Annotated in this window: 63 protein-coding genes and 1 pseudogene (2 of these 64 running past the window's edge); 35 read left to right on the plus strand and 29 right to left on the minus strand. The window is 53.1% G+C overall.

Annotated elements, in window-relative coordinates:
* Positions 1-300, plus strand: the 3' portion of a protein-coding gene (locus DBY86_RS01930; RefSeq protein ID WP_101131418.1) for a hypothetical protein. Its footprint begins 174 nt before the window's first position; the window shows 300 of its 474 coding nt (coding positions 175-474); its start codon lies beyond the left edge, outside the window; its stop codon occupies positions 298-300.
* Between the two features lie 134 nt (positions 301-434).
* Here the strand turns inward: DBY86_RS01930 and folK are convergent, their stop codons facing one another.
* The 6 genes and pseudogenes from folK to DBY86_RS14050 form a co-directional block, all read right to left on the minus strand.
* On the minus strand, positions 435-929 hold the full coding sequence (gene folK / locus DBY86_RS01935) for a 2-amino-4-hydroxy-6-hydroxymethyldihydropteridine diphosphokinase (RefSeq protein WP_101131417.1): 495 nt from the start codon (positions 927-929) through the stop codon (positions 435-437).
* A 9-nt stretch (positions 930-938) separates the two neighbouring features.
* A complete protein-coding gene (locus DBY86_RS01940) occupies positions 939-1,313 on the minus strand; it encodes a SirB2 family protein (RefSeq protein WP_101131416.1) in 375 nt (124 codons plus the stop codon).
* Between the two features lie 53 nt (positions 1,314-1,366).
* Entirely contained in the window at positions 1,367-1,933 is a 567-nt protein-coding gene (gene mnmM / locus DBY86_RS01945; RefSeq protein ID WP_101131415.1) for a tRNA 5-(aminomethyl)-2-thiouridylate-methyltransferase MnmM, read from the minus strand.
* A gap of 84 nt (positions 1,934-2,017) precedes the next feature.
* Positions 2,018-2,311, minus strand: coding sequence for an RNA chaperone Hfq (gene hfq, locus DBY86_RS01950; protein ID WP_002236839.1), 294 nt, complete (start codon positions 2,309-2,311; stop codon positions 2,018-2,020).
* Positions 2,312-2,438: 127 nt separating this feature from the next.
* Positions 2,439-3,377, minus strand: coding sequence for a serine hydrolase (locus DBY86_RS01955; RefSeq protein WP_101131414.1), 939 nt, complete (start codon positions 3,375-3,377; stop codon positions 2,439-2,441).
* 149 nt (positions 3,378-3,526) lie between these two features.
* Positions 3,527-3,641 (minus strand): annotated as a pseudogene (locus DBY86_RS14050) (IS5/IS1182 family transposase); the annotation flags it as partial.
* 159 nt (positions 3,642-3,800) lie between these two features.
* Between DBY86_RS14050 and DBY86_RS01965 the strand changes: the two are divergent.
* From DBY86_RS01965 to DBY86_RS01980, 4 genes are all read left to right on the plus strand, one after another.
* Entirely contained in the window at positions 3,801-4,241 is a 441-nt protein-coding gene (locus tag DBY86_RS01965) for a peroxiredoxin (protein WP_101131462.1), read from the plus strand.
* Between the two features lie 49 nt (positions 4,242-4,290).
* Complete coding sequence (xerD, locus tag DBY86_RS01970; RefSeq protein WP_107818695.1) at positions 4,291-5,166, plus strand: site-specific tyrosine recombinase XerD; 876 nt, start codon at positions 4,291-4,293, stop codon at positions 5,164-5,166.
* A gap of 171 nt (positions 5,167-5,337) precedes the next feature.
* On the plus strand, positions 5,338-5,538 hold the full coding sequence (locus DBY86_RS01975) for a bacterioferritin-associated ferredoxin (RefSeq protein ID WP_107818696.1): 201 nt from the start codon (positions 5,338-5,340) through the stop codon (positions 5,536-5,538).
* A gap of 164 nt (positions 5,539-5,702) precedes the next feature.
* The gene (locus DBY86_RS01980) at positions 5,703-5,936 is read left to right on the plus strand and encodes a glutaredoxin family protein (RefSeq protein ID WP_107818697.1); all 234 of its coding nucleotides are present in this window, start codon (positions 5,703-5,705) and stop codon (positions 5,934-5,936) included.
* Positions 5,937-6,306: 370 nt separating this feature from the next.
* On the opposite strand, the gene rfbD is transcribed toward DBY86_RS01980, so the two are convergent.
* Positions 6,307-7,170: a dTDP-4-dehydrorhamnose reductase gene (rfbD, locus tag DBY86_RS01995; protein ID WP_107818699.1), complete on the minus strand. Its 864-nt coding sequence runs from the start codon at positions 7,168-7,170 to the stop codon at positions 6,307-6,309.
* 198 nt (positions 7,171-7,368) lie between these two features.
* On the opposite strand from rfbD, the gene DBY86_RS02000 reads away from it, so the two are divergent.
* Entirely contained in the window at positions 7,369-8,232 is an 864-nt protein-coding gene (locus DBY86_RS02000) for a phosphoribosylaminoimidazolesuccinocarboxamide synthase (protein WP_107818700.1), read from the plus strand.
* Positions 8,233-8,465: 233 nt separating this feature from the next.
* The gene (gene pnp, locus DBY86_RS02010; RefSeq protein WP_107818702.1) at positions 8,466-10,589 is read left to right on the plus strand and encodes a polyribonucleotide nucleotidyltransferase; all 2,124 of its coding nucleotides are present in this window, start codon (positions 8,466-8,468) and stop codon (positions 10,587-10,589) included.
* A gap of 72 nt (positions 10,590-10,661) precedes the next feature.
* On the opposite strand, the gene DBY86_RS02015 is transcribed toward pnp, so the two are convergent.
* Both DBY86_RS02015 and DBY86_RS02020 read right to left on the minus strand, forming a co-directional pair.
* Positions 10,662-11,330: a sulfite exporter TauE/SafE family protein gene (locus DBY86_RS02015; protein WP_107818703.1), complete on the minus strand. Its 669-nt coding sequence runs from the start codon at positions 11,328-11,330 to the stop codon at positions 10,662-10,664.
* On the minus strand, positions 11,327-11,641 hold the full coding sequence (locus tag DBY86_RS02020) for a hypothetical protein (RefSeq protein ID WP_107818704.1): 315 nt from the start codon (positions 11,639-11,641) through the stop codon (positions 11,327-11,329). The genes DBY86_RS02015 and DBY86_RS02020 overlap by 4 nt, the downstream gene beginning before the upstream one ends.
* 134 nt (positions 11,642-11,775) lie before the next feature.
* Between DBY86_RS02020 and dapF the strand changes: the two genes are divergently transcribed.
* The 4 genes from dapF to DBY86_RS02045 all read left to right on the plus strand — a co-directional run bounded on the left by dapF (position 11,776) and on the right by DBY86_RS02045 (position 15,713).
* Positions 11,776-12,627 carry a diaminopimelate epimerase gene (gene dapF, locus DBY86_RS02025; protein ID WP_107818857.1) on the plus strand — a complete coding sequence of 284 codons (852 nt, stop codon included), beginning with the start codon at positions 11,776-11,778 and terminating at the stop codon, positions 12,625-12,627.
* Entirely contained in the window at positions 12,624-13,229 is a 606-nt protein-coding gene (locus DBY86_RS02030) for a hypothetical protein (RefSeq protein ID WP_107818705.1), read from the plus strand. Before dapF ends, DBY86_RS02030 begins: the two co-directional genes overlap by 4 nt.
* A 195-nt stretch (positions 13,230-13,424) precedes the next feature.
* Entirely contained in the window at positions 13,425-14,357 is a 933-nt protein-coding gene (gene cysK, locus DBY86_RS02035) for a cysteine synthase A (protein ID WP_107818706.1), read from the plus strand.
* A 462-nt stretch (positions 14,358-14,819) separates the two neighbouring features.
* The gene (locus tag DBY86_RS02045; RefSeq protein WP_107818707.1) at positions 14,820-15,713 is read left to right on the plus strand and encodes a DMT family transporter; all 894 of its coding nucleotides are present in this window, start codon (positions 14,820-14,822) and stop codon (positions 15,711-15,713) included.
* Positions 15,714-15,873: 160 nt separating this feature from the next.
* Here DBY86_RS02045 and lepB read toward each other — a convergent pair whose 3' ends face one another.
* From lepB to DBY86_RS02060, 3 genes are all read right to left on the minus strand, one after another.
* Positions 15,874-16,893 carry a signal peptidase I gene (gene lepB / locus DBY86_RS02050; RefSeq protein ID WP_107818708.1) on the minus strand — a complete coding sequence of 340 codons (1,020 nt, stop codon included), beginning with the start codon at positions 16,891-16,893 and terminating at the stop codon, positions 15,874-15,876.
* A 134-nt stretch (positions 16,894-17,027) separates the two neighbouring features.
* Positions 17,028-18,821 carry a translation elongation factor 4 gene (lepA, locus tag DBY86_RS02055; RefSeq protein ID WP_107818709.1) on the minus strand — a complete coding sequence of 598 codons (1,794 nt, stop codon included), beginning with the start codon at positions 18,819-18,821 and terminating at the stop codon, positions 17,028-17,030.
* Positions 18,822-18,963: 142 nt separating this feature from the next.
* Positions 18,964-19,665 (minus strand): 5'-methylthioadenosine/adenosylhomocysteine nucleosidase, encoded by a 702-nt coding sequence (locus tag DBY86_RS02060; protein WP_107818710.1) that lies wholly within the window; start codon positions 19,663-19,665, stop codon positions 18,964-18,966.
* Between the two features lie 167 nt (positions 19,666-19,832).
* On the opposite strand from DBY86_RS02060, the gene DBY86_RS02065 reads away from it, so the two are divergent.
* From DBY86_RS02065 to hemE, 14 genes are all read left to right on the plus strand, one after another.
* Positions 19,833-20,963, plus strand: coding sequence for a PilT/PilU family type 4a pilus ATPase (locus DBY86_RS02065; RefSeq protein ID WP_025457249.1), 1,131 nt, complete (start codon positions 19,833-19,835; stop codon positions 20,961-20,963).
* Positions 20,964-20,996: 33 nt separating this feature from the next.
* Positions 20,997-21,974 (plus strand): DNA polymerase III subunit delta', encoded by a 978-nt coding sequence (locus DBY86_RS02070; protein ID WP_107818711.1) that lies wholly within the window; start codon positions 20,997-20,999, stop codon positions 21,972-21,974.
* Positions 21,975-21,977: 3 nt separating this feature from the next.
* Positions 21,978-22,328: a PilZ domain-containing protein gene (locus DBY86_RS02075; protein WP_002221202.1), complete on the plus strand. Its 351-nt coding sequence runs from the start codon at positions 21,978-21,980 to the stop codon at positions 22,326-22,328.
* Positions 22,329-22,332: 4 nt separating this feature from the next.
* Positions 22,333-23,112, plus strand: coding sequence for a TatD family hydrolase (locus tag DBY86_RS02080; RefSeq protein WP_107818712.1), 780 nt, complete (start codon positions 22,333-22,335; stop codon positions 23,110-23,112).
* Between the two features lie 25 nt (positions 23,113-23,137).
* Positions 23,138-23,368: a putative hemolysin gene (locus DBY86_RS13525; protein ID WP_234403181.1), complete on the plus strand. Its 231-nt coding sequence runs from the start codon at positions 23,138-23,140 to the stop codon at positions 23,366-23,368.
* A gap of 100 nt (positions 23,369-23,468) precedes the next feature.
* Entirely contained in the window at positions 23,469-23,780 is a 312-nt protein-coding gene (grxD, locus tag DBY86_RS02090; RefSeq protein ID WP_002214004.1) for a Grx4 family monothiol glutaredoxin, read from the plus strand.
* Between the two features lie 105 nt (positions 23,781-23,885).
* Positions 23,886-24,512: a uracil phosphoribosyltransferase gene (upp, locus tag DBY86_RS02100; protein ID WP_107818713.1), complete on the plus strand. Its 627-nt coding sequence runs from the start codon at positions 23,886-23,888 to the stop codon at positions 24,510-24,512.
* 22 nt (positions 24,513-24,534) lie between these two features.
* Positions 24,535-24,855 (plus strand): DUF2322 family protein, encoded by a 321-nt coding sequence (locus DBY86_RS02105; RefSeq protein WP_107818714.1) that lies wholly within the window; start codon positions 24,535-24,537, stop codon positions 24,853-24,855.
* Positions 24,856-25,257: 402 nt separating this feature from the next.
* The gene (locus DBY86_RS02110; protein ID WP_107818715.1) at positions 25,258-25,680 is read left to right on the plus strand and encodes a protein Gly1ORF1; all 423 of its coding nucleotides are present in this window, start codon (positions 25,258-25,260) and stop codon (positions 25,678-25,680) included.
* A 17-nt stretch (positions 25,681-25,697) separates the two neighbouring features.
* Positions 25,698-26,462: a uroporphyrinogen-III synthase gene (locus DBY86_RS02115; RefSeq protein WP_107818716.1), complete on the plus strand. Its 765-nt coding sequence runs from the start codon at positions 25,698-25,700 to the stop codon at positions 26,460-26,462.
* Positions 26,463-26,473: 11 nt separating this feature from the next.
* On the plus strand, positions 26,474-27,808 hold the full coding sequence (locus DBY86_RS02120) for a uroporphyrinogen-III C-methyltransferase (protein WP_199901014.1): 1,335 nt from the start codon (positions 26,474-26,476) through the stop codon (positions 27,806-27,808).
* Entirely contained in the window at positions 27,805-29,028 is a 1,224-nt protein-coding gene (locus tag DBY86_RS02125) for a heme biosynthesis HemY N-terminal domain-containing protein (RefSeq protein ID WP_107818717.1), read from the plus strand. Before DBY86_RS02120 ends, DBY86_RS02125 begins: the two co-directional genes overlap by 4 nt.
* 32 nt (positions 29,029-29,060) lie before the next feature.
* Positions 29,061-29,501, plus strand: coding sequence for a hypothetical protein (locus tag DBY86_RS02130; RefSeq protein ID WP_002222725.1), 441 nt, complete (start codon positions 29,061-29,063; stop codon positions 29,499-29,501).
* 151 nt (positions 29,502-29,652) lie between these two features.
* On the plus strand, positions 29,653-30,717 hold the full coding sequence (hemE, locus tag DBY86_RS02135; protein ID WP_107818718.1) for a uroporphyrinogen decarboxylase: 1,065 nt from the start codon (positions 29,653-29,655) through the stop codon (positions 30,715-30,717).
* Here hemE and DBY86_RS12845 read toward each other — a convergent pair.
* On the minus strand, positions 30,705-30,878 hold the full coding sequence (locus DBY86_RS12845; RefSeq protein ID WP_159068534.1) for a hypothetical protein: 174 nt from the start codon (positions 30,876-30,878) through the stop codon (positions 30,705-30,707). The two genes, hemE and DBY86_RS12845, sit on opposite strands and share 13 nt — an antisense overlap.
* Before the next feature lie 27 nt (positions 30,879-30,905).
* On the opposite strand from DBY86_RS12845, the gene radA reads away from it, so the two are divergent.
* Positions 30,906-32,285, plus strand: a complete 1,380-nt coding sequence (gene radA / locus DBY86_RS02140) for a DNA repair protein RadA (RefSeq protein WP_107818719.1) — start codon at positions 30,906-30,908, stop codon at positions 32,283-32,285.
* 270 nt (positions 32,286-32,555) lie between these two features.
* Here radA and DBY86_RS02150 read toward each other — a convergent pair whose 3' ends face one another.
* The 4 genes from DBY86_RS02150 to DBY86_RS02165 all read right to left on the minus strand — a co-directional run bounded on the left by DBY86_RS02150 (position 32,556) and on the right by DBY86_RS02165 (position 38,151).
* Positions 32,556-33,035, minus strand: coding sequence for a DUF302 domain-containing protein (locus DBY86_RS02150; protein WP_107818859.1), 480 nt, complete (start codon positions 33,033-33,035; stop codon positions 32,556-32,558).
* Positions 33,036-33,154: 119 nt separating this feature from the next.
* Positions 33,155-33,514: a rhodanese-like domain-containing protein gene (locus tag DBY86_RS02155; protein WP_107818720.1), complete on the minus strand. Its 360-nt coding sequence runs from the start codon at positions 33,512-33,514 to the stop codon at positions 33,155-33,157.
* A gap of 38 nt (positions 33,515-33,552) precedes the next feature.
* On the minus strand, positions 33,553-37,167 hold the full coding sequence (recB, locus tag DBY86_RS02160) for an exodeoxyribonuclease V subunit beta (RefSeq protein ID WP_107818721.1): 3,615 nt from the start codon (positions 37,165-37,167) through the stop codon (positions 33,553-33,555).
* A gap of 75 nt (positions 37,168-37,242) precedes the next feature.
* Positions 37,243-38,151, minus strand: coding sequence for a Dyp-type peroxidase (locus tag DBY86_RS02165; RefSeq protein ID WP_107818722.1), 909 nt, complete (start codon positions 38,149-38,151; stop codon positions 37,243-37,245).
* An 80-nt stretch (positions 38,152-38,231) separates the two neighbouring features.
* Here DBY86_RS02165 and DBY86_RS13895 point away from each other — a divergent pair, with 80 nt between their 5' ends.
* The 4 genes from DBY86_RS13895 to DBY86_RS02185 all read left to right on the plus strand — a co-directional run bounded on the left by DBY86_RS13895 (position 38,232) and on the right by DBY86_RS02185 (position 40,732).
* Positions 38,232-38,363, plus strand: coding sequence for a hypothetical protein (locus tag DBY86_RS13895; protein ID WP_300906408.1), 132 nt, complete (start codon positions 38,232-38,234; stop codon positions 38,361-38,363).
* Between the two features lie 70 nt (positions 38,364-38,433).
* Positions 38,434-39,261, plus strand: coding sequence for an amino acid ABC transporter substrate-binding protein (locus tag DBY86_RS02175; RefSeq protein WP_107818724.1), 828 nt, complete (start codon positions 38,434-38,436; stop codon positions 39,259-39,261).
* Positions 39,251-39,967: an amino acid ABC transporter permease gene (locus tag DBY86_RS02180; protein ID WP_199901015.1), complete on the plus strand. Its 717-nt coding sequence runs from the start codon at positions 39,251-39,253 to the stop codon at positions 39,965-39,967. The genes DBY86_RS02175 and DBY86_RS02180 overlap by 11 nt, the downstream gene beginning before the upstream one ends.
* 9 nt (positions 39,968-39,976) lie before the next feature.
* Positions 39,977-40,732 (plus strand): amino acid ABC transporter ATP-binding protein, encoded by a 756-nt coding sequence (locus DBY86_RS02185; protein WP_107818725.1) that lies wholly within the window; start codon positions 39,977-39,979, stop codon positions 40,730-40,732.
* A gap of 55 nt (positions 40,733-40,787) precedes the next feature.
* Here the strand turns inward: DBY86_RS02185 and DBY86_RS02190 are convergent, their stop codons facing one another.
* The 10 genes from DBY86_RS02190 to DBY86_RS02240 all read right to left on the minus strand — a co-directional run bounded on the left by DBY86_RS02190 (position 40,788) and on the right by DBY86_RS02240 (position 49,423).
* A complete protein-coding gene (locus DBY86_RS02190; protein ID WP_107818726.1) occupies positions 40,788-42,170 on the minus strand; it encodes a phosphomannomutase/phosphoglucomutase in 1,383 nt (460 codons plus the stop codon).
* A gap of 163 nt (positions 42,171-42,333) precedes the next feature.
* Positions 42,334-42,843: a peptidylprolyl isomerase gene (locus DBY86_RS02195; RefSeq protein ID WP_107818727.1), complete on the minus strand. Its 510-nt coding sequence runs from the start codon at positions 42,841-42,843 to the stop codon at positions 42,334-42,336.
* A 105-nt stretch (positions 42,844-42,948) separates the two neighbouring features.
* On the minus strand, positions 42,949-44,364 hold the full coding sequence (locus DBY86_RS02200; RefSeq protein WP_107818728.1) for an SLC13 family permease: 1,416 nt from the start codon (positions 44,362-44,364) through the stop codon (positions 42,949-42,951).
* 229 nt (positions 44,365-44,593) lie between these two features.
* Positions 44,594-44,953 carry a VanZ family protein gene (locus tag DBY86_RS02210; protein WP_107818730.1) on the minus strand — a complete coding sequence of 120 codons (360 nt, stop codon included), beginning with the start codon at positions 44,951-44,953 and terminating at the stop codon, positions 44,594-44,596.
* Positions 44,950-45,156: a dioxygenase gene (locus tag DBY86_RS02215; RefSeq protein ID WP_107818731.1), complete on the minus strand. Its 207-nt coding sequence runs from the start codon at positions 45,154-45,156 to the stop codon at positions 44,950-44,952. Before DBY86_RS02215 ends, DBY86_RS02210 begins: the two co-directional genes overlap by 4 nt.
* Positions 45,157-45,216: 60 nt before the next feature.
* A complete protein-coding gene (gene pth / locus DBY86_RS02220) occupies positions 45,217-45,795 on the minus strand; it encodes an aminoacyl-tRNA hydrolase (RefSeq protein ID WP_107818732.1) in 579 nt (192 codons plus the stop codon).
* 52 nt (positions 45,796-45,847) lie between these two features.
* Positions 45,848-46,126, minus strand: coding sequence for an RnfH family protein (locus tag DBY86_RS02225; RefSeq protein WP_002217575.1), 279 nt, complete (start codon positions 46,124-46,126; stop codon positions 45,848-45,850).
* Positions 46,119-46,550, minus strand: coding sequence for a type II toxin-antitoxin system RatA family toxin (locus DBY86_RS02230; RefSeq protein ID WP_199901024.1), 432 nt, complete (start codon positions 46,548-46,550; stop codon positions 46,119-46,121). The genes DBY86_RS02225 and DBY86_RS02230 overlap by 8 nt, the downstream gene beginning before the upstream one ends.
* Before the next feature lie 221 nt (positions 46,551-46,771).
* The gene (gene ftsH, locus DBY86_RS02235) at positions 46,772-48,739 is read right to left on the minus strand and encodes an ATP-dependent zinc metalloprotease FtsH (RefSeq protein ID WP_107818734.1); all 1,968 of its coding nucleotides are present in this window, start codon (positions 48,737-48,739) and stop codon (positions 46,772-46,774) included.
* Between the two features lie 63 nt (positions 48,740-48,802).
* Positions 48,803-49,423, minus strand: coding sequence for an RlmE family RNA methyltransferase (locus DBY86_RS02240; RefSeq protein ID WP_107818735.1), 621 nt, complete (start codon positions 49,421-49,423; stop codon positions 48,803-48,805).
* Positions 49,424-49,532: 109 nt separating this feature from the next.
* Here DBY86_RS02240 and yhbY point away from each other — a divergent pair, with 109 nt between their 5' ends.
* Together yhbY and hemB are read left to right on the plus strand one after the other, a co-directional pair.
* The gene (gene yhbY / locus DBY86_RS02245; protein WP_101057829.1) at positions 49,533-49,817 is read left to right on the plus strand and encodes a ribosome assembly RNA-binding protein YhbY; all 285 of its coding nucleotides are present in this window, start codon (positions 49,533-49,535) and stop codon (positions 49,815-49,817) included.
* Positions 49,818-49,988: 171 nt separating this feature from the next.
* A complete protein-coding gene (gene hemB / locus DBY86_RS02250; RefSeq protein ID WP_107818736.1) occupies positions 49,989-50,990 on the plus strand; it encodes a porphobilinogen synthase in 1,002 nt (333 codons plus the stop codon).
* A gap of 63 nt (positions 50,991-51,053) precedes the next feature.
* Here hemB and DBY86_RS02255 read toward each other — a convergent pair whose 3' ends face one another.
* Positions 51,054-52,211: a trans-sulfuration enzyme family protein gene (locus tag DBY86_RS02255; RefSeq protein ID WP_107818737.1), complete on the minus strand. Its 1,158-nt coding sequence runs from the start codon at positions 52,209-52,211 to the stop codon at positions 51,054-51,056.
* Between the two features lie 201 nt (positions 52,212-52,412).
* Between DBY86_RS02255 and folE2 the strand changes: the two genes are divergently transcribed.
* From folE2 to DBY86_RS02265, 3 genes are read left to right on the plus strand one after another with little or no spacing between them, the layout of a single operon-like run.
* Entirely contained in the window at positions 52,413-53,186 is a 774-nt protein-coding gene (folE2, locus tag DBY86_RS02260; RefSeq protein ID WP_465119539.1) for a GTP cyclohydrolase FolE2, read from the plus strand.
* 19 nt (positions 53,187-53,205) lie between these two features.
* Positions 53,206-53,367, plus strand: a complete 162-nt coding sequence (locus DBY86_RS13255; RefSeq protein ID WP_199901029.1) for a hypothetical protein — start codon at positions 53,206-53,208, stop codon at positions 53,365-53,367.
* 14 nt (positions 53,368-53,381) lie between these two features.
* Complete coding sequence (locus tag DBY86_RS02265) at positions 53,382-54,047, plus strand: NAD(P)H-dependent oxidoreductase (RefSeq protein ID WP_107818739.1); 666 nt, start codon at positions 53,382-53,384, stop codon at positions 54,045-54,047.
* A gap of 52 nt (positions 54,048-54,099) precedes the next feature.
* On the opposite strand, the gene DBY86_RS02270 is transcribed toward DBY86_RS02265, so the two are convergent.
* Positions 54,100-54,521, minus strand: partial view of a pseudouridine synthase gene (locus DBY86_RS02270; RefSeq protein WP_107818740.1) — the 3' portion only. 337 nt of this gene lie beyond the right edge of the window; only the last 422 of its 759 coding nucleotides appear in the window; the start codon falls outside the window, past its right edge; it ends in the stop codon at positions 54,100-54,102.

Here is a 54,521-nt window from a genome sequence, read left to right on the forward strand (position 1 = left end):
GTCAAAACAGGCATTTTGCTGATTGAGGATGAAAGCCGCAACCTTCGTTTGAGCTGGGTCGGCAGTGCGCGGGAGCTTGACCGCAAGGATAATGCCTACAAACGCGCCCTGTCCGCGTTGTCCAGAAAGCTGGAGCGGTGTAAAGACAAGCTGCATACGGCGGTTCAACCGTTTTTGTTGGAGCTGGTGCCGGAAAAAGGCAGGTTTTCTGTCGGCGATGAAGAAGTTTGGATTTCTCGAAACGATTTAGTGAGGGCTTTATATCCTGTCGGATACAGTATGCGGCAGGCAATGTTGTAGATTTAAAGTTTTGGTAGTGGTTTGTGTTCCTTTTGCGCCTCTTTCCTAAGGGGCGATTTTTTTTTGCACGCGTGTTGGCGGCAAAGGAAAAATGCCGTCTGAAACCGGCTTTCAGACGGCATCCGCGTGCGGAATTACCTGTCCGGTAAAAGACGGATACCTTGATTGCCCAGCCGTTTTGACAATTCGGCAACCTTTCCGTGTTTTCCTAAAACAAAATCAGGGAGGATTTCTGCCAAAGGGCGTATGACGAAACTGCGTTCGTGCGCGCGCGGATGCGGCAGGGTGAGTCGGGGGTCGTCGCTGGAGATGCCGTCAAAGTCGATGATGTCCAAATCCAATGTGCGCGGCGCGTTGCGGAAGCTGCGTTCGCGTCCGAAATCAGCCTCGATACGGTTGAGTTCGGCAAGCAGGGCAATGCCGTCCAAAGTGGTGGAAACGGTGCAGACGGCATTGACGAAATCGGGCTGATTGTCGTAACCGACGGGCGCGGTCATATACAGTGAGGAAGCCTGTTCAAGCCGGATGTCGGGATGGGAAGAGAGTGCGTCCAATGCGCCGCGTACCTGTTGGGCAGGGTTTTCAAGATTGCTGCCCAAGGCGATGACGGCAAAATGTCTGTTGTTCATGGCAGTGTTTCAGAAAGGCAGGACTTTGGTTTTGGCAAGGTAAACGATGCAGGCGACGCAACACATAGCGAACAGGTAAACGGTGTAGAACTTGGTCGAACGCGGACGGGCGCGCATCATCATCATACCCAATGCGATATAGGCGAGCAGGAGCAGGATTTTTGTGCCGAGCCAAGGCGCGTTGAACGGGGAGAAATGGGTGATCTTCATCAGCCACAATCCTGTAAACAGCAGCATCGTGTCGTTGAGGTGGGGCAGTGCCTTCCAAAAGCCCGCCAAGGGCTTTTCTGGATTTTTCCAAAGTAGGAAAAAACGGATGTTGAATACCAAAATGGTGATGGTAACGAAGATTTGATGGCTGTATTTGACAATCAGATACTGCATGGTCGGCTCTTATCAAAATAAGGGTTGGAATCGGCTTATTTTACCGCAAACATTTATTTTTGACGTAACTTTTCAAATGCCAACAGATAGGGCGGGTTGTTTTTCCGGTTGGTAAAGCCGTAACGCAAAACGGCAAACTGTTCTTGAGGCAGGTTTTTTGCCCATTGTCCGACTGCTTCCGCTTCCTGTTTTCCGTTTTCGTGCCCGGGGTAGAGGACGGCAATAAGCATACCGTTTTCTTTCAGTAGGGATAAGGCGGCAGAAAGGGCGGCAATGCTGGTTTCCGTGCGGGTGGTCAGGCTTTTGTCTCCTCCGGGCAGCCAGCCAAAGTTGAAAATGGCGGCATTTAGCGGTTCTGAAACATATTGTTTCAGGTTTTCGTGTCCGTCCGGAATAAGCTGCACATTGCTGCATCCCGCCTCTTTCAGACGGCATCGGGTGTTGTTCAGGGCTTGGGGCTGGACATCGAATGCCCACACTTTCCCCCTGTTGCCTGCGGTTTGTGCAAGGAAAAGGGTATCGTGTCCGTTGCCGGAGGTGCCGTCCAGCGCATTGCCGCCTTCGGGAAGTGCCTGCCGCAAAAGGCAATGGGCGAATGGAAGGATGTTTTTCAATAACATTTTCAAATGCCGTCTGAAAATAAAAATACCTTACCGTTGTCCGGTAAGGTATTGAAAGATATGACACGTCATGTTTCGTGCGGATTATTCGGCAGGCTGCTGGACGGTTTCCACTTGGACAAGGGTCGAAGCCGGTGCGGCTTGGGGTCTGTTTTCATGTTGGAGGTTGACGGAGCGAGCCGGTACGATGGTGGAAATGGCGTGTTTGTAAACCATTTGGGTTACGGAAGTGTTTCTCAGAAGAACGACGTATTGGTCGAAAGATTCGACCTGACCTTGCAGTTTGATGCCGTTGACCAGGTAAATCGAAACCGGAACGTGCTCTTTACGCAGGGCGTTCAGGAAGGGATCTTGCAACATTTGTCCTTTAGCTGTCATATTTTTAACTCCGTTATTATGATTGTGAAATCGGGCAGACGCCCTGTGCGTGTCGAATTGTAGCCTTGAATAGGAAAAATTACCAATTTTTTTGTGTTTGGGCGGTTTTCCGCCGGGCATTTGTATGTCAGGAGCGTTGCTGCAGCATCCATGATTCGATTTTGCGCGCGTCGTTGACGCGTGTGGCGGATGTGGGCGAGTTCAGTAATACGATGGTAACGGGTTGGTTTTGAATGTTGGCTTTGACAACCATAGACCTGCCTGCCTCGCGTATGTAGCCGGTTTTCTGCAATTCGATGTTCCACATGCCTTCCCTGACCAGGGCATTGGAGTTTTTGTAGTTCTGCTGCCCGTTTTTGGTCTGTACCGAGGCGTAGTTGGAAGTCGAGTTGGTGCGGATTTGCGGATATTGGGCGGCAGCGTTGACCATGAGGCTCAGGTCTTTGGCTGTGGAAACGTTTTGGAAGTTGAGTCCGGTCGGTTCGTAAAAGCGGCTGCTGTACATGCCCAGGCTTTGGGCTTTACGGTTCATGGCGGCGACAAATGCGCCCATGCCGCCGGGGTAGGTTCTGCCCAAGGCGTGGGTGGCGCGGTTTTCGCTGCTCATCAGGCTCAGGTGCAGCAGTTCTTTGCGTGTAAGTGCCGTACCTATGGCAAGACGGCTGCCGGTCCCTTTGAGGCGGTCGATTTCGTCGGGCGTGATGGTAACGGTTTCGTTCATGTCCAAGTTTGCATCCAAAACGACCATCGCGCTCATGAGCTTGGAAATGGAGGCGATGGGCATGATTCTGTCAGCGTTTTTCTGATACAGTATCTGTCCGGTTTTGTTGTTGACGACTAAGGCAGACTGTGAGGAGAGAATCAGACCGCTTGTGATGGTTTGGGTGTTGGTGGGGTGTATCGTGCTTTCGGCGAATATTTCTATCGGATCGGAGGAGGTAAGCATGTTCTGTTCTAAAAATTGCCCTAAAATGTCGTTGTCGGCAAAAAGGTGGGCTGACGGCAGGGAAAGGCAGAGACCGAGAAGCAGCGATGAGGGCAGGCGTTTCAGGGTGCGGATGGACATTTTTGATTCCGTATTTTTGAGTATTGGCGTTATTTTGTTGAAAAAACAGCCATCTGTAAAGTATGTCGTCTGACAGGAGACTGCCCGTAGGCGGGCGGTCTTGTTGTGTTTTGGGGGTTGGGTTTTATAACATTCTGTTTTTAAATCGGAACATATAGTGGATTAACAAAAACCAGTACAGCGTTGCCTCGCCTTGCCGTACTATTTGTACTGTCTGCGGCTTCGTCGCCTTGTCCTGATTTTTGTTAATCCACTATATTTTGTGGTTTGACATGGATATTTTTCATGCTGTCGTGTGTCGGTTTGGATGTTTCCGGCGGTTGAATCCTTGTCCTTTGGGGCGGTAGAATCGGGGTTGGTTTGGAAATTGCGGCGGTGCGTCTGCGTGCCGTTTTGAATAATGGGAATATAGGGAGTAGGACTATGGATGTGAAATATGAATTTACCCTGCCTTCGAGCAGCGGTGCGGATTTTCATTCGGCAGAACATCTGCCTTTGGTCGTGTATTTTTATCCGAAAGACAGTACGCCGGGCTGTACGACGGAAGGCTTGGATTTTAATGCGCGATTGGAGCAGTTCGGCGACTTGGGTTATACCGTGGTCGGTATTTCCCGCGACGGCGTAAAGGCGCATCAGAATTTTTGCGCCAAGCAGGGTTTCCGGTTCGAGCTGTTGAGCGACAAGGATGAAACAGTGTGCCGCCTGTTTGATGTCATCAAATTGAAAAAACTGTATGGGAAAGAGTCGCTCGGCATCGAGCGCAGTACGTTCGTCTTGAATAAGGATGGAGAAATCGCCCATGAATGGCGGAAAGTCAAAGTGGCAGGTCATGCGCAGGAAGTGTTGGAAACGCTTTCCCGATGATGTGAACCATGCCGTCTGAAGCCTTCAGACGGCATTGGTTTGGAACGCTATGGAAAACGGTTTGATTGACAGGCTGCTGGAAACTTTGTGGCTGGATCGGCGGCTCAGTCGGAATACTTTGGACAGCTACCGGCGGGATTTGGAAAAAATCGCCCGCCGGCTGTCTTTGTGCGGCAGAACGCTGGAAGATGCGGACGAAGCGGATTTGGCGGCGGCGGTTTATGTTGACGGAGAGCAACGGAGTTCGCAGGCGCGCGCACTGTCGGCGTGCAAACGCCTGTATATATGGATGGAGCGTGAAGGCATAAGGACGGACAATCCCACTCGTTTGCTGAAACCGCCCAAAATCGACAAGAATATTCCGACACTGATTACAGAACAGCAGATTTCCCGACTGCTTGCCGCGCCGGATACCGACACGCCGCACGGTTTGCGGGATAAGGCCCTGCTCGAATTGATGTACGCGACCGGCTTGCGCGTCAGCGAGGCGGCCGGGCTGAATTTCGGCAATGTGGATTTGGACAGGGGCTGTATTACCACGCTGGGCAAGGGTGATAAGCAGAGGATGGTCCCGATGGGGCAGGAGTCGGCGTATTGGGTGGAACGCTATTATACGGAGGCACGTCCGCTTCTGCTGAAAGGCAGGAGTTGCGACGCATTGTTTGTCAGTCAGAAAAAAACGGGCATTTCCCGTCAGTTGGCATGGATGATTGTCAAAGAATATGCAGGCAGGGCAGGTATCGGGCACATCAGCCCGCACAGCCTGCGCCATGCCTTCGCCACCCATCTGGTGCAGCACGGCTTGGATTTGCGCGTAGTTCAGGATATGTTGGGACATGCCGATTTGAATACGACGCAGATTTATACCCATGTTGCCAATGTGCGGCTGCATAGCGTGGTTAAGGAACACCATTCCCGAAACTGAGGCTTCTGCTTCGGTTTAATAAGAAATCAATCGAAAATGCAAACTTGATAAAAAATTACCAAGATAAACCGTGTATGCCGACCTTGCAATACGAACTGTTTTTATTTATATTTGCATACGATAATAAAAGCCGCTATCGGTACGATAGCTTAAGAACACACGGAGCACAAAATGTTTGTCTGCATCTGCAATGCCGTTACCGACCACCAAATCAAGGAAACCATCGCCGCCGGCGCGACCACAATGGGCGATTTGCAGTCGCAATTGGGCGTGGCGAGCTGCTGCGGCTGCTGCGGGGAGCTTGCCGCTTCGTTTCTGACGGCGCACAATGCGCAACCGACGGTTACGGCGGGTATCAACGTTCAAGTGTAAAACGGTTTTGGAAATGCCGTCTGAACTGTTCAGACGGCATTTTGCTGTTTTTGGCAGGACTTGGGTATCATCTTCCTCGAAAACATTGTTTTTTCCCAAATAGACCATGATTCTGCTGCATCTGAGGCTTTGGCGTGTGCAAATTGACAGATAAGGAAACGCGGATGAAATTGACCTTGATGTTTCGCGAATATTGCAGCTTGTGCCACAAAATGCGCGACGAACTCAAACCTTTTCAGGATGAATACGGGTTTGGCTTGGATGTGTTCGATGTGGACGACGATCCCGCTTTGGAAGAAAAATACAATGAACTGGTGCCCGTTTTGTTGGCGGGAGATGAGGAAATCTGCCACTGGTTTTTGGATGAGGACAGGTTGAAACAGTTTCTCGAACGGTAAAAAATGCCGTCTGAAGCAGGACTTCAGACGGCATTTTTTTCAAATCAACGTTCTTTACGTTTTTGCGGGGCGGATGACCTGCCGGTAAAGGAAGCACGTTTGGATGCCTGGTAAATTGCCAGTCTTCTTCGGTGTTGCATATTGACCCTTTCTTTATTTTATTTGTCGGTTGGGAGAATTCTTATTTATTGATTTTTTCAATAAAAATTAGAAAATTTATTGTGAGATGTTATTGGCGGCAATCATATCATGTTTTGCTGTTGATGGAAGCATGATTGTGTAAAGATGATATGTGGTTGTGTAATCGGTAGAATTTATAAGAAAACCGCCAAGGCGGTGCTTGGCGGCGGAAACGGAGGGGAGGGTGGTATCAGAGCAGCTTGGAAATGACCTGTGCAAGGGCTTTTTGCCAGTCCGACGGTTTGATGCCGAAGTCGTTTTCGATTTTGCGGCAGTCCAAAATGCTGTATGCGGGCCTGGGGGCGGCGGTCGGATATTCCTTGTCTGAAACGGCAGTCAATTCGGGAACGGGGAAGGATGTCTGCTGTTGCGATGCCGCTTGGAAAATATGTTGGGCAAATTCGTACCAGGATACGGATTTGCCGCCGGCGTAGTGGTAAATGCCGCGAATGGGATTGGACTGTTGCAACAGGCGGATGATGGCGGCGGACAAGTCGCCGGCATAGGTCGGGCAGCCGGTTTGGTTGTGGACGGCGGACAGCGGGGAACGTTCCCGCGCAAGGTTCAGCATGGTGCGGACAAAGTTGTCACCGTATTCGCTAAACAGCCAAGAAGTCCGCAGGATAAGGCTGTCGGGATTGGCAGACAGTGCGAGCAGTTCGCCGGCGGTTTTGGATTGTCCGTATACATTGGAAGGGTTGGTAAAGTCACTTTCCTGGTAGGGTCTTTTACCTTTTCCGTCAAAAACATAGTCGGTTGAGATGTGGATGAATCGGGCATGGGCGCGATGTGCTGCCAAGGCAAGGTTGTAAACGGCGGAGGCATTGACGGCAAATGCCGCTGCCGCATCGCCTTCTGCTTTGTCGACGGCGGTATAGGCAGCCGTGTTGACAATAGCGTCGGGTTGGAAACTTTTGACCATGTTGCAGACGGCATCGGCATCGGTAATGTCTAGGGATGCGGAATCCGTCGCAATGGTTTCCCAGTCTTCCGGAAGACGGTCGCGCAGACAGTGTGCCAGTTGGCTTTTCGAGCCTGTCAATAGGATTCTCATGAGGTATTTCCTTTGGTGAAAGTGTATTGTAGGACCTGCTGTCGGTATTATAGTGCCAAAATTTTGCCGATGGTTGATGGGATGGCTTTTTGTGCCATGGGTATTGTTTTGCGCCGACTTCGGCTAAAATATCGGATTGCGATTCAAACCTGTCGGGTGTCGGGTCGGTATTTTCAAGATATTTTCAGGGGGTGCGAAATGAGTGAGATTGGTTTGGCAAAGATTTATTCCGGAAAAGTGCGCGATTTGTACGAAATTGACGATAAACGGATGCTGATGGTCGCTTCCGACCGCTTGTCAGCATTCGATGTGATTTTGGATGATCCGATTCCGGGTAAAGGGGAGATTCTGACGCAGATTTCCAATTTTTGGTTTAAAAAACTGGCGCATATTATGCCCAACCATTTCACCGGTAATACCGTGTACGATGTTTTGCCTGAGAACGAAGCCAAGGTTTTGGAAAAACGGGCGGTCGTGGCTAAAAAGCTCACTCCGGTGAAAGTTGAGGCGATTGTGCGCGGTTATCTGGCAGGCAGCGGTTGGAAGGATTATCAAAAAACCGGCTCGGTTTGCGGTATTCGGCTGCCCGAAGGTATGCGGGAAGCGCAACAACTGCCCGAAGTGATTTTTACGCCCTCAACCAAAGCCGCAGTCGGCGATCACGATGAAAACATCAGCTTTGAAGAATGCGGACGCATTATCGGCAAAGAATTGGCGGAAGAAGTGAGCGACAAAGCGGTTCGGCTGTACACCGAAGCGGCGGAATATGCCAAATCGCGCGGCATCATCATTTGCGATACCAAATTTGAATTCGGTTTGGATGAGAACGGTACGCTGACGCTGATGGATGAGGTATTGACTCCCGATTCGAGCCGCTTCTGGCCGGCGGATCAATATAAAGTCGGCACTAATCCGCCATCTTTTGACAAACAATTCGTCCGCGACTGGCTGGAACAAAGCGGTTGGAACAAAAAAGCCCCTGCGCCTAAAGTGCCTGCCGATGTAATTCAGAAAACAGTCGAAAAATATCAGGAAGCATTGACTTTGCTGACTCAGGATTGATTTTTAAGTTTGAAGGCCGTCTGAAAGAGATATGGTTCAGACGGTCTTTTTATTGTATCAATACTGGATTTTAAGGATGGTTGCCTTTATAATCCGCAATTGTTTTCAGCGTCCGAAATGCCGTCTGAAAGCTTGTTTACAACCTGCCGCACGGTCTGAAACCCTAACTATGCACATTTGGATTTTAGTGTGCATTATTAGTGTTTTAGCAGTGCGGTATTTTGAAAGGAACAATGATGTTCAATAAACACGTTAAGACCTTCCAATACGGTAATCAAACCGTTACTTTGGAAACCGGCGAAATTGCCCGCCAAGCCGCTGCTGCCGTTAAAGTATCCATGGGCGACACTGTTGTTTTGGTTGCCGTTACCACCAACAAAGAAGTGAAAGAAGGTCAGGACTTCTTCCCTCTGACTGTCGATTACCTCGAGCGTACTTACGCAGCAGGTAAAATCCCCGGCGGTTTCTTCAAACGCGAAGGCAAACAAAGCGAAAAAGAAATCCTGACCAGCCGTCTGATCGACCGTCCGATCCGTCCCCTGTTCCCCGAAGGTTTCTACCACGACATCCAAATCGTAGCGATGGTCGTGTCCGTCGATCCTGAAATCGATTCCGACATTCCTGCAATGTTGGGCGCGTCTGCCGCGCTGGTATTGAGCGGCGTACCGTTTGCCGGCCCGATCGGTGCGGCACGCGTGGGTTATGTAAACGGCGTGTACGTTTTGAATCCGACTAAAGCCGAGTTGGCGAAATCGCAATTGGACTTGGTGGTCGCCGGTACGTCCAAAGCCGTGTTGATGGTGGAATCCGAAGCCAAAATCCTGCCCGAAGACGTGATGTTGGGCGCGGTGGTTTACGGCCACGATCAAATGCAGGCTGCGATTAACGCCATCAATGAGTTTGCCGACGAAGTCAATCCGGAAGTTTGGGATTGGAAAGCACCTGAAACCAATGAAGAATTGGTTGCCAAAGTACGCGGGATTGCCGGCGAAACCATTAAAGAAGCGTTCAAAATCCGTCAAAAACAAGCGCGTTCAGCAAAATTGGACGAGGCTTGGAATGCGGTAAAAGAAGCTTTGATTACCGAAGAAACCGACACTTTGGCTGCCAACGAAATCAAAGGCATTTTCAAACACTTGGAAGCCGATGTCGTCCGCAGCCAAATTTTGGACGGCCAACCTCGCATCGACGGCCGCGACACCCGCACCGTCCGCCCGCTGAACATCCAAACCGGCGTATTGCCGCGCACGCACGGTTCCGCACTGTTTACCCGTGGCGAAACCCAAGCCCTTGCCGTGGCGACTTTGGGTACTTCGCGCGACGAGCAAATCATCGACGCGCTGTCCGGCGAATACACCGACCGCTTTATGCTGCACTACAACTTTCCGCCGTACTCTACCGGCGAAGTCGGACGCATGGGCGCGCCGAAACGTCGTGAAATCGGTCACGGCCGTTTGGCTAAACGTGCGTTGTTGGCCGTATTGCCGAAACCTGAAGATTTCAGCTACACCATGCGCGTGGTCTCCGAAATTACCGAATCCAACGGATCTTCCTCTATGGCTTCCGTCTGCGGCGGCTGCCTGAGCCTGCTGTCTGCCGGCGTGCCTTTGAAAGCACACGTTGCCGGTATCGCGATGGGTCTGATTTTGGAAGGCAACAAATTTGCCGTCCTGACCGATATTTTGGGCGACGAAGACCACTTGGGCGATATGGACTTTAAAGTGGCCGGTACGACCGAAGGCGTTACCGCACTGCAAATGGACATCAAAATCCAAGGCATTACCAAAGAAATTATGCAGATTGCTTTGGCACAGGCCAAAGAAGCGCGTCTGCATATCTTGAATCAGATGAAAGCCGCCGTTGCGGGTCCGCAAGAGTTGTCCGCACACGCGCCGCGTTTGTTTACGATGAAAATCAACCAAGACAAAATCCGCGAAGTTATCGGTAAAGGCGGCGAAACCATTCGTTCGATTACCGCTGAAACCGGTACTGAAATCAATATCGCTGAAGATGGTACCATCACTATCGCTGCGACTACTCAAGAAGCAGGCGATGCGGCGAAAAAACGCATCGAGCAGATTACTGCCGAAGTGGAAGTGGGCAAAGTGTATGAAGGCACTGTGGTGAAAATCCTCGACAACAACGTCGGCGCGATTGTCAGCGTGATGCCGGGCAAAGACGGTTTGGTACACATCAGCCAAATCGCCCACGAGCGCGTACGCAATGTCGGCGATTACCTGCAAGTCGGTCAGGTGGTGAATGTGAAAGCATTGGAAGTGGACGACAGAGGCCGTGTGCGCCTGTCCATCAAAGCTTTGCTGGACGCGCCTGCCCGTGAGGAAAATGCCGCCGAGTAACGCTTAGGGTGAAAATGCCGTCTGAACAGGTTTCAGACGGCATTTTTTACGGGTATTGGGAATTGATGAGTGTTACAGCCACAGGACGGCAAGCTTCCATAATGCCCATAATGATACGGATAATCCCGTACACAGGCGGATATATCGGTTTTGCATGATTTTTTTCAGTTGCAGGGAAAAAATGCCGATTGCCAAAAGATTGGGCAGCGTACCCAGTGCAAAGGCAAGCATATATAACCCACCCGTTGCCGCACTACCGCTGCCCAATGCGTAAAGCGACGCGCTGTAAACCAGTCCGCACGGCAGCCAGCCCCATAATATTCCGACAGCAAGGCAGGCGGGTATGGATTTTATGGGTAACAGCCGGTTGAGTATCGGGTTCAGATTCTGCCATATCGGTTTGCCGATTTTCTCGATTTTTGCCGCCAAGGAAGAAATACCGCTCAAGTATAAGCCTAAAAAGAGCAGCAGGAGGTTGGCGGCTGTGTATAAAATATTCTGCAGGACGCGGGTTTGGTCGAGTGAAACGCCGACCTGTCCGATTAATCCGAGAATCAGACCGATTGCCGTATAGCTGCTTATCCGTCCTGTGTTAAGCAGCAGGATCAGCCAAAAGCGGTTGATATGCGGGGGGAGTTGGAGCGCAAACGCGCTGCTTAATCCGCCGCACATGCCGATGCAGTGCGTTCCTCCGAAGAAACCGAGCAGGAACAGGGTTAGGAAAGTGATGTCGTGGTTCATGGACGGCTCACGGTCAGATGTTTGTCTGGGAAAACGGATAATTTCCGGCAGTCCGACCAATAGGGTTTGGCGAGGGCATTCCCCGTGCTGTTAAAGTCTTGAATAAGGATGCGGTTTGTGTCATGAATTTCGACAGTCCTGTAAAATCCGCCCTTTACTGCGCTGTCGGCGGGTTTGCCGTGTGCGTCGAAATACAGGATGGTGCGGTTTTGAAGATGCACGCAATTTGAAACGGCCGGGTTTGCCGGTATGTTTCGGGTGCAGGCAGCAAGGATTGCACAAGGGAAAAGCAACAGTAATATGCGGAACATGGTGTTTATTGTAGTGGGTAACAAACAGTATAATACTCATTTTAATCTCCCGACGGCGGGAGATGGAAGCATTTCCCTTCGGCACGGGGATTTCAGATTCGGAAGCAACAGACGATACGGGATTTCGGAACAATATGAACATTTTGAAATTTACTAAAATGCACGGTTTGGGCAACGATTTTATGGTGATTGACGCGGTCAGTCAGGATTTTACCCCCGAGGACGCGCCGATTGCGGAATGGGCGGACCGCTTCCGGGGCGTGGGCTTCGACCAGCTTTTGGTGGTCGGGCGTTCGGAAACCGAAGGCGTGGATTTCCGTTACCGTATTTTCAATGCCGACGGCGGCGAGGTCGAGCAATGCGGCAACGGAGCGCGTTGTTTTGCCCGTTTTGTTGCAGACAAGGGTTTGACCGATAAGAAAGAAATTTGTGTTGAAACGGCCAAGGGCATTATTTTTCCGAAATTGTCCGATAACGGCATGGTTACGGTCAATATGGGCAAACCGAAGTTCATGCCGTCTGAAATACCGTTTGTTCCCGTATCGGACGAGGGGGATGATGCCTGTATTTATGGGGTGCATCTCGAATCCGGCATTCAGCCTGTCAGCTGCGTCAATATGGGCAATCCCCATGCGGTGATTGTGGTGGATGACGTGGAATGCGCGCCGGTGCGCGAAACTGGTTCGCTTATCGAAGCGCACAGGCAGTTTCCCGAACGCGTCAACGTCGGCTTTATGCAGATTGTCAGCCGAACCGCGATTCGTTTGCGCGTGTTCGAGCGTGGTGTGGGCGAAACCCAAGCTTGCGGTACGGGTGCGTGTGCGGCTGTGGTGGCGGGTATCCGTCTGGGGCTGTTGGATGAAGGGAAAACGGTAGAGGTGGTTTTGCCGGGCGGAACTTTATATATCGAATGGGCCTGCGGCGGCGATGTGATGATGACCGGCCCTGCGGAAACGGTGTTTGAAGGTGAGTTGGCGTATTCATGATTTTGCTGCATTTGGATTTTTTGTCTGCCTTACTGTATGCGGCGGTTTTTCTGTTTATGATATTCCGCGCCGGGATGTTGCAATGGTTTTGGGCGAGTATTGCGCTGTGGCTCGGCATATCGGTTTTGGGGGCGAAGCTGATGCCGGGGATGTGGGGATTGACCCGCGCCGCGCCTTTGTTCATTCCCCATTTTTACCTGACTTTGGGCAGTATATTTTTTTTCATCGGGCATTGGAACCGGAAAAAGGGTGGAAACGGATGGCAGGCAGACCACGAACATCCGCTGCTCGGGCTGTTTGCCGTCAGTAATGCATTGATGACGCTTGCTTTTGTCGGAATATGTGCGTTGGTGCATTATTGCTTTTCGGGAACGGTTCAAGTGTTTGTGTTTGCGGCACTGCTCAAACTTTATGCGCTGAAGCCGGTTTATTGGTTTGTGTTGCAGCTTGTGCTGATGGCGGTTGCCTATGTCCACCGCTGCGGTATAGACCGGCAGCCGCCGTCAACGTTCGGCGGTTCGCAGCTGCGACTCGGCGGGTTGGCGGCGATGTTGATGCAGGTTGCGGTAACGGCGATGCTGCTTGCCGAAATCGGCAGATGATTGTGATGCCGTCTGTATCGGAACAAAAAGTTATAAAGAAAGAAATTTTGGGTATTGGTTTTTTAGGCGGCATAGGTTTAGGATGAAGCCATATCCGAAATTTGTTTATGGTTCGGCGCAAATCCCCCGCAATCGGACAGGATGCCGATGGGGATTGTGCCTTACTGTCGAAACCTTATTATTCAGGAGCAGAAGATGAAAATTGCAAACAGCATCACCGAACTGATCGGCAACACGCCTTTGGTCAAACTGAACCGTCTGACCGAAGGTTTGAAGGCAGAGGTTGCCGTGAAACTGGAATTTTTCAATCCGGGCAGCAGCGTCAAAGACCGCATTGCCGAAGCAATGATCGAGGCCGCCGAAAAAGCGGGCAAAATCAACAAAAACACCGTGATTGTCGAAGCAACCAGCGGCAATACGGGTATCGGTTTGGCGATGGTATGTGCGGCACGCGGCTACAAACTGGCGATTACCATGCCGGAAAGCATGAGCAAAGAACGCAAAATGCTGTTGCGTGCGTTTGGTGCGGAACTGATTCTGACCCCCGCCGCCGAAGGTATGGGCGGCGCGATTGCGAAGGCGCAATCCTTGGTGGATGCACATCCCGACACTTATTTTATGCCGCGCCAGTTCGACAATGAGGCAAACCCCGAAGTCCACCGCAAAACAACCGCCGAGGAAATTTGGCGGGATACGGACGGCAAAGTCGATGTCTTTGTTGCCGGTGTCGGCACAGGCGGTACGGTAACCGGCGTGGGCGAAGTGTTGAAAAAATACAAACCCGAAGTCAAAGTGGTTGCCGTCGAGCCTGAGGCTTCCCCCGTATTGAGCGGCGGCGAAAAAGGCCCGCACCCGATTCAAGGCATCGGCGCAGGCTTTATTCCGACCGTTTTGAATACCAAAATCTACGACAGTATTGCCAAAGTGCCGAACGAAGCCGCTTTTGAAACCGCCCGCGCAATGGCGGAAAAAGAAGGCATTTTGGTGGGTATTTCTTCCGGTGCGGCAGTTTGGAGTGCGTTGCAGCTTGCCAAACAGCCTGAAAACGAAGGCAAATTGATAGTCGTGTTGCTGCCTTCCTATGGCGAACGCTATCTCTCTACGCCACTTTTTGCAGATTTGGCATAATGCTTTAATCGGATTGTCGAAACATTCAGACGCATTTTTCGGTATCGGTGTAACGCCGTGCCGGAAAATGCGTTTTTGCATATATGCCGGAAACGCCGGTTGTGTTTTAATCAGGTGTTGATGCCGCCGCATTGTTTGAGGGAAATATTTTTTATAGTGGATTAACAAAAATCAGGACAAGGCAACGAAGCCGCAGACAGTACAAATAGTATGGAACCGATTCACTTGGTGCTTCAGCACCTTAGAGAATCGTTCTCTTTGAGCTAAGGCGAGGCAACGCCGTACTGGTTTTTGTTAATCCACTATATTCGGGTTTTATCCGGCAGGACGGTTTTTTGCCCCAACGGAAAATAGCCGGCCTGCCCGTAAAGTCAGCCGTTTGTCCGGGCGCAGCCAGGGCTTTGGGCTTCAGACGGCATATTTTCGGAATGGCGGCATTTTTGCCGTCGGCGCGGCAGCCGTATGGGGAAGGGAGGGGATATTATGGACGGAAAAAAATATGCCGCACCATTGCTGGTGCTGGGTTGCGTGGTGTTCGGTCTGGGCAGCCTGATTGTCAGATCCGTCCCCGTCGGCCCGTATGCAATCGCATTTTGGCGGTTGCTGATTTCGGTGTTCGTATTTTGGTTTTTGGCACGGTTTTTCGGGCAAAAATTCCCAAAAAACAGGAAAACCGTCCGATATGCCCTGACGGCGGGTGTGTTCCTCGCTTTCGATTTGGCGTTGTGGCACGAAAGCATACACGCGGTCGGGCCGGGTATTTCCACCCTGCTCAACAGCCTGCAAATCTTTTTTTTGTCGGCAATCGGTGTTTTCTTTTTTAACGAACGTTTGAGCGGGCTGAAAAAGGTGGGCTTAATATCGGCAGTTGTCGGCGTGGCGATGATTGCCGGTGCGGAATTTGGCTACAACGGTAATGCGGTTTGGGGATTCGCCAGCGGTTTGGTATCCGGGCTGATGCTTGCCCTGTCGATGGTGTTTGTCCGCAAGACTCATGAAGTCGAACAGGTGGTGCTTTTCCCTTCAATGATGATTTTGAGTTTGGGCGGCGCGGCATCGTTGGTTGTTCCGGCATTGCTGATGGACGGCGGCGCGCTTTATCCGACGACTTGGAAAGATGCGGGTTTGGTGCTTGTGTACGGCGTGGTGATGCAGTGCTTTGCGTGGGCGATGGTTGCCTATGCGATTCCGCTGCTTTCCCTGTCGCTGACGGGGCTGTTGCTTTTATCCGAACCGGTTGCCGCCCTGTTCATCGATTATTTTGGGTTGGGCAAACCGATTGACGGTGTGCAGTGGGCAGGGGTGGTGCTGACGCTTTCGGCAATTTATCTCGGTTCGCGGAAACAGCAGTCTTAACATTGATTCCATCAGGGCAATATTGGCAGTTCGCCGTGCAAAACCTGAGTTACCGGACTGATAGGTAGGAAAATCCGACAACGTTAGACCTGCCTGCAAAGGTAAGGAATAGCAAATGCCGTCTGAAACTATTTTCAGACGGCATTCTTGGCTTCCCGGTTTAGCGGATTGCCGTACCGGCCCGGCTGAAATCGCCGAAGTTCATCAGAATGAAGGTTGCCTTACCGACAACCAGCTTGTCATCCACAAAGCCCCAGTAGCGCGAATCGGCACTGTTGTCGCGGTTATCGCCCATGGCGAAATAGCGTCCTTCGGGAACTTTGCACACGAAACCGCTGCCGTCGTCGGCATATTGGCAGTGTTCCAAACCGCTTTGCTCTATGGAATATCCGTTTTCAGACATAATATCGGAGGTATATTTGCCCAATACGGGCAGGGAAACGGCAGGCTGTCCTTCTTTTTTCAGAATATTGAAGGATTTGCCGTCCAAACTGCTGCGGAACATATCCGTGTTGTGGATTTCGGAAGGGTCGGTATCGTCGGGATAACGGTATGTGCCGTCAGGAATATCGGAAGCCGGTTTTCCGTTTACCGTCAGAACCTTGTCCCGATATTCGACAATGTCGCCCGGGATGCCGACAATACGCTTGATGTAGGTCATCTCCGGCTGCAAAGGATAATTAAAAACGACGACATCGCCCCGTTCGATTTTGCCCGTGGGGATAAATACATTGTTTAAAACAGGTACGCGCAATCCGTAGGAAAATTTGCCGACCAAAATGAAATCGCCCTTGATTAGGCCCGGGCGCATGGAGCTGGACGGGATTTGAAACGGTTCGGCAATAAACGACCGGATGAGGAACAATACCAAAACGGTAGGGAAGAAACCGCCGAAATAATCGCCGAAGTGGCTGCTTTCCGAGATTTCTGGATGAGTCTTCAGACGGTATTTATATACCCCCCAAGCCGTACCGCACAATACAACGAAAATCAGGAAAACGGCGGTAAAGCTCATAAACAGGGACAAAGCGGCAAACACGCCGACCGCCGTCAGGATATAGGCGTATTCGAGGCCGGAACTCCATTCCCCGTTTTCCTGCCGCTTCTTGTCGCTTTTGAAATAAAGGATGATACCGGCAAGCAGCGCGGCAGCCGCTCCCGACATTAGCATTGTGTTCATTGTTGTTCCTTAACGGTTAAAACCAAACGCCCTTTTGGAGCGGCAAATCAAGGTTTGTTTGGGAATGCGCGCCTTCTTCAAATCGGAGCAGTTTGGAGGGCTGCGCCATATGTGCAGCCCTGTGTGCCGAAATATTATTTGTCGCTCACCTGCAAAATCGCCAAGAACGCGCTTTGCGGAATTTCCACGTTGCCCACTTGTTTCATGCGGCGTTTGCCTGCTTTTTGTTTTTCAAGCAGTTTTTTCTTACGGGTAATATCGCCGCCGTAACATTTCGCCAAGACGTTTTTACGCAGGGCTTTGACGTTTTCGCGGGCGATAATCTGGCTGCCGATGGCGGCTTGGACGGCGATGTCGAACATTTGGCGCGGAATCAGTTCGCGCATTTTCGATGCCAGCTCGCGGCCTCGGTGAACCGAGCTTTGACGGTGCACAATCAGGCTCAGCGCATCGACTTTTTCTCCGTTGACCATAATGTCGAGCTTAATCAAATCAGACGGTTGGAACTCTTTGAAATGGTAGTCCAACGAGGCATAACCGCGCGAAGTCGATTTGAGTTTGTCGAAGAAGTCCATCACGACTTCGTTCATGGGCAAATCATAAGTCAGCATGACTTGGCGGCCCATGTACTGCATATTGACCTGCACTCCGCGCTTTTGGTTACACAAAGTCATGACGTTGCCGACATATTCCTGTGGCACAAGAATGGTCGCAGTGATAATCGGCTCGAGTATGGTTTCGATGCTGCCGATGTCGGGCAGTTTGGACGGGTTTTCAACTTCGATTTTTTCGCCGCTTTTCAACACGACTTCGTAAACCACCGTCGGCGCGGTGGTAATCAAATCCATGTCGAACTCGCGTTCCAAACGTTCCTGAACAATTTCCAAGTGCAACAGACCCAAGAAGCCGCAACGGAAGCCGAATCCCAATGCTTGAGAAACTTCAGGCTCGAATTTCAACGAAGCATCGTTCAGCTGCAATTTTTCCAAAGCGTCGCGCAAAGCCTCATAGTCGTGGCTTTCCACGGGATAAAGACCCGCAAATACTTGGCTTTGTACTTCTTGGAAACCGGGCAGCGGCTCAGTGGCAGGGTTGGCAACCAAAGTAACCGTATCGCCGACTTTCGCCTGTCCCAATTCTTTCACGCCGGTAATCAAAAAGCCCACTTCGCCGGCTTTGAGTTCTTGCTTCTGAACCGATTTCGGCGTGAATACGCCCAGTTGCTCGACCTGCGTTTCCGCCTTGGTGCTCATAAAGCGTACTTTGTCTTTCAGCTTGATGGTGCCGTTTTTCACACGAATCAGCATAACCACGCCGACGTAGTTGTCAAACCACGAATCGACAATAACCGCTTGCAGCGGCGCGTTTTCATCGCCGGTCGGTGCAGGGATTTTGGCAACGATTTCTTCCAAAACGTCTTCCACACCGATACCGCTTTTGGCGGAACATTGCACCGCTCCGACGGCATCGATGCCGATAATGTCTTCAATTTCCTGCTCCACGCGTTCGGGATCGGCGGCAGGCAGGTCGATTTTGTTCAAAACAGGCACGACTTCAACGCCCAAATCAATCGCGGTATAGCAGTTCGCCACGGTTTGCGCTTCCACGCCCTGCGACGCGTCAACCACCAAAAGCGCGCCTTCGCAGGCAGAGAGCGAACGGGAAACTTCGTAAGAGAAGTCGACGTGTCCCGGCGTGTCAATCAGGTTGAGCTGATACACCTGCCCGTCGCGTGCTTTGTAGTTGAGCGCGGCGGTTTGCGCTTTGATGGTGATGCCGCGCTCTTTTTCGATGTCCATAGAGTCGAGCACCTGCGTACTCATTTCGCGCGAATCCAAGCCGCCGCAATATTGGATGAAGCGGTCGGCAAGCGTCGATTTGCCGTGGTCGATGTGGGCAATGATGGAGAAATTTCGGATATTTTTCATTAGAGTTGTTTTGAATGTCGAACAGTGGGTTTTAAAAATGCCGTCTGAACAAACAGCGGTACGTCCGAATATCGGGCGCAACGTGGAAATAGCCCGATATTCTAACGGAAAACCGCTGTTTTGGCATGATTTGATAAAGGTTTTATAAAGATTTGACGATTTCTGCCACCATTTTTGCAGAACTTGCCGCCGCCGTTTTCAAAAATTCGTCAAAGCTGATGTCTGCCTTTTCATCCGCCGAATCGGAAACCGCGCGGATGATGACGAAAGGCGTTTCCAACTGATGACAGGTTTGGGCAATCGCCGCCGCTTCCATTTCCACTGCTTTGACTTCGGGGAAGTACTTGCGGATTTCCGCCACGCCTTCGCTGCTGTGGACGAAGCGGTCGCCGCTGACAATCAGGCCTTGTTCTACCGCCGCGCCTTCAAACGTCCGCGCCGCCCGTTTTGCCGCTTCAATCAAAATGCCGTCTGAAGCAAACCTTGCCGGCAGTTGCGGCACTTGCCCCCAGGCATAGCCGAACGCCGTTACATCGACATCGTGGTGCGCGGTTTCCGTGCCGACAACCACGTCGCCGACTTTCAAGCCCTTGCCCAAGCCGCCCGCGCTGCCGGTGTTGATGACGCAGTCCGGTGCGAACTGATGGATAAGCCAGGCCGTTGCAACTGCCGCGTTGACCTTGCCGATGCCGCTCAATGCAAGCACCATGCGTTTTCCCGCCAATTCGCCTTCATAGGCGGAAAATCTGCCGAAAGAGACGGCTTTGACATTTTCCATCATCTCGCGCAAAAGCTCGATTTCTTGTTCCATTGCGCCGATAACGGCTACTGTTTTCAAAGACATATTGCTGACCTGCTGTGAGTTTCGGATAGAATGCCGAATTATACACGCTAACACGGCAGGATTGAGTGGAGGCGGTTTGTCCATGCCGTCTGAAACGGTTTCAGACGGCATGGCGGGTTTTTGGTAGAATGGGAAGATACAGATTGTTTGAAGATTGGGGGATGAAGATGTTTACCGATGAAAATATGACTGCAAAGGAAGAACTGTTCGCATGGCTGCGCCATATGAACAAAAACAAAGGTTCCGACCTGTTTGTGACGACCCATTTCCCGCCCGCTATGAAGTTGGACGGCAAAATCACCCGCATCACGGACGAGCCGCTGACGGCGGAAAAATGTATGGAAATCGCCTTCTCGATTATGAGTGCGAAGCAGGCGGAAGAATTTTCATCGACCAACGAGTGCAACTTCGCCATCAGCCTGCCGGACACCAGCCGCTTCCGCGTCAATGCAATGATACAGCGCGGCGCGACGGCGTTGGTATTCCGCGCGATTACCAGCAAGATTCCCAAGTTTGAAAGCCTGAACCTGCCGCCGGTCTTGAAGGATGTCGCGCTGAAAAAACGCGGGCTGGTTATTTTTGTCGGCGGCACCGGCTCGGGCAAATCGACTTCGCTCGCCTCGCTTATCGACTACCGCAATGAAAATTCGTTCGGACACATCATCACCATCGAAGACCCGATCGAGTTTGTCCACGAACACAAAAACTGCATCATCACCCAGCGCGAGGTCGGCGTGGATACGGAAAACTGGATGGCGGCGTTGAAAAACACGCTGCGGCAGGCGCCCGATGTCATCCTTATCGGTGAAATCCGCGACCGCGAAACAATGGACTACGCCATTGCCTTTGCCGAAACGGGGCATTTGTGTATGGCGACGCTGCACGCCAACAGCACCAACCAGGCGCTCGACCGCATCATCAACTTTTTCCCCGAGGAGCGGCGCGAACAATTGCTGACGGATTTGTCGCTCAACCTTCAGGCGTTTATTTCGCAACGCCTCGTTCCGCGAGACGGCGGCAAGGGCAGGGTGGCGGCAGTCGAGGTGCTGCTCAATTCGCCCCTGATTTCGGAGTTGATTCACAACGGCAACATCCATGAAATCAAAGAAGTGATGAAAAAATCCACTACCCTGGGTATGCAGACCTTCGACCAACACCTTTACCAATTGTATGAAAAAGGCGAGATTTCCTTGCAGGATGCCTTGAAAAATGCCGACTCCGCACACGATTTGCGTTTGGCGGTACAGTTGCGCAGCCGCCGGGCGCAAAGTTCCGGCCCCGATTTGGAACTGCTCTGATGGCGGTATGGATTTCCGGACGGGCAGTTTGACATGATTTATCCGTGGCATAATGAACAATGGCGGCAGATTGCGGAGCATTGGACGAGCCGTCCCAATGCTTGGCTGTTTGCCGGCAAAAAGGGGACGGGGAAGACCGCGTTTGCCCGTTTTGCGGCGAAGGCGTTGTTGTGCGAAACCCCTGCACCGGGCTGCAAACCCTGTGGCGAATGTATGTCCTGCCATCTGTTTGGACAGGGAAGCCATCCCGATTTTTACGAAATCACGCCTCTGGCGGACGAACCCGAAAACGGGCGCAAACTGTTGCAGATCAAAATCGATGCCGTCAGGGAAATCATCGATAATGTGTACCTGACTTCGGTACGGGGCGGTTTGCGCGTGGTTCTGATTCATCCTGCGGAAAGTATGAATGTCCAAGCCGCCAACAGTTTGTTGAAAGTGTTGGAAGAGCCGCCGCCCCAAGTGGTCTTTTTGCTGGTCAGCCACGCGGCGGACAAGGTTTTACCGACCATTAAAAGCCGCTGCCGGAAGATGGTTTTGCCCGCTCCTTCGCATGGGGAAGCATTGGCATATCTGCGCGACAGGGGTGTGGCGGAGCCGGAAGAATTTTTGGCGTTCCATTCGGGTGCGCCGCTGTTTGATGAGGCGGACGGTGTCCGTGCGTTGCGGATTAAACTGTTGGATATTTTGGCAGAGCCGAGGTTGTTGAAGATTTTGGATTACGCCGCGCTTTTCGATAAGGAGAAACTTCCGCTCGACGTATTTGTCGGGTGGATGCAGAAGTGGCTGGTCGATTTGGGATTGTGCCTGCGACACATGAAACCCGTCTATTATCCCGCTTATGAAGACAGGCTACTTCAGACGGCATCCGGTTTCCGTCCGCGCAATGTATTTGCGGCGGAGGATATGCTCAAACAGCTTGCCCCTTACGGGTTTCATACTTTAAATGTCAAAATGCAGGTCGAGCATCTGCTCATCAACTATTTGGAATTGAAGAAAGAGAACGGGTGAATTATGTCAGACGGACAAAATATTCCGGCAAAAATGATGTCGTTGCAGCTGAAAGACATGAATCTGCTGTACAGCTCCTATATGCCGTTTTTGGAACATGGCGGCCTGTTTGTGCAGACCGACGACGTATTTTCCATCGGGGACGATATTCTGCTTGCCGTAGAAATCCTCAACTTCCCCAAACTGTTCCTGCCAACCAAGGTCGCTTGGATTAATCCTGCGCGTACTTCCTCCAAACCCAAAGGGGTGGGGCTGGCATTCACAAAACACGAAAACTGCCTGAAAGTCAAAGACCAGATCGAAGTCGAACTGGGCAGCACAATCGGCGGCAGCAGACCTACGTTTACCATGTAACGCCATGCATATCATCGATTCGCACTGCCACCTCAATTTTGAAGGTTTGAAAGAACGCCTGCCCGAAGTTTTGTCCAACATGGAAGCAAACGGCGTGGGGCAGGCACTCGCCATCAGCGTCAGTAGGGAAAGCTTCTCCGAAGTCTTTGCCGTCGCCGAAGCGCACGAACACATCTATTGCACCATAGGCGTACATCCCGACAGTAAGGAAGCCGAAGAATTTTCCGTCGCGGAAATGGTCGAAGCCGCCGCCCATCCGAAAGTGGTCGGCATCGGCGAGACGGGTTTGGATTATTACTGGTGCAAAGGCGATTTGTCTTGGCAGCACAAACGCTTTGCAGACCACATCGAAGCAGCCAATCAAACCGGACTGCCCGTTATCGTCCATACGCGCGATGCAGCGGCGGACACCTTGGCGATTTTGAAAGAATGTAAAACCAATTCGGGTGTGATTCACTGTTTTTCCGAAGACACAGCCTTTGCCCGAGCTGCCATGGATTTGGGGCTTTATATTTCTTTCTCGGGAATCGTTACCTTTAAAAACGCACCCTTGGTTCAGGAGGCGGCGAAATACGTTCCGGACGACCGCATTTTAGTGGAAACCGATGCGCCGTTCCTCGCCCCCGTACCCAAGCGCGGCAGGCAGAACGAACCGGCTTTCGTGCGTTATACTGCCGAACATATCGCCAAATTGCGGAACCAAACATTGGAACAGGTTGCGGCATATACGACGGAAAACTTTTACCGGCTGTTTAAAAAAGTACCCGATATGCGGGTCGTCTGACCCTGTGCCGACGATAAGGAAAACCATGAAGGCAATTCATCCGTATGCATTGTCCGCGCTGCTGCCGGCTGCCTGCCAACACGTTTCGGACAGGCATGAGGCAGTCGGTATGGTGAAGTCCGCTTCCAAATTCTGCATTGCCAAAGGCGGCAGACGGGAAGCAAAAAAAGACGAAAGCGGCGGCGGATATGCCCTGTGCCATTTGCCGGACAGCAGGATTGTCGAGGAGTGGGAATATTTCCGTTCACAACATTGATACTGCGCGATATACAGCAAATATTGTGGGAAGTTTCCGCTTTTGCGTATAATGCGTCCTACCTGACAAATTTTGTCAACTTTATCAAAAGGAATAAGCGATGGCTTCCATCCACGACCAAATTAAAGAAGTAGTAACGACACACCGCGTCGTATTGTTTATGAAAGGTACGAAGCAGTTTCCGCAATGCGGTTTCTCTTCCCGCGCCGTGCAAATCCTGAACGCGGCGGGCTGCACCGATTACGTTACCGTCAACGTATTGGAAAATCCCGAAGTGCGCCAAGGCATTAAGGAATACAGCGACTGGCCGACCATCCCCCAACTTTATGTGAACGGCGAGTTTGTCGGCGGTTCGGACATCCTGATGGAAATGTATGAGGCAGGCGAGCTGCAAGAGCTGCTGAAAGCCTGATGGATTCGGCAATGCCGTCTGAACGTGTTTCAGACGGCATTTTCTTTTCCGGCAAATCAAAAAAAAGTATAATGGCGCGTCTCAAAATCACACTGGAACACCGCGATGAACGTTAACGTTATCAACCATCCGCTCGTCCGCCACAAATTAACCCTGATGAGGGAGGCGGATTGCAGCACCTACAAATTCCGGACGCTTGCCACCGAGCTGGCGCGCCTGATGGCATACGAGGCAAGCCGTGATTTTGAAATCGAAAAATACCTTATCGACGGATGGTGCGGTCAGATTGAAGGCGACCGCATCAAGGGCAAAACATTGACCGTCGTTCCCATACTGCGTGCAGGTTTGGGTATGCTCGACGGCGTGCTCGACTTGATTCCGACTGCCAAAATCAGCGTGGTCGGTTTGCAGCGCGACGAGGAAACGCTGAAACCCGTTTCCTATTTTGAAAAATTCGTGGACAGTATGGACGAACGTCCTGCCCTGATTATCGACCCGATGCTGGCGACGGGCGGTTCGATGGTTGCCACCATCGACCTTTTGAAAGCCAAGGGCTGCCGCAACATCAAAGCCTTAGTCTTGGTTGCCGCGCCCGAGGGCGTGAAGGCGGTCAACGACGCGCATCCCGATGTTACGATTTACACCGCCGCGCTCGACAGCCACTTGAACGAAAACGGCTACATCATCCCCGGCTTGGGAGATGCAGGCGACAAGATTTTCGGTACGCGCTAACTGTTTGATTTTCGGAGCTGACATGAATTTTCAAGACTATCTCGCCACATTTCCTTCAATCGACCATTTGGGCGGTTTGGACGTTCGGGATGCCGAAGGCAAAACGGTTCACCACATTCCCGCCGTTCAGGGCAAGCTCGGTTCGCTCAAGCTGTACAATGCTTTGGCGGAACGTTTTGACGGAAAATTGGACAAAGAAGCGGCAGAGCAGGGTTTGATATGGTTTGCCGAACACGTTGCCGACGCGCGCGCCTACCCCGGCAAGCATCCGAACATCGATCTGCTGGAAAATGTCGTACAAAGCGGCGAAACCTTGCTGCTCAAGCCGCTTTCCGCGCAATAATTTCGACCATGCCGTCTGAAATCCGTTTCAGACGGCATTTTGTCGGAAAGAAGACTGTAAAACGGGCATTTTCTTTTCTATTTCAGGATACGGGCAATGATGTTTCAACACATAGGACGACACATATAGTGGATTAACAAAAATCAGGACAAGGCGACGAAGCCGCAGACAGTACAAATAGTACGGAACCGATTCACTTGGTGCTTCAGCACCTTAGAGAATCGTTCTCTTTGAGCTAAGGCGAGGCAACGCCGTACTGGTTTTTGTTAATCCACTATAAAGCGCCGCCCTATGTGTTGCCCTAATTTGGAAGGGGTTACACCCCTCTCAAATAAAATCTGATGCTGCTGCCACGAAGGACGGATGTCCAAATGGCGGGGTTTCAACCATTAAGGAAATACGATGAAAAAAATGTTCCTTTCTGCCGTATTGCTTCTGTCGGCTGCCGCCCAAACCGTGTGGGCGGATACGGTGTTTTCCTGTAAAACGGACAACAACAAATATATAGAAGTCCAAAAAATCGACCGCAATCTTTACGAATATTCGTTCGGCAGTGCGGCAAAAAAAGAAATTGCCATACGCAACGGCAAAGCTGACCTGTTGGGGCGTTCCGACAGGTGGCAAGGCATGGGCAGCGGACGCTGGGCAACGATGAAATTCCAAAACGGCGAATTTATGTATACCGTATGGACAGGCTTCGATTCCGTGACTCATACGGAAAGCAGCGGTGTCGTTGTGGAGCGTAGGGGCAAGGAAGTCGCACGGGTCGGCTGTACGCCGAAAACCGCACAGGCGAATTTCAATGATGACGATTTTTCCTGGTAATCGGGGCGGATAAGGCGATGGAAACAGCGACCCCCATCATGCTGATTGTCCGTCCGTCGGGCAGGGCGAAGGACGATGTGGAAACCTGCCGTCGTGCCGGATGGCAGGCGGAAGTGTTGAGTCTGATTGAAATCGAAACCGACGAAGCAAGCCTGAAACGGCTGCCGGAAATGTATGCCCGTGCGGATGCCGTGTTTTGGGTCAGTCCGACCGCCGTTGAAACCGCCGCGCAGTACTTGGACTTTTCAGACGGCATAAAGATGCACATTTCCGTAGGGCAGGGCAGCCGCCGTGCCTTGGCGCGTTATGCTGGCGCGGGCGTGTTTGCACCTGAAGACGGCAACGACAGCGAGGCGGTTTTGCGCCTGCCGGTTTGGAACAGTCTGCCCGAAGGTGCGCGCGTATTGTTTGTGCGCGGACACGGCGGGCGGGATTTTTTGATGAATGCCTTGCAGGAGAAAGGTTTTCGGACGGAGGTGGCAGAAGTCTATTTCAGACGGCATAAATCGTTGAACCTGCATAATTTCCAAACCGAAAATATTGCCGCCGCCTATATCACGTCGACCGAGCTGGTGCGCGCGTTGTTCGGACAGCTTCCGCCGCAATTTTCCCGATTCTTCAAATCCTTGTTATACTTTACCCATCATCCGCGCATTGCGGAGGCATTGAAGCGCGAAGGCGCGTGTTCGGTCGAAACCGTCCCTACGCTGGAAGCCGCGCTTTCCCATTCTTCCATTTCCGTTTCAGACGGCATGGTCTTTCCCGGAACCTCAAACCAATAAGGAGCAAAACGGTGGGCGAACCTGAAAACAAATCATCCGAACCCGTACGCGAAATACAGGCATCAAAAGAAATGCCGTCTGAAACCTCTTCCCCACGCAAAGAAAACGAAACAGAAGTACACATTCCTGCCGCTCCTTTTATCGTCAAACAGTCCGGCAGCAACGCTTTGGCGACCTGCGCCTTGGTATTGGCGGCATTGGGTTTGGGTGCAAGTGGTTTTTTGTTTGTCCAAGGACAGAATGTCTTGAAAAACCAAGAGCTGGCATTCAACCAAAAAATCGACAAAGCCGCCTTGGGCGAGTCGGAAAACGCCGCCCTGCTCAAAGACAACCTCAACCGCCAAAGTGCCATACAGTCCGAACTCGACCGTTTGGACAGCGGTGTCAAAGCCAACGGCGAACAAATTCTGATGACGCAAAAAGCCTATCGCGAGCTGACCAAAGGGCGTGCCGATTGGCTGGTGGACGAAACCGAGACCATACTCAATCTGGCGGCGCAACAGCTGGTGCTGACCGGCAATATCCAAACGGCAGTCGGCGTATTGGAGAATATCGACAGCCGCCTGTCCCGTTTCAATCAGGCAGAGCTTCTGCCGATCAAACAGGCAGTCAGCAGCGACTTGGCGGAACTGAAAAACCGTCCCTATGTCGATATTTCCGGCACGGCATTGCGCCTCGACAGGCTGGAAACCGCCGTATCCGGACTGCCGCTGATGCTCGACGGTGTGCTGAAACCGGGCGTACAGGTGAAGAACGAAGCCGTTTCCGCTTCATGGTGGCAGAACGTATGGGAAAAATCCCTCGGTACATTGAAAGGGCTGGTCGAAATCCGCCGTTTGGAAAACAACGATGCCATGCTGATTTCACCGGAACAGGCATATTTTGTGCGTGAAAACCTGCGCCTCCGCCTTTTGGATGCGCGGACTGCATTAATGCAGCGCAACAGCGAAGTCTATCAAAGCGATTTGAACAATGCCGAAACCGCCGTCAGACAGTATTTTGATGCCAAATCCCCCGCCACGCAGTCGTGGCTGAAAGAACTAGCGGAATTGAAGGCGTTGGATGTGCGCATGACGGCGGATGACGGTTTGAAAAACAGCCTAAATGCCGTCCGCGCCTATCGCGACGGTACGCGCATGACGGCGGCGGAAAATCAAGAAGCGGAACAGGCGGCTTCCGAACTGGCAAACGAAAAAACAGCTTCCGAACCGGCTGCCGCATCGGATGTGAAGACCATAGAAGCACCGTCCCTGCCTTCGGAACGCAAACCGGAACAGCCTGCAAAAAAACAGCCCGTACCGGAAAAGGCAGGGCGTTTGCCCTCCGCTAAAGGAGAACGCGCATGAAAACGGTAGTCTGGATTGTCGTCCTGTTTGCCGCCGCCGTCGGACTGGCGCTGGCTTCAGGCATTTACACCGGCGACGTGTATATCGTACTCGGACAGACCATGCTCAGAATCAACCTGCACGCCTTTGTGCTGGGACTGCTGATTGCCGTTGCGGCTTGGTATTTCCTGTTTAAATTCATTATCGGCGTACTCAATATCCCCGAAAAGATGCAGCGTTTCGGTTCGGCACGAAAAGGACGCAAGGCCGCGCTTGCCTTGAACAAGGCGGGTTTGGCGTATTTTGAAGGGCGTTTTGAGAAGGCGGAACTTGAAGCCTCGCGCGTATTGGGCAACAAAGAGGCCGGAGACAACCGGACTTTGGCATTGATGCTGGGCGCGCACGCCGCCGGACAGATGGAAAACATCGATCTGCGCGACCGTTATCTTGCGGAAATCGCCAAACTGCCGGAAAAACAGCAGCTTTCCCGCTACCTGCTGCTGGCGGAATCGGCGTTGAACCGGCGCGATTACGAAGCGGCGGAAGCCAATCTTCATGCGGCGGCGAAGATGAATGCCAACCTTACGCGCCTCGTGCGTCTGCAACTTCGTTACGCCTTCGATCGGGGCGACGCGTTGCAGGTTCTGGCAAAAACCGAAAAACTTTCCAAGGCGGGCGCGTTGGGCAAATCGGAAATGGAACGGTATCAAAATTGGGCATACCGCCGCCAGCTGGCGGATGCTGCCGATGCCGCCGCTTTGAAAACCTGCCTGAAGCGGATTCCCGACAGCCTCAAAAACGGGGAATTGAGCGTATCGGTTGCGGAAAAGTACCAACGTTTGGGACTGTATGCCGATGCGGTCAAATGGGTCAAACAGCATTATCCGCACAACCGCCGCCCCGAGCTTTTGGAAGCCTTTGTCGAAAGCGTGCGCTTTTTGGGTGAGCGCGATCAGCAGAAGGCCATCGATTTTGCCGATTCTTGGCTGAAAGAACAGCCCGACAACGCGCTTCTGCTGATGTATCTCGGCCGGCTCGCCTACAGCCGTCGGCTGTGGGGTAAGGCGAAAGGTTATTTGGAAGCCAGTATCGCCCTGCAACCGAGCGTTTCGGCTCGTCTGGTGTTGGCGAAAGTCTTTGACGAAACCGAACAGCCGCAAAAAGCCGAAGCACAGCGCAAATTGGTTTTGGAAGCCGTCTCCGATGACGAACGTCACGCAGCGTTAGAGCAGCATAGCTGATTTTGGGAAATATCTTTATCTGGGAGAATTTGATGGGATCTTCAGATTCCTTTAAGGAAAAGAAAGAAATATTTGAAATTGGAACGCCTGCTTATCGCCAAAAGTTAATTGATGTTTGGAAAAAGAGCATTAATGGAAACGAAAAATCTTGGGTGCTCTTTGAAAATGGGACTTGCGTCATTTTACTTGAACCGGAAAAAGATTTGGCGAAACAAGCTAAAGAGATGTTAAGCAAATGGGGCAAGGTTCAAATAGGAACACCTTCTGCAGATTTTGGCATTATCACTTTAGATAGTGGCGATGGATATGCCGTTTCATGCCATCATCCCGAAATTTTTACGCTAATCCTAAAAGAAGAAGGATTGGATGAAGATTTCAAAATCGGTATCGAAGGGCGCTCTCATCGCGATTGTGATGCTGAAGAACCCAAAGTTATCCATATCGAAGATAAACGCACCATTGAAACCCCCTGAAAACCTGCTGCCGTTTAATCCTCTACTGATGATTACCTAGGCAAATGTGTCCGCCCCCCCTTTCAGACGACCTTTCATTGCGGAAACCGCCGCAAAGGTCGTCTGAAAACCGTTTTCCTTCCCTGTTTTACAAACAAACCGAAAGCCCCACATGACCTCTTTGAAAAACGACACCTTCCTCCGCGCCCTGCTCAAACAGCCCGTCGAATACACGCCGATTTGGATGATGCGTCAGGCGGGGCGTTATCTGCCCGAATACAAAGCCACGCGCGCGAAAGCGGGCAGTTTCCTCGATTTGTGTAAAAACACCGAATTGGCGACCGAAGTCACCATCCAACCTTTAGACCGCTTCGATTTGGACGCGGCGATTCTGTTCTCCGACATCCTGACCGTCCCCGACGCAATGGGCTTGGGACTGTATTTTGCCGAAGGCGAAGGCCCGAAATTCGAACGCGCCTTGCAACACGAAGCCGACATTGCCAAGCTGCAAGTTCCCGATATGGAAAAACTGCAATACGTCTTCGACGCCGTCGGCTCCATCCGCAAAGCATTGGACGGCCGCGTACCGCTCATCGGCTTCTCCGGCAGCCCGTTCACACTCGCCTGCTATATGGTCGAAGGCGGCAGCAGCAAAGAATTCCGCACCATCAAAACCATGATGTACTCGCGTCCCGATTTGCTGCACAAAATCCTCGACACCAACGCCCAAGCCGTTACCGCCTACCTCAACGCCCAAATCGACGCGGGTGCGCAGGCCGTGCAGATTTTCGACACTTGGGGCGGTGTCCTGAGCGATGCGGCGTTTAAAGAATTCAGCCTCAAATACATCCGCCAAATCGTTGCCGGATTGAAACGCGAAAGCGAAGGCAGACGCGTTCCCGTTATCGTGTTTGCCAAAGGCGGCGGGCTGTGGCTGGAGGGCATGGCGGAAATCGGCGCAGACGCATTGGGTTTGGACTGGACGTGCAACATCGGCGAAGCACGCCGCCGCGTCGGCAACCAAGTCGCCCTGCAAGGCAACTTCGACCCGTCCGCCCTCTTCGGTACGTCCGAATCCATCCGCACCGAAGCCGCACGCATCCTAGCCGACTACGGACACGGCAGCGGCCATGTCTTCAACCTCGGACACGGCATCAACCAACACGCCGACCCCGAACACGCCAAAATCTTAGTCGACACCGTACACGAGCTGTCGCGGCAGTATCACGGCGGGTAAGCCAGCAGGAAACTGCCCGATATGCCGTCTGAAGCCGAGAGATGGCCGGTTGGGGTAAAAATAAGGCAATGAGGCAATATCCGCCGTGTACGGATAGTACATAAGGACGGCGGCGTTGCCGCATTGGCGCAATCCCAACCGTCCCTATGTTCAGACGGCATTTTTGTTTTCAGATTCAGGGAAAACCGATGGCAAAAACGCTTAAAACCCTTTACCAATGCACCGAATGCGGCGGCACTTCCCCGAAATGGCAGGGCAAATGCCCGCATTGCGGCGAGTGGAACACGCTTCAGGAAAGCCTTGCTGCGCCCGAGCCTAAAAACGCCCGCTTCCAATCTTGGGCGGCGGATACCTCGACCGTCCAGTCCCTCTCCGCTGTTACCGCTACCGAAGTGCCGCGCAATCCGACCGGCATGGGCGAACTCGACCGCGTATTGGGCGGCGGTTTGGTTGACGGCGCGGTTATCCTGCTCGGCGGCGACCCCGGCATCGGCAAATCCACGCTACTGTTGCAAACCATCGCCAAAATGGCACAAAGCCGAAAAGTGCTGTACGTTTCCGGCGAAGAATCCGCCCAACAAGTCGCCCTGCGCGCGCAACGTTTGGAACTGCCCACCGAAGGCGTGAACCTGCTTGCCGAAATCCGGATGGAAGCGATTCAGACGGCATTGAAACAACATCGGCCCGAAGTCGTCGTCATCGACTCCATCCAAACCATGTATTCCGACCAAATCACTTCCGCCCCCGGCTCCGTGTCGCAGGTACGTGAATGCGCCGCCCAACTGACGCGCATGGCGAAACAGATGGGCATCGCCATGATACTGGTCGGACACGTTACCAAAGACGGCGCGATTGCCGGCCCGCGCGTGCTGGAACACATGGTCGATACCGTGCTGTATTTCGAGGGCGACCAGCATTCTAACTACCGCATGATACGCGCCATCAAAAACCGCTTCGGCGCGGCAAACGAATTGGGCGTGTTCGCCATGACAGAAAACGGTTTGAAAGGCGTATCCAACCCGTCCGCCATCTTCCTTGCCAGCTACCGCGACGACACGCCTGGTTCGTGCGTTTTGGTTACACAGGAAGGCAGCCGCCCGCTTTTGGTTGAAATTCAGGCATTGGTCGATGACGCACACGGCTTCACCCCCAAACGCCTCACCGTCGGACTGGAACAAAACCGCCTTGCGATGCTGCTTGCCGTGTTAAACCGCCACGGCGGCATCGCCTGCTTCGACCAAGACGTATTCCTCAACGCCGTCGGCGGCGTCAAAATCGGCGAACCGGCGGCGGATTTGGCAGTCATCCTCGCGATGCTTTCCAGCTTCCGCAACCGCCCGCTGCCCGAAAAAATGGTTGCATTTGGAGAAATCGGTTTGAGCGGTGAAGTCCGCCCCGTCGCGCGCGGACAAGAGCGGCTCAAAGAAGCGGAAAAACTCGGCTTCAAACGCGCCATCGTTCCCAAAGCCAATATGCCGCGCAACGCCAAAGAGTTTCCTAACCTGAAAATCTACGGCGTTTCGAGTTTGCAGGAAGCCATTGATATTTGTCGGGAAGATAGGGATTGAAAGGAAATGCCGTCTGAAGGTTCAGACGGCATTTGGTTTGTGGCGGATTGAAACAAGAAGGCATACCGGCGACAGATAAGATTTGCGGCAAAGTTGCCTGTGATATGGCAAAAACGCACACGCCCGTCATTCCCGCGAAGGCGGGAATCCGGAATCGTCCGTTTCGGCAATGATTGGAAATCACGGCAACCCAACCGCTTGGATTCCCGACTTCGCGGGAATGAGGGGCGTGTGCATTTGATTTCCATCCGCCATATGTCGGCGACGGGTTTATTCGCCTACGGTTTTTTGTATCAGTTTTTCGGCGTTTGCCAAAGTGTTTGCCACTTCGTCAAAACCGATGCGGCTGCCGGCGATGAGGGCGCGCGTATCGGTATAGGCGGCGCGTACTTTGCCGTCCGTTTCGGTAACGAGGACGCGCAGGGGCAGTTGCAGTGCGAAGGCGGGGTCTTTGACCATCAGCGGCGTACCGGCTTTGGGTGTGCCGAACACGATGACTTTTGCCGGCTGCATGGTCAGGCCGTTTCGGCGTGCCGCTTCCTGATGGTCGATGACGGCAAAAATGTCCATCCCTTTGCTTTTTATGGCGGTTTCAAGGCGGCTGACGGTTTCGTCAAAACTGTATTTTGAGGTGAGGGTATGCGTGGTCATAGCGGTTTCGTTTTGGGTGGGCGGTTTGCCGGCAGGGTGTGCCGAAGCGGTTGAAATGCAGAGTGCGGATGCGGCAATCAGGGGGAGTATGTGCTTCATCGTATTTCCTTTTTCCTTATCGGTTTGTTTGTCAGGCTTCGGACGGGGCGGCACGCGCCGCGCCGAGTGCCGGAACGCCGTATGCCGTCTGAAAGCCTGTCTTTTCAGACGGCATTGCGTCATTTCATCCCTTTTTTGAGCAGGTCTTCATAACCGCCGTGATTGGCAACATTTGTATAACCTGCTTTTTTCAGCTCTTGAAGGGCGGCTTCGGCACGCCGTCCGCTGCGGCAGTAGAGGTTGATCGGCGTGTCTTTGTCGGGCGCGGCTTCGTGTATGCGGAGGACGATTTGGTTAACGGGGATATTGACCGCGTTGTGCAAATGACCTTCGCTGAATTCCTGTTCGCTGCGGACATCGATCCAAACGGCTGAATGTTGCGCGGTTTGGGCAGCGGATACGGGTTTTTGCGGGGCAGCCTGTGCGGCAAAGGCGGCTGAGGCAATGAGTGCGGCGGTAATCAGGTGTTTGATATTCATAGGGTTCTCCTGCGGTTGTCGTCTTAAGGGACGGGAAGTTATTTTATCTGTTCCAAAGCGGCGGCATCTATGTCCCAACGCCAAACGCCGCCGCCTTTGCCGTCTATGCCGCGCAAAAACAGGTAGCGGACGGAAACGGCGGCGGGCGGTTGTCCGCGCAGTTTGAAGTAGCGCGCGGCGGCAACGGCGTAAATCAGTGCCTGAAGGTAATAGTGGTGGTGCGCGACGGCCTCGTCCATCGCCTGCCGCGTGTAGGCGGATGCGTCCGCGCCGAGGTAGTTCGACTTGTAGTCGATGATGCAGATATTGCCGTCGGGGTCTTGGCAGACCATATCGATAAAGCCGTTTAAAAAGCCGTTGACGGTGTGGAAGTCGAGCGTTTCGGCGGCGGCACGGCAGACTTCGGGCAGCCGGACATCGTCGCGGGCAAACCAGTCGCGCAGCCGTTTGAGGTCGAAGTCTTCGGTGTGGAGGGTAAAGCCCATTTCGGGACAGCGGCACTCGGGCGGGATGTCGGACAGGCCGTATGCCCCCGTCAGCGGCGTTTTGCGGCAGGCTTCCGCCATTTCGGCAACGGCGGGCAGCCATATTTCTTCAAACCCGTATTTTTTCAGCTTGTCGGTGATGAGGGTTTCCTGTTCGGCAGCTGCTTGTCCGAATTTGAAATCTTCAAGAATTTCGTGCAGGCACAGCCCCGCCTGAGTGCCTTTCGGAAAGTCGTGTATCGATATGCCGTCTGAAGCCGTCGGCGTTTCAGACGGCATCGCCGGTACCGAGGTTTCGGCGGCATCCAAGGACGGGCAGGCATCTTCTTCGCCGCCGTCGGGCGTTTGGGTATGGCGGCTTAAGGCGGTAAAGCTGGTGTGGCGGACAAATCGGAATACGCGTTCGGGAATGCTGTTTGCGGCAAATTCGGCGGTTTGATCGGCGTTGCCGCAATATACGGCAGGGGGCGGCGCATCTTCCGCGAAGGCGAAATCCGTGCTGTCAGGGGCGTTGTCCGCCACGCGCCGCCAGTTGCGTTTGAGCATCGCAATGCCGTCTTTTTCACACGCATAGGCACGGCGGACGGTTTCGCGGCTGTCTTGCGGCAAGCCTTCGATCAGGTAGGCGAGGGGGTTGTCGGCGGTATCGGAAGAATAGGCGGCGTAGATGTTGAGCTGTTCCTCGGCACGCGTCAGTGCGACATAAAGTAGGCGCAGGCGTTCCGCCATTTCTTCGTCGGCGTATTGCTTCTGTTCGTCTTCCGACAGTTGCGCCTTTGCCAAGAGTTCGGTTCGGTTTGCGCTTTGGTGGAGGATTTGCCAGTCGGACGGCTTGGTATCTTGCGCGTCCCACGTAAACGGACAGTACACCAGCGGATACTGCAAACCTTTCGAGGCGTGCATGGTAACGATTTTGACCAAGTCTTCGTCGCTTTCCAGACGGATGGCGCGGTTGTCGCCGCCGTTGTTGCCGGCCAGGCTGATTTGGTCGCGCAGCCATTTGTGCAGCGCGGCGGGGTTGCGGTTTTGCGCGTCTTCGGCGGCAAGCAGTTCGAGCAGTTGGAAATAATTGGTCAGGCTGCGCCCGTTGTTCCGGCTTAAAAGGCGCGTTTCGATGCCGTGTGTTTGGGAAAACTGCTGCATGGCGGCGAAAATGCCGTATTTTTGCCATATGTCGAGTGCGGTTCGGGCAGATTCCGCCCAATGCAAAATCTCGCTTTCGTTTTGGTTGAAGTCGTGCAATTGCTGCGCGTCATAGCCGAATATGCTGCTTGTCAGAACAAAGCGCAGCGTTCCGGCGCGGCGCGGTTCGAGCCAGAAGCCGATGAGTGCGGACAGGGCGGCGGCTTCGGGCGAGGCGAACACGGATTCGCGCGAAAGCAGGACGCTTTGCACCTGCCGTTTTTTCAGTGCGGCGGAAACCATCACCGCCTCGTTGTGCGTGCGTACCAGAACGGCAATATCGCCCGACTGCAGCGGACGATCTTTGAAATTCAGACGGCATCCGGCGGCTTCGTTGAGCGCGCGGGCGATTTCGTCGGCGCAATAGTCGGCGGCACGGCGGCGCAAAACGTCTTTGTTGGCTTTTTCATTGTCGTTTTCGTGCAGCCAACGGACCTGTACGGCAGGACGTTTGGGCGACAACCTGCTTTCGGCACGCGCCGCGCCGACTTCCGAATAGCCGATGTTTTCCAAAACGAACGGGCGTTCTTTGAGGCGGAACAGCGCGCCGATGCTGCCGATAAGCGCGGCGTGGCTGCGGTAGTTGGTGGCGAGCGTGTAGCGGTGCCGCGCGTCTTCCGCCGCCTGAAGGTAGGCGTAAATGTCCGCACCGCGAAAGCTGTAAATCGCTTGTTTGGGGTCGCCGACCAGAAACAGTGGGCGGTTTCGGGCGATGAAGATTTTTTGGAAGATTTCGTATTGCAGCGGGTCGGTGTCTTGGAACTCGTCGATCAGCGCGGTTTCCCAGTTTTCGGCAACGGCGCGGGCGAGGGTTTCGGCATGCGGATTGTCGGTCAGCGCGGTGTGGACATCGAGCAGCAGGTCGTCGAAACCGCGTTCGCGGCGCGATTTTTTCATCTCGGCAAGGCTGCGGTTGAGGTATCCGATTAAATCCAGTTGCAGCCGGATCATTGTTGCTTCTTCCGCTTCTTCGAGTGCGTCCAAATCGCGCCCGAAGTCTGCCAGTTTCTGCAATTCGGCAAATACTGCCGCATCGGGCGTTTTGCCTTTTTTCAGTCCAGCTTCGAGTTTGTCGGACGAGAGTTTCAAGAGCCGTTCGTGCAGCTTTGCCTCCAAAAAGGGCAAATCCGGCGACAGGGCTTTTTGTTCCAACGCGTCAAACAGTTCGGCAAAACTGTTTTTCCGATACGAATTGCCGTTTAAAAGGTGGTGGATGCGCCAAAAAGTTTCTTTTAATTCAGCCAGATTTCCGCAAATGTTTTGCCAGCTTTCCAAAGCGGCGTCCCGGGCTTGCGGCAAATCCGCCTGCAGAAGGCGGAAACTCAGGTACGGGCGGGAGAGGTAGGCGCGGATTTGGGCAAGGACGGTTTGCGGCACAGCTTTGCGTTTAAACGCCAATGCGGCAAGCACCGGATCGCCGCTGACGCGTTCGCGCCAAAAATCTTGCGCCGGGACGAGCAGGCGGTCGCCGTCTTCTTCGGTCAGTTCGACATCGAACGGTGCTTGGCACAAAAACGCGTAGTCGCGCAGGATACGTTGGCAGAAGCCGTGTATGGTATAGATGGCGGCGTTGTCGAATTGCCCGATGGCGGCTTTGAGGCGGACAATCAGGCGCGTCCGGCCCTCTTTTTGCAAAGCCTGTTCCAAGAGTGCGGGCAGGAAGGTGTCGCCTTTGTGGTGTTCGGCGCAGTAGGCGGCAATGCCGTCTGAAAGCGCGCCGTCTCCAAGTTCGGCAATTTCTTTGCTTTCCAAAACCTGCAACACATCGTCCAAACGTGCGCGCAGGCGTGTTTTCAGCTCGGCGGTGGCGGCTTTGGTGAAGGTTACGACCAATACGCGCTCGACGCTTTTTTGTTCCAATACGATCAGGCGCGTAAACAGGGCGGCGATGCCGTAGGTTTTGCCGGTGCCGGCAGAGGCCTCAATCAGGTTGGTGCCGGAAATGGGGACGGTCAGCGGGTCGAATGCTTGGATGGGTGCGGACATAGCGTGTATGAAAACGGTTGGACGGTAAAACGGGAAATGCCGTCTGAAAAAGGGTTTCAGACGGCATCGTCCGGCTTAGAGGTTTTGCAGGCGTTCGACAGACGGCGCGTAGTAGTATCCGCCCGAAACGGCGGCGGAGAGGTGCCGGAGCAGCAGGTCGGTTTTGCCGTCCGTGTCGCCGAACATACTCAATAATTGTGCTTCGATATTGTGCAGCGTGCGGCAGTATGCGGTAAACATCAAACCGTGTTCGCCGCTGATTTTGCCGAAGGGCAGGCTGCGGCGGACGATTTTCAGACCAATGCCGTTTTCTTTCAGGTTGACGCGGCCGAGGTGCGAATCAGGCAGGCGGACATCGCGGCTGAATTCGTCGTTGGTTTCCTTGCTGCGTCCGACCGAGGCTTCCTGTTCGGCGACGGGGACAGCATCCCATTTTTTCAAATCGTGCAGGTATTTTTGCAGCAGGACATAGCTGCCGCCCGCATCGGGTTTTCCTTCGGGGATGATGGCGACTTCGCGGACGTTTTCATCGCCCTGCGGGTTTTCCGTGCCGTCGACGAAACCGTCCAGTCCGCGATCCTGATACAGACGCAAACCGTGTTCTTCGGACGCGACGCATATGCTGTCGCCGAACGCGCCCAAAACGGATTGGGCAAGCGCGTAGGCGGCGTTTTGGCGGAAGGATTGGATGTGGATGTACATATCGTGCTGCGTGGACGGTGCAAGCCCGTTGCCCATTTCGGGGAAAGGTTTGATTTCACTGCCTTCGCCCGTATGTCCGAATGTTTTCCAGGCTTTGCTGCCGAAGGCGATGGTCAGACCCAGAATATCGTCCGGAAAACGGGTTTTCAAGGCGGATAACGCGTCGAGCGAAGCGCGGCAGGCGGCTTTAATATCGTTGAGGCGGTTGGCGGCGAAGTCGGCTTCGATAAAGATGCCGGCTTGGGCGTGGTCGGGAATGATGGCGGATTGGGGCGTGTTCATGATGTTCCTTTTTGGTGTCATCTGTTTCGGGTGGATTATAGCACCGAATCGGCAGGCGGATTTTTGCCGGAACAGCGTGTGTGAATCCGCCGTTTGCGTACCTGATGCCGCTTTTCGGTTTCGTGCCGCCCGCCGCCTTTTCCGCCCCCTTTATTCCCGCTTCCGGCGGCTTCGGCATATCTTTCCCATTCTGGTTTGGAATAACCATATAAAAAAAGTATTCTTTGTGTTTGCCGCAATTTCACTTAGAATGCCGCACTTGCACACTTTTTACAGGAGAGGATGATGTTGGAAAAATTCGTACTCGGCGGCATTGCCGCATTGGTTTTGGCGGCCTGCGGCGGTTCGGAAGGCGGCAGCGGAGCATCTTCCGCGCCTGCACAATCGGCAGTTTCCGGTTCTTTAATCGAGCGCATCAACAATAAAGGCACGGTTACCGTCGGCACGGAAGGCACTTACGCACCGTTTACCTACCACGACAAAGACGGCAAATTGACCGGCTATGATGTGGAAGTAACCCGCGCAGTTGCCGACAAACTGGGCATCAAAGTCGAATTTAAAGAAACGCAATGGGATTCGATGATGGCGGGTTTGAAGGCGGGGCGTTTCGACGTGGTGGCAAACCAAGTCGGCCTGACCAGCCCCGAACGTCAAGCGACATTCGACAAATCCGAACCTTACAGCTGGAGCGGTGCGGTTTTGGTCGCGCGTAACGACAGCAACATTAAATCCATAGCCGACATTAAAGGCGTGAAAACCGCGCAATCCCTGACCAGCAACTACGGCGAAAAAGCCAAAGCGGCAGGCGCGGAACTCGTACCGGTGGACGGTTTGGCACAATCGCTGACCCTGATTGAACAAAAACGCGCCGATGCGACTTTGAACGATGAATTGGCGGTATTGGACTACCTGAAGAAAAACCCGAATGCCGGCGTGAAAATTGTTTGGTCCGCACCTGCCGATGAAAAAGTCGGTTCCGGTCTGATTGTCAACAAGGGCAATGACGAAGCCGTGGCGAAATTCAGCACGGCAATCAACGAGCTGAAAGCCGACGGCACGTTGAAAAAACTGGGCGAACAATTCTTCGGAAAAGACATCAGTGTTCAATAATTTCCTTGTTTCGCTGCCGTTTATGACGGAAACACGCGCCGATATGATTGTCAGCGCGTTTTTGCCTATGGTCAAGGCCGGTTTTATAGTCTCGCTGCCGCTGGCGGTGGCGTCGTTCCTGATCGGGATGGTGATTGCCATCGCCGTGGCTTTGGTGCGGATTATGCCCGCCGGCGGCATCATGCGGAAAATCCTGCTGAAATTGGTGGAATTTTATATTTCCGTCATTCGCGGTACGCCGCTGTTGGTACAGTTGGTCATCGTATTCTATGGTTTGCCTTCCGTCGGCATCTATATCGATCCGATTCCCGCCGCCATCATCGGCTTTTCGCTCAATGTCGGCGCATATGCTTCCGAAACCATACGCGCGGCAATTTTGTCCGTGCCGAAAGGGCAGTGGGAAGCAGGTTTCTCCATCGGTATGACCTATATGCAGACTTTCCACCGCATCGTCGCGCCGCAGGCATTCCGCGTTGCCGTGCCGCCTTTGAGCAACGAGTTTATCGGTTTGTTCAAAAACACCTCGCTCGCGGCGGTCGTAACGGTAACGGAATTGTTCCGCGTCGCTCAGGAAACGGCAAACCGTACCTACGATTTTCTGCCCGTCTATATCGAAGCCGCATTGGTTTACTGGTGTTTCTGCAAGGTTCTGTTCCTGATTCAGGCGCGTTTGGAAAAACGTTTCGACCGCTATGTCGCCAAATAAGGAGTTGTTATGATTAAAATCCGCAATATCCGCAAAACCTTTGGCGAAAACACCATTTTGCGCGGCATCGATTTGGATGTGGGCAAAGGGCAGGTGGTTGTCATCCTCGGGCCTTCCGGCTCGGGTAAAACAACATTTCTTCGCTGCCTAAACGCGTTGGAAATGCCCGAAGACGGACAAATCGAGTTTGACAATTCGCAGCCATTAAGCATTGATTTTTCTAAAAAACCAAGCAAACACGATATCTTGGCACTGCGCCGTAAATCCGGCATGGTGTTCCAGCAATACAACCTCTTTCCGCACAAAACTGCGTTAGAAAACGTAATGGAAGGGCCGGTTGCCGTACAAGGCAAACCTGCCGCCCAAGCGCGTGAAGAGGCTGTCAAATTGCTTGAAAAAGTCGGTTTGAGCGATAAAATTGACCTCTACCCCTACCAGCTTTCCGGCGGTCAACAGCAGCGCGTCGGCATTGCCCGAGCATTGGCGATTCAGCCTGAACTGATGCTGTTTGACGAACCGACTTCCGCGCTCGATCCTGAATTGGTGCAAGACGTGTTGAATGCCATGAAGGAATTGGCACAAGAAGGCTGGACCATGGTTGTCGTTACCCACGAAATCAAGTTCGCGCTGGAAGTTGCCACGACCGTCGTCGTGATGGACGGCGGCGTTATTGTCGAACAAGGCAGCCCGAAAGAGTTGTTCGACCACCCCAAACACGAACGGACGCGGAAATTTTTAAGCCAAATCCAATCTGCCAAGATTTGATTGACTATTTGTGAAAAATGCCGTCTGAAGCCTTCAGACGGCATTTTTTCGATGTTTACAGAGGCCAGCTTAAATTTGGATTGCTTTCGATGACGGCTTTGAACCGGTTTTGAATCCGCTCGATGGCTGCTTGCGTATCCGCCTCAAAACGCAATACTAAAATCGGCGTGGTATTGGAAGCGCGCATCAGTCCGAAGCCGTCGGGAAATTCAACGCGCAAGCCGTCGATGGTGATGATTTCGGTCGCACCTTCAAACTTGGCATTGGCAGCCAGCTCTTCAATCACTTTGTGGCCGTTGCTGCCTTCAGGCAGGTCGATGTTGAGTTCCGGAGTGGAAATACTTTGCGGCAGGCTGTTCAACACTTCGGACGGATTATCGGAGGCGGACAGGATTTCCAAGAGGCGTGCGCCGGCATACAGGCCGTCGTCGAAGCCGAACCAGCGTTCTTTGAAGAAGATGTGTCCGCTCATTTCGCCGGCAACCAGCGCGCTGGTTTTTTTCATAGCGGATTTGATGAAGCTGTGGCCGGTTTTTTCCATCACAGGTTCGCCGCCGTGTTCTTTAATCCACGGGGCAAGCAGACGGGTGGATTTGACGTCGAAAATCACTTTCGCGCCGGGGTTGCGGCTTAACACGTCTTTGGCGAACAGCATCAGTTGGCGGTCGGGATAAATAATGTTGCCGTCTTTGGTGACCACGCCCAAACGGTCGGCATCGCCGTCAAACGCCAGGCCGATTTCGGCATCGCCGTTTTTCAGCGCGGCAATCAAATCTTGCAGGTTTTTCGGTTTGGAAGGATCAGGGTGGTGATTAGGGAAATTGCCGTCCACTTCGCAGAAGAGTTCGGTCACTTCGTTGCCCAAACCTTTATAGAGTTTGCCTGCGAATGCGCCACCTACGCCGTTGCCTGCGTCGATGGCGATGTTCATCGGGCGTTTGAGTTTGATGTGGCCGACGATGTGGTTGTGGTATTCGTCAGAGATGTCTTTTTCGGTTACGTTGCCTTGTTTGTCGGCGGCAACAAAACCGTCTTTTTCAATAATGGCTAAAAGTTCTTGAATGACTTCGCCTGCGAGCGTGTCGCCGCCGAGCATCATTTTGAAACCGTTGTAATCAGGCGGATTGTGGCTGCCGGTAATCATCACGCCGCTGCCGCCGCATTCGTTGACGGCGGCAAAATAGAGCATGGGCGTGGCAATCATGCCGACATTGAGGACATCGATGCCGCTGTCGGTCAGACCGCGTTGGATGTGTGTCATCAGTTCGGGGCCGCTCAAGCGTCCGTCGCGTCCGAGAGCGATGCGGGTGATGCCTTTTTCGGCGGCTTTGGCGGCGATGGCTTTGCCGATGAGATAAGCGGCATCGTCGGTCAGGGTTTTGCCGACGATGCCCCGGATGTCGTAGGCTTTGAAGATGTCGCGGGCAATATTTGCCATAGGGGTTTTCTCGTTTCGGTTTCAGGAAAGGAGGCTATTTTAACACGTTGCAACATTGTCCGAAGGTCTGCGGGAGGTGTTCAGACGGCATATGTGCTTGGATTTTATGCCGCCTGAAACAAAAAAAGCAGCCTTTTATGCAGGCTGCTTCCGAATTATCGGTTTATACGGCTTCGGCTTTGATAATGATGACAGGTTCGGTCGGAACATCATCATGGTAGCCGTGGCGTTTGGTGGATACGCCTTCGATGGCGTCGACAGCGTCAAAACCGTCGACTACCTTGCCGAATACGGCATAACCCCAGTCTTGTACGACGGTTCTGCCGTACATTTCTTTGGAGCGTTGGTTGAGGAAGGCATTGTCGGCAGTGTTGATGAAGAATTGCGCACTGGCGGAATGGGGGTCAGAAGTGCGTGCCATGGCGATGGTGTATTTATCGTTGGGCAGGCCGTTGGACGCTTCGTTTTGAATCGGATCGCGCGTTTCTTTTTCGTTCATGTTTTCATCCATGCCGCCGCCTTGAATCATGAAGCCTTTGATGACGCGGTGGAAGATTACGCCGTCGTAGAAGCCATCTTTGACGTATTGTTCAAAGTTTTTGGCGGTAACGGGGGCTTTGTCGAAATCGAGTTCGATTTTGATGTCGCCTTTGTTGGTGTGCAGGATAATCATGGGTTTCCTTTCGTTGAAAATCACAGGCAAAATTGGGAGGCTTGAGGAAAATCCAATGCCGTCTGAACGGATTATGTCAGACGGCATCGTTTTAGGGAATCGGATTTACATCAGGAAGAAGTATGCCCACAGCGAAACCAGCGCGATACAGAGGATGTTCAGCAGTATGCCGACGTTCATCATTTCGCGTTGCCTGATTAAGCCCGTGCCGAACACAATCGCGTTGGGCGGCGTGGCAACCGGCAGCATGAAGGCACAAGATGCGCCGACACCGATGACGAATACCAAGACTTGTTCGGGCAGACCCATTTGCGCGGCGATGCTGGCGAAAATAGGCACAAGCAGGGCGGCAGAAGCCGTGTTACTGGTGAACTCGGTCAGGAAGATGATGAAGGCGGCAACCACGAAAATCACCAGCAATGCGGGAGAATGGGAGAACGTGGAAGCAACTTGCTGACCCAGTGCTTCAGATGCGCCGGAAGATTGCAGCAGCGCACTCAGGCTGATACCGCCGCCGAAGAGCATCAATACGCCCCAGTCGGTGTTGCGGGCGACTTCCTTCCATTGCGCCACGCCGAAGACAACGACGGCAACGGCGGCAATCAGGGCGATAACGGTATCGGGGTTGGAAATACCGAATGCGGCTTTGATTTTGGCACTGAATACCCAAGAGACGGCAGCGGCAAGGAAAATCAGCAATGCGATAACGCGGTGCAAAGTCCACGGAATCGATTCGGCTTTAACTTCCACGCGCTCGTTCAAATTAGGTTTGAGGATGACGTACAGGGAGAACAGCATCAGCGGCAGAATCAACAGCATCATGGGCAGACCGAGTTTCATCCAGCTGACGAAATCGAGATTCAGGGCTTTGGCGGCAATCATGTTCGGCGGCGAACCGACGACTGTTCCCAAGCCGCCGATACTGGCGCAATAGGCAATGCCGAGCAAAACGAAGACATAGGTTTTGCGTTCTTTTTCCTGGTCGAGGTGGCTCATCATACCCATTGCCAAAGGCAGCATCATCGCGGCGGTGGCGGTGTTGCTGATCCACATGGACAGAAAGGCGGTAACGAGGAACAACATCAAAACCGCCGCTTTCATATTGCCGCGCGACAGGCGCAGCAGGCTGACGGCGATTTTGCGGTCGAGACGCTGCATATGCAGGGCGGTGGCGAGTGCGAAACCGCCGAAGAAGATGTAAATCGTCGGGTCGGCGAAACCTGCCATTGCCTTTTTGATGTCCATGTCGGGGAAACCGAGTACGACGGCGAGAATCGGCACCATCAGTGCGGTTACGGTAATGTGGACGGCTTCGGTGAACCAAAGTGCGGCAACGAAAATCAGCAGCGCGATGCCTTTGTTGGCATCGGGGGCGTAGGGCAGGATGTGGTAAATGCCGAAACAGGCGACGGCGGAAATAATGGTGGTCAGCAGCCCCTTAAAGTCGGTAATCGGCTTTTGCGCACTGAGCAGCTCGACGTTTTCGGGATGCTGGGTTTTGTCCTTTGCATGCAGGTTCATGAATGCTCCTTTAAGGTAACAAAATCGGTTTTTCTTTTGTGTTGTGCAATTCGAAACGGTTTGCGGAACCGCCGGTTCTGCAACTGGTTCGAGTATATTTGTAATCCGATGTAGTGTAAATATATTGTAAACGATTTGTCGGTTTTGCTTATGAGATGGGATTGATATGTAAGGAGAAAAACAGGATGCATCAGGGGGGATTCATCCTGTTTGGGAGAAATAAACCGATTCAGTCCGGGCGGCAGGCGGCGCGGGCGGCAAAGAGTGCGAGAACCGTACCCGCCATATCGGCAAGGACATCGCCCAAACTGCCGGTTCGCGTTGCGGTAAACCATGCCTGCGCGCATTCGCTGACTACGGCGAAACAGAAGGCGAACGCAATCAGGCTGCGGTAGGGGATGGGGCGGCTTTCGGTTCTGAATGCTTTGGTCAGAAGCCAGATTTGTGCGAAAAACAGGGCGAGGTGTGCGGCTTTGTCGAAATGCGGAAACGGCGGCGGCGCAGTTTCGGCGGGTCTGAGCAGCGCATAGATGCCGCCGGCAAACCACAATGCGGAAAGCAGGGCAAAGCGGTTGCGCGGCAGCTTCATGCTGCCTCCTCGTCCAGCCACGTTTGGCAGATTTTGGACAGGCGCAGGAATTTGCCGCCGCGTGCGGCAAGTATGTCGTGCCATTGTGCCACTTCTTCGGCGGACGGTGCGTCGTCGATGCTGCATTCGTACAGCAGGAAATCGAGGGTTTCTTCGATGACAGGGACGGATTCGGTTTGGATAAGCTGCTTGAGTTCGGTCATGACTGTTCGGATATGGAAATCGGGGAAATGCCGTCTGAAAGGGCTTCAGACGGCATCGGGTCATTTGCTGTGCAGGAAGCGAGTTGCTTCTTCCCATTTTCCGGCAAGGATGCCGGGTATGGCTTGCAGGGATTTGGCGATGGCATCGTCAATCTGTTGGCGGTGTTCCGCACTGGGTTTGTTCAGGACATAGCCGACGACGAGGTTGCGGTCGCCCGGGTGGCCGATGCCGAGGCGCAGGCGGTAATAGTCTGCCGTGCCGAGTTTTGCCTGAATGTCTTTCAAGCCGTTGTGTCCGCCGTTGCCGCCGCCGAGTTTGAATTTGATCCGTCCGCAAGGAATGTCGAGTTCGTCGTGGACGACGAGGATTTCTTCGGGTTTGATTTTATAAAACTGCGCAAGGGCGGCAACTGCCTGTCCGGAACGGTTCATGAACGTGGTCGGCTTGAGCAGCCAGACATCGCCGTCGGGCAGGGTGGCACGGGCGACTTCGCCGAAGAATTTTTTTTCTTCTTTAAACGAAGCCTTCCACTTCCACGCCAGTTCGTCGAGGAACCAAAAGCCTGCATTGTGGCGGGTCTGTTCGTATTCTTTGCCCGGGTTGCCCAAGCCGACAACCATTTTGATTGTGTTTGACATGATATTTTCCGTGTTTCTGTCGAATGCCGTCTGAAGGCTTCAGACGGCATGGTTATTCTTCTTGATTTTGAACGCGTTTGCGGCGCGCTTCTTTGGGGTCGATCAACAGCGGGCGGTACACTTCGATGCGGTCGCCGTCGCGCAGCGGCGTATCGTCTTTGACGGCTTTGCCGAAAATGCCCAAAGGCGCGGAATGCAGGTTTAAATCTTCAAATATGCCGTCCAAACCGCTTTGCAGTGCGGCGGCGCGGACGGTTGTTCCCTCGGCAAGCTGCATCGTTTTCAAAACCTGCCGGTCGGGCAGACCGTACACAATCTCAATTTCAAGCATAACGGCGATCCGCCTCTTTAACGAACGCCTCGACCAGCGTGGCGGAAAGGTGGTTGAAGACGGGGGAAATTAAGGCAGACAAAACGGCATTGGAAAAATCGTATTCAAGCTTGAATTCGATTTTGCACATATCGTCGCCCAAATCGATGAATTTCCACGTTCCACGCAAGGTTTTGAACGGGCCTTCGAGCAGTTCCATACGGATTTCCCTGCCGGGGATGTTGCGGTTGTGCGTGGCGAATGATTGGCGAACGTGCATATAGTCCATAAACAGCCGCGCCTTCAGTTCGTTGCCGTTGCGCCCGATGACCTCGGTTTTGCTGTACCACGGTAGAAAGTTCGGGTAATCCTCAACCTTGTCGACCAGCTCGAACATTTTGTCCGCGCTGTGCAGCACCAAGATGTTTTTTTCAACTTTTTTCACGGGCATCACCAATGCGGTCGTGTATTCGAAGGGCGGTATTATAGCGGTTTAATTTTAAACCGGTACAGCCTTGCCCCGTTCTGATTTCAATTTAAACCGCCATATCGCAGATTCGCAAAAACCGATACGGCTTTGGCGTTTCAGACGGCATTGAGCGGAAAATGCCGTCTGAAAACGGGATGGGAAAACGGCAGCTTGCGGGCTGCCGTTTGTTCGGGAAGTTAAGCCTTGTTTTCAGGCTGCTGCTCGGACTCTGTCGAAGCGGTGTCTGCCGGGGCGGGTGCTTCGGTTTCTTCCCGAGCCGGAGCGTGCGGCGCGTTATCTTCCGCCGCGTCCGCATTCTCGCGCAGGTTGTGGCTGTAATCCTTGGGCGGGCTGGGTTGTTTGCCCGCCATAATTTCCAATACCTGATCGCGGTCGATGGTTTCCCATTCCATCAGGGCTTTGCACATCGTTTCCATCTTGTCGCGGTTTTCATCGAGGATTTTGTAGGCAACCTGATACTGCTCGTCCAAAATCCGGCGGATTTCCGCATCGATGTCCTGCTGGGTTTTCTCGGAAATGTTTTGCGAACGGGTTACGCTGCGTCCCAAGAACACTTCGCCTTCGTTTTCCGCATAAACCATCACGCCCATTTTGTCGCTCATGCCGTAGCGCGTTACCATCTCGCGCGCCATTTGGGTTGCGCGTTCAAAGTCGTTTGATGCGCCGGTGGAGATGCGTCCGACGAAGATGTCTTCGGCAATCCGTCCGCCGAACAGGATGGAGAGCTGGCTCAACATCTGGTCTTTATACATACTGATGCGGTCGCGTTCGGGAAGCTGCCAAGTCAGGCCCAGTGCGCGTCCGCGCGGCATGATGGTTACTTTGTGGACGGGGTCGGTAAAGGGCAGGCTTTCGGCAACAATCGCGTGTCCGGACTCGTGATACGCCGTCGCACGTTTTTCGTCTTCGTGCATCACCATACTGCGGCGTTCCGGACCCATATAGATTTTGTCTTTGGCATCTTCAAAATCGCTCTGATCGACTTTGACTTTGTTGCGGCGGCCGGCAAACAGGGCGGCTTCGTTGACCAAGTTCGCCAAATCCGCGCCGGAAAAACCCGGCGTGCCGCGCGCGAGGGACATCAAATCTACGGATTCGTCCAAAGGCACTTTTTGGGCATGGACTTTCAAAATCTGTTCGCGCCCGCGGATATCGGGTAAGGGGACGACCACTTGGCGGTCGAAGCGGCCGGGGCGTTGCAGTGCCGGATCGAGTACGTCGGGACGGTTGGTTGCCGCAATCACAATCACAGTCTGATTGCTTTCAAAACCATCCATTTCAACCAACAATTGGTTTAATGTTTGCTCGCGCTCGTCGTTGCCGCCGCCCAAACCTGCGCCGCGTTGGCGGCCTACCGCGTCGATCTCGTCGATAAAGATGATGCAGGGGGCGTTTTTCTTCGCCTGCTCGAACATATCGCGGACGCGGCTCGCGCCGACACCGACGAACATTTCGACAAAGTCGGAACCGGAAATGCTGAAGAACGGCACGCCGGCTTCACCTGCAATCGCTTTCGCCAAGAGTGTTTTACCGGTTCCCGGGCTGCCCGCCAGCAGGATGCCGCGCGGCACGCGGCCGCCAAGGCTTTGATAGCGGTTCGGCGCTTTGAGGTAATCGACGATTTCCTGCACTTCTTCTTTGGCTTCGTCGCAGCCGGCGACATCGGCAAAGGTCACTTTATTGGCATCTTTGTCCAGCAGGCGGGCGCGGCTTTTGCCGAAGGAGAATGCGCCGCCTTTTCCGCCGCCGCCCGTCTGCATACGCATAAAGTAGAACCATGCGCCAATCAGCAGCAGGACGGGCAGCAGGCTGTAAAACAGGGCAGTCAGCGCGCTCGGTTTTTCTTCCGGCGTTACTTTTACGCGGACGTTTTTGTCTAAAAGCGTTTTGATTAGGTTGTCGTCCAAAGGCGCGTTGGTAAAGAAGGTGCTTTTGTCGGTGCGCTCGCCTTTAATCAGGTAACCGCTGACGACGGATCCTTCGATGTTGACGCCGGATACTTCGCCGTTGTTGACCTGTTGGATGAACTGAGAATATTCGATTTGTCCGTTGTCTTCTTTTTTACCGTCTAAAGCGTTGAACGCAGCCATCAGGCCGATACCCAAGGCGACCCAGACAAGGATTGATTTAAAGGTGTTCCCCACTTAGCAAGGCTCCATAATTGAGGTGTAAAACGGAAATGATTGTAAAGCACGCCGTCTGTATTGTCAGCGTTTATTTTTGCCCAATAAATAAATCTCACTGGAGCGATTGCGCGAGGCTTCGGGTTTACGTGTCTGCACCGTGCCGAAAATTTCGCGCATGGCTGCCATGTATTCCTGATAGCCTGCACCCTGAAAGACTTTGACCAGAAAGCTGCCTCCGGTTTTCAGGTGTTGCGAGGCGAAGTCCAAAGCCAGTTCGCACAGATAAAAGCTGCGTGCCTGGTCGGTTACGGCATTGCCCGACATATTGGGCGCCATATCGCAGATTACAAGGTCGAGCGGGCGGTTGTCCAACAAGGTTTCGAATTGTGCCAGTACGTCGTTCTCGCGGAAGTCGCCCTGAATGAAGGACACGCCCCCTATGGCTTCCATAGGCAGGATGTCCAAGGCGAAAACTGCTCCGGAAGTACCCGTCAGCTTGGCGGCAACCTGCGACCAGCTTCCTGGCGCGCTGCCCAAGTCGGCAAGTACCGTGCCGGGTTTGATTAATTTGTCTTTTTCGTTGATTTCCAAAAGTTTGTATGCGGCACGGGCGCGGTAGCCGTCTTTTTGCGCCATATGGACGTAATGATCGTTGACGTGTTCGTACAGCCACGCTTTTGAGGATTTGGAACGTACAGCCATAGTGGTTCGCGGGTCGGAATGGAAACCGCGTATTGTACGTTAATTTTGCCGTTGCCGTGCCAAATCGCGTACAATGCCGCATTATTCTTTTTATTCAAGCAGTAGGAAAATGACGGATACCAAATTGAACACCAAAGAAATTTTGGAACTGAAAGCGCGCGCGCACCATCTCCATCCTGTTGTGATGGTCGGTCAGCAGGGTCTGACGGACGCGGTCATCAAGGAAACCGATGCGGCACTGACGGCGCATGAGCTGATTAAAGTGCGCGTATTCGGCGACGACCGTGCCGAACGTATCGAAATCTGCAATGCCTTGTGTGAGGCGGTTGACGCGCAACTGGTTCAGCATATCGGAAAACTTTTGGTATTGTGGCGTAAGAATATCGAAGCCTGATTTTGGAAGGGGTTTGTTCTTTAACGGGCGGGACGCTGTCCTCCGGCGCGGCATTCCGGCGTGCCGAAACCCTTTCCGGTGAAAACGGATTTTGATTACTGCCCGATGCCGTCTGCAAGTTGCGGCGGCTTTCGTATGATTTGAATTGTTGACAGGATGATTGGAGGGATTATGCAGTTTCCTTACCGCAATGTTCCGGCTTCGCGTATGCGCCGTATGCGCAGGGATGATTTTTCACGCCGCCTGATGCGCGAGCATACGCTGACCGCCGATGATTTGATTTATCCGGTGTTCGTATTGGAGGGGTCGGCGCGCGAGGAGGATGTGCCTTCTATGCCGGGTGTGAAGCGTCAGAGTTTGGACAGGCTGCTGTTTACGGCTGAGGAGGCGGTGAAGCTCGGTATTCCGATGTTGGCACTCTTTCCCGTGGTTACGGCAAACAAAACCGAGCATACGGAGGAAGCGTACAATCCCGAAGGACTCGTGCCGGCAGCCGTCCGCGCCCTGCGCGAGAGGTTTCCCGAACTGGGCATTATGACGGATGTCGCGCTCGATCCTTATACGGTTCACGGTCAGGACGGGCTGACGGACGAAAACGGTTACGTGATGAACGATGAAACCGTAGAGGTTTTGGTCAAGCAGGCTTTGTGCCACGCTGAAGCGGGCGCGCAGGTGGTTGCTCCGTCCGATATGATGGACGGGCGTATCGGTGCGATTCGCGAGGCGTTGGAGGATGCGGGTCATATCCATACGCGGATTATGGCGTATTCTGCCAAATATGCTTCGGCGTTTTACGGGCCGTTCCGCGATGCGGTGGGCAGTTCGGGCAATTTGGGTAGGGCGGACAAGAAAACCTACCAGATGGATCCGGCAAATACCGATGAGGCGTTGCACGAAGTGGCGTTGGACATTCAGGAAGGTGCGGATATGGTGATGGTCAAGCCCGGTTTGCCGTATTTGGACGTTGTCCGCCGCGTGAAGGACGAGTTCGGCGTACCGACTTATGCCTATCAGGTTTCGGGAGAATACGCGATGTTGCAGGCAGCGGTTGCCAACGGCTGGCTGGACGGCGATAAGGTGGTCTTGGAAAGCCTGCTGGCATTCAAACGCGCAGGTGCGGATGGGATTTTGACCTATTACGCCATTGAGGCGGCAAAGATGCTGAAGCGTTGATTTTTAGTCGGTTTGATTGAAATGCCGTCTGAAACCATGGTTTCAGGCGGCATTTTGCGTGGATTATACAGTCGTATCGAGTGCGGCGGAAATATCATTCCAAATATCATCTACATCTTCGATACCGACAGAGAAACGCAGCAGACCGACCCTGATGCCCATTTCCATTTTCACATCATGCGGCACGCCGCTGTGGGATTGGGAATAGCAATGGTTGACCAAACTTTCCACGCCGCCGAGGCTGGAAGCCATTTTGACCAGTTTCATGTTTTTAATCACGTTATTGGCCGCTTCACGCGTGTCGTTTTTGAGATAAACCGTAACCACGCCGCCGATACCTTTGGGCATTTGTGTTTTCGCCAGTTCGTAATGCTCGTGCGACGGCAGGCCGGGATAGAACACTTTTTCAATGGCAGGATGGGCTTCCAAACGGCGTGCAATTTCGAGTGCGTTTTGGCAATGGGCGTTCATGCGCAGAGCCAGTGTTTTGATACCGCGCAACACCAGCCAGCAGTCCATCGGGCCTGCAATCGCACCGGTATGCACCATCATATCGTGCAAAGGCTGCGCCAGCTCTTTGGTTTTGGCAACGACGATGCCCATCAACACGTCGGAATGGCCGCACAAATATTTGGTAGCAGAATGGAACACAAAATCGCAACCCATATCCAACGGCTGTTGCAGATACGGCGTGGCAAAGGTGTTGTCGATGCCGACCAGCGCACCGGCCGCTTTGGCTTTCACGGCAAGGGCTTTGATGTTTACCAAGCGTAAAAGCGGATTGGACGGCGTTTCCAGCCAAACCAGTTTGACCTTGTGCGCTTTAAGCAATTCGTCCAAATTATTGGGATTGCCCAAATCGGCAAAAACAACGTTCACTCCCCATTTTTGATAAACATCGACCAATAAGTCATACGCGCCGCCGTAAATATCGGCGACGGCGACAATGGTATCGCCAGGGCGCAGGAAAGTACGCCACACGGCATCAATTCCCGCCATACCGCTGGAAAACGCAAAACCTGCCACACCGTGTTCCAAATCGGCAACGGTGTCTTCTAAAATCTGACGGGTCGGGTTGCTCAGGCGCGAATAACGGTAAGGCACATTTTCGCCGATTTCGTGCAGAGTAAACATACTGTTTTGATAAATCGGCGGCATCAGCGCGCGGTTGTGTTCGTCGCAATTGTAGCTGGAATGAATGGCGCGGGTCGGGAATTTCATCTGTTTCTGCCTTGTAAGATATGAATAATCGGGATTTTATCACTATCCCGAAAATAGAAACAATCAATGCAGCCGCCAAAAGCAAGTGATATAATCTCGCATTTGCAGGCAGGCGGCCAACAGCGTTTTTTCAGACGGCATCTGCCTGCCATACAATACACACATCTCAATAATTATCTGAATATTAAGGACAAACAACGCATGAACGCCATTGCAGACGTGCAATCCAGCAGAGATTTACGCAACCTGCCGATCAATCAGGTCGGCATTAAGGACCTGCGCTTCCCGATTACCCTGCAAACTGCAGAAGGCATCCAGTCCACCGTTGCCCGTCTGACCATGACGGTTTACCTGCCTGCCGAGCAGAAGGGGACGCATATGTCGCGCTTTGTCGCATTGATGGAGCAACATGCCGAAGCCTTGGATTTCGCACAATTGCACAGGCTGACTGCCGAAATGGTCGCACTTTTGGATTCCCGCGCCGGCAAAATCAGCGTTTCTTTCCCGTTTTTCCGCAAGAAAACCGCGCCGGTATCCGGTATCCGGTCCTTACTGGATTATGATGTCAGCCTCACGGGCGAAATCAAAGACGGGGCATACGGACACAGTATGAAGGTCATGATTCCCGTAACCTCGCTTTGCCCGTGTTCCAAAGAAATTTCCCAATACGGCGCGCACAACCAGCGTTCGCACGTTACCGTCAGCCTGACTGCCGATGCCGAAGTCGGTATCGAGGAAGTCATCGATTGTGTGGAGGCGCAGGCAAGCTGCCAACTCTACGGCCTGCTCAAACGCCCCGATGAAAAATACGTTACCGAAAAAGCCTACGAAAACCCGAAATTCGTGGAAGATATGGTGCGCGATGTCGCTACTTCGCTGATTGCCGACAAACGCATCAAGAGCTTTGTCGTCGAGAGCGAGAATTTCGAGTCTATCCACAACCATTCGGCTTATGCCTATATCGCGTATCCGTAGGCGCGTTTGTGATGTCCAAATGCCGTCTGAAAGGCGTTTGGGCGTTATTGGCGAATCTGCCGCCGCTTCACTTTCCGAGCCGCCGAAGGACGGGCAAAGTCCGGATAAGGTCCGACGGCGAGGGCGGCTTGTATGTGCGGCAGTGCCGTATCGGTTTGAAATCAATTTGCAATACAAGTAATAAAAGGATGCACGATGACAGTATTAAGCAAAGAGCAGATCCTATCCGCATTTAAAAACCGCAAATCGTGCCGGCATTACGATGCGGCACGCAAAATCAGTGCCGAGGATTTTCAGTTTATTTTAGAACTCGGGCGTTTGTCGCCCAGTTCGGTCGGTTCGGAGCCTTGGCAGTTTGTTGTGGTTCAAAACCCCGAAATCCGACAGGCAATCAAGCCGTTTTCTTGGGGTATGGCGGATGCTTTGGATACCGCCAGTCATTTGGTGGTGTTTTTGGCGAAGAAAAATGCCCGCTTCGACAGCCCGTTTATGTTGGAAAGCCTCAAGCGGCGCGGTGTTACCGAACCGGACGCCGTAGAAAAATCTTTGGCGAGGTATCAGGCGTTTCAGGCTGACGATATCAAGATTTTGGACGATTCGCGTGCCTTGTTTGACTGGTGTTGCCGCCAGACCTATATCGCGTTAGCCAACATGATGACGGGTGCGGCGATGGCAGGTATCGATTCCTGCCCGGTGGAAGGTTTCAACTATGCCGATATGGAACGCGTATTGTCCGGGCAGTTCGGTTTGTTCGATGCGGCAGAATGGGGCGTGTCCGTCGCCGCGACATTCGGCTACCGCGTTCAGGAAATCGCCACGAAAGCGCGCAGGCCGTTGGAAGAAACCGTTATTTGGGCATAAGGCAATGCCGTCTGAAAATGCAAGGATTTTCAGACGGCATTTTTATGCTTATTTAAAACGATTCGCCGGGGGCGAGATAACGCCATTTGCCGGGCGGCAGCCTGCCGAGTTTGACCTTGCCCATGCGGATGCGTTTCAGCCCGATGACGCGCAGTCCGACCAGTTCGCACATACGGCGGATTTGCCGCTTTTTACCTTGTTTCAATACGAAACGCAGTTGGTCTTCGTTTTGCCATTCTACTTTGGCGGGACGCAGTTTCTCGCCGTCCAAGCTCAACCCGTGGTTCAGCAGCGCAAGTCCTTTTTCGTCCAATTTGCCGCGCACGCGCACCAAATATTCTTTTTCACTGCCGCTGTTTTCGCCGATAAGCTGCTTGGCGATACGGCCGTCTTGCGTCAATACCAGCAATCCGACCGAGTCGATGTCCAGCCTGCCGGCGGGGGCAAGACCGATTTTGTGTTTCGGATCGAAAC

Source organism: Neisseria bergeri, assembly GCA_003044455.1.
Taxonomy (GTDB): Bacteria; Pseudomonadota; Gammaproteobacteria; order Burkholderiales; family Neisseriaceae; genus Neisseria; species Neisseria bergeri.

Coding starts and splice junctions, on each gene's coding strand:
- folK (WP_101131417.1), bottom strand. CDS start 929: ATGAACAACAGACATTTTGCCGTCATCGCCTTGGGCAGCAATCTTGAA.
- DBY86_RS01940 (WP_101131416.1), bottom strand. CDS start 1,313: ATGCAGTATCTGATTGTCAAATACAGCCATCAAATCTTCGTTACCATC.
- mnmM (WP_101131415.1), bottom strand. CDS start 1,933: ATGTTATTGAAAAACATCCTTCCATTCGCCCATTGCCTTTTGCGGCAG.
- hfq (WP_002236839.1), bottom strand. CDS start 2,311: ATGACAGCTAAAGGACAAATGTTGCAAGATCCCTTCCTGAACGCCCTG.
- DBY86_RS01955 (WP_101131414.1), bottom strand. CDS start 3,377: ATGTCCATCCGCACCCTGAAACGCCTGCCCTCATCGCTGCTTCTCGGT.
- DBY86_RS01965 (WP_101131462.1), top strand. CDS start 3,801: ATGGATGTGAAATATGAATTTACCCTGCCTTCGAGCAGCGGTGCGGAT.
- xerD (WP_107818695.1), top strand. CDS start 4,291: ATGGAAAACGGTTTGATTGACAGGCTGCTGGAAACTTTGTGGCTGGAT.
- DBY86_RS01975 (WP_107818696.1), top strand. CDS start 5,338: ATGTTTGTCTGCATCTGCAATGCCGTTACCGACCACCAAATCAAGGAA.
- DBY86_RS01980 (WP_107818697.1), top strand. CDS start 5,703: ATGAAATTGACCTTGATGTTTCGCGAATATTGCAGCTTGTGCCACAAA.
- rfbD (WP_107818699.1), bottom strand. CDS start 7,170: ATGAGAATCCTATTGACAGGCTCGAAAAGCCAACTGGCACACTGTCTG.
- DBY86_RS02000 (WP_107818700.1), top strand. CDS start 7,369: ATGAGTGAGATTGGTTTGGCAAAGATTTATTCCGGAAAAGTGCGCGAT.
- pnp (WP_107818702.1), top strand. CDS start 8,466: ATGATGTTCAATAAACACGTTAAGACCTTCCAATACGGTAATCAAACC.
- DBY86_RS02015 (WP_107818703.1), bottom strand. CDS start 11,330: ATGAACCACGACATCACTTTCCTAACCCTGTTCCTGCTCGGTTTCTTC.
- DBY86_RS02020 (WP_107818704.1), bottom strand. CDS start 11,641: ATGTTCCGCATATTACTGTTGCTTTTCCCTTGTGCAATCCTTGCTGCC.
- dapF (WP_107818857.1), top strand. CDS start 11,776: ATGAACATTTTGAAATTTACTAAAATGCACGGTTTGGGCAACGATTTT.
- DBY86_RS02030 (WP_107818705.1), top strand. CDS start 12,624: ATGATTTTGCTGCATTTGGATTTTTTGTCTGCCTTACTGTATGCGGCG.
- cysK (WP_107818706.1), top strand. CDS start 13,425: ATGAAAATTGCAAACAGCATCACCGAACTGATCGGCAACACGCCTTTG.
- DBY86_RS02045 (WP_107818707.1), top strand. CDS start 14,820: ATGGGGAAGGGAGGGGATATTATGGACGGAAAAAAATATGCCGCACCA.
- lepB (WP_107818708.1), bottom strand. CDS start 16,893: ATGAACACAATGCTAATGTCGGGAGCGGCTGCCGCGCTGCTTGCCGGT.
- lepA (WP_107818709.1), bottom strand. CDS start 18,821: ATGAAAAATATCCGAAATTTCTCCATCATTGCCCACATCGACCACGGC.
- DBY86_RS02060 (WP_107818710.1), bottom strand. CDS start 19,665: ATGTCTTTGAAAACAGTAGCCGTTATCGGCGCAATGGAACAAGAAATC.
- DBY86_RS02065 (WP_025457249.1), top strand. CDS start 19,833: ATGTTTACCGATGAAAATATGACTGCAAAGGAAGAACTGTTCGCATGG.
- DBY86_RS02070 (WP_107818711.1), top strand. CDS start 20,997: ATGATTTATCCGTGGCATAATGAACAATGGCGGCAGATTGCGGAGCAT.
- DBY86_RS02075 (WP_002221202.1), top strand. CDS start 21,978: ATGTCAGACGGACAAAATATTCCGGCAAAAATGATGTCGTTGCAGCTG.
- DBY86_RS02080 (WP_107818712.1), top strand. CDS start 22,333: ATGCATATCATCGATTCGCACTGCCACCTCAATTTTGAAGGTTTGAAA.
- DBY86_RS13525 (WP_234403181.1), top strand. CDS start 23,138: ATGAAGGCAATTCATCCGTATGCATTGTCCGCGCTGCTGCCGGCTGCC.
- grxD (WP_002214004.1), top strand. CDS start 23,469: ATGGCTTCCATCCACGACCAAATTAAAGAAGTAGTAACGACACACCGC.
- upp (WP_107818713.1), top strand. CDS start 23,886: ATGAACGTTAACGTTATCAACCATCCGCTCGTCCGCCACAAATTAACC.
- DBY86_RS02105 (WP_107818714.1), top strand. CDS start 24,535: ATGAATTTTCAAGACTATCTCGCCACATTTCCTTCAATCGACCATTTG.
- DBY86_RS02110 (WP_107818715.1), top strand. CDS start 25,258: ATGAAAAAAATGTTCCTTTCTGCCGTATTGCTTCTGTCGGCTGCCGCC.
- DBY86_RS02115 (WP_107818716.1), top strand. CDS start 25,698: ATGGAAACAGCGACCCCCATCATGCTGATTGTCCGTCCGTCGGGCAGG.
- DBY86_RS02125 (WP_107818717.1), top strand. CDS start 27,805: ATGAAAACGGTAGTCTGGATTGTCGTCCTGTTTGCCGCCGCCGTCGGA.
- DBY86_RS02130 (WP_002222725.1), top strand. CDS start 29,061: ATGGGATCTTCAGATTCCTTTAAGGAAAAGAAAGAAATATTTGAAATT.
- hemE (WP_107818718.1), top strand. CDS start 29,653: ATGACCTCTTTGAAAAACGACACCTTCCTCCGCGCCCTGCTCAAACAG.
- DBY86_RS12845 (WP_159068534.1), bottom strand. CDS start 30,878: ATGCCGTCTGAACATAGGGACGGTTGGGATTGCGCCAATGCGGCAACG.
- radA (WP_107818719.1), top strand. CDS start 30,906: ATGGCAAAAACGCTTAAAACCCTTTACCAATGCACCGAATGCGGCGGC.
- DBY86_RS02150 (WP_107818859.1), bottom strand. CDS start 33,035: ATGAAGCACATACTCCCCCTGATTGCCGCATCCGCACTCTGCATTTCA.
- DBY86_RS02155 (WP_107818720.1), bottom strand. CDS start 33,514: ATGAATATCAAACACCTGATTACCGCCGCACTCATTGCCTCAGCCGCC.
- recB (WP_107818721.1), bottom strand. CDS start 37,167: ATGTCCGCACCCATCCAAGCATTCGACCCGCTGACCGTCCCCATTTCC.
- DBY86_RS02165 (WP_107818722.1), bottom strand. CDS start 38,151: ATGAACACGCCCCAATCCGCCATCATTCCCGACCACGCCCAAGCCGGC.
- DBY86_RS02175 (WP_107818724.1), top strand. CDS start 38,434: ATGATGTTGGAAAAATTCGTACTCGGCGGCATTGCCGCATTGGTTTTG.
- DBY86_RS02185 (WP_107818725.1), top strand. CDS start 39,977: ATGATTAAAATCCGCAATATCCGCAAAACCTTTGGCGAAAACACCATT.
- DBY86_RS02190 (WP_107818726.1), bottom strand. CDS start 42,170: ATGGCAAATATTGCCCGCGACATCTTCAAAGCCTACGACATCCGGGGC.
- DBY86_RS02195 (WP_107818727.1), bottom strand. CDS start 42,843: ATGATTATCCTGCACACCAACAAAGGCGACATCAAAATCGAACTCGAT.
- DBY86_RS02200 (WP_107818728.1), bottom strand. CDS start 44,364: ATGAACCTGCATGCAAAGGACAAAACCCAGCATCCCGAAAACGTCGAG.
- DBY86_RS02210 (WP_107818730.1), bottom strand. CDS start 44,953: ATGAAGCTGCCGCGCAACCGCTTTGCCCTGCTTTCCGCATTGTGGTTT.
- DBY86_RS02215 (WP_107818731.1), bottom strand. CDS start 45,156: ATGACCGAACTCAAGCAGCTTATCCAAACCGAATCCGTCCCTGTCATC.
- pth (WP_107818732.1), bottom strand. CDS start 45,795: ATGTCAAACACAATCAAAATGGTTGTCGGCTTGGGCAACCCGGGCAAA.
- DBY86_RS02225 (WP_002217575.1), bottom strand. CDS start 46,126: ATGCTTGAAATTGAGATTGTGTACGGTCTGCCCGACCGGCAGGTTTTG.
- DBY86_RS02240 (WP_107818735.1), bottom strand. CDS start 49,423: ATGGCTGTACGTTCCAAATCCTCAAAAGCGTGGCTGTACGAACACGTC.
- yhbY (WP_101057829.1), top strand. CDS start 49,533: ATGACGGATACCAAATTGAACACCAAAGAAATTTTGGAACTGAAAGCG.
- hemB (WP_107818736.1), top strand. CDS start 49,989: ATGCAGTTTCCTTACCGCAATGTTCCGGCTTCGCGTATGCGCCGTATG.
- DBY86_RS02255 (WP_107818737.1), bottom strand. CDS start 52,211: ATGAAATTCCCGACCCGCGCCATTCATTCCAGCTACAATTGCGACGAA.
- folE2 (WP_465119539.1), top strand. CDS start 52,413: ATGAACGCCATTGCAGACGTGCAATCCAGCAGAGATTTACGCAACCTG.
- DBY86_RS13255 (WP_199901029.1), top strand. CDS start 53,206: ATGCCGTCTGAAAGGCGTTTGGGCGTTATTGGCGAATCTGCCGCCGCT.
- DBY86_RS02265 (WP_107818739.1), top strand. CDS start 53,382: ATGACAGTATTAAGCAAAGAGCAGATCCTATCCGCATTTAAAAACCGC.